Source organism: Polaromonas sp., from assembly GCF_036676035.1.
GTDB lineage: Bacteria > Pseudomonadota > Gammaproteobacteria > Burkholderiales > Burkholderiaceae_C > Polaromonas.
Genome location: NZ_JAKFDR010000046.1, coordinates 1 through 56176 on the forward strand (window position 1 = coordinate 1; position 56176 = coordinate 56176).

The window sequence follows — 56176 nt, forward strand, 5'->3', positions numbered from 1 at the left end:
TTTTTGGAGCCCAGGATGACGCTGACGCGCTCGTGCAGCTTGGTGGGCGGGATGTCCAGAATGCGTTGTTTGCCGTTGGTGGCCGCGCCACCGGCTTGCTCTATGAGCCAGCTCATGGGGTTGGCTTCGTACATCAGGCGCAGCTTGCCGGCCTTTTCGGGTTCGCGCTTGTCCCAGGGGTACATGAAGATGCCGCCGCGGGTCAGGATGCGGTGCACGTCGGCCACCATGGAGGCGATCCAGCGCATGTTGAAGTCCTTGCCGCGCGGGCCTTCCTTGCCCGCCAGGGCCTCGTCGATGTAGCGCTTGACCGGCGCATCCCAGTGGCGCATGTTGCTCATGTTGATGGCAAATTCCTGGGTGTCTTGCGGAATCTGCATGTTTTCCTGCACCAGCACGAAGGAGCCCTGCTCGCGATCCAGCGTGAACATGGCGACGCCGTCGCCCACCGTCAGTACCAGCGTGGTCTGTGGACCGTAGATGCAGTAGCCGGCCGCGACCTGCTTGTTGCCGGCCTGCAAAAAGTCCTTTTCTTCGACACCCGCATCGCCGTCGGGCTTTTTGAGCACGCTGAAAATGGTGCCAATGCTGACGTTCACGTCGATGTTGCTGGAGCCGTCGAGGGGGTCGAACAGCAGCAGGTACTCGCCCTGGGGGTAGCGGTTGGGCACCACATAGATGCTGTCCATCTCTTCAGACGCCATGGCCGCCAGGTGGCCGCCCCATTCGTTGGCTTCGATCAGCACCTCGTTGGCGATGATGTCGAGCTTTTTCTGGACTTCGCCCTGCACGTTTTCACTGCCGGCGGTGCCCAGCACGCCACCGAGCGCGCCTTTGTTGACGGCCTGGCTGATGCTTTTGCAGGCACGCGCCACCACTTCGAGCAGCAGGCGCAGCTGCGAAGGAATGTGGCCCTCCATGCGCTGCTGCTCCACCAGGTAGCGGGTCAGGGAGATTTTTTGGGACATTGGAAACTCCAGTCGTCGAAATTAGAAAATCAGATCAATTGCCGCCGGGCTGCCCCAAGGCGTGTACCAGCAGGGGCCGCGGAACCGGCTTTGCCGGGCCGCAAGGCGCAGCGACCCCCTCGGGGGGCAGCGTAGTACACGAAGTGACAAGCGTGGGGGCATATATTCAATCAGCCAGCGCACGCGAAACGACTTCCTGCGTGTCTTTGCTCAGATCGGTTTTGGCGGCCACGCGGGCGATGGCTTCGCGGGCGGCGCTGCGGTAGGGTTCGGCGAGCTTTTTCCAGCGGTCCAGCGCGCGGGCCAGGCGGGCGGCGACCTGCGGGTTGATGGCGTCCAGCTCCATCACACGGTCGCTCCAGAACACATAACCGGCAGCATCGGCACGGTGAAAGGCGGCCGGGTTGGCTTGGCAGAAGGTGGTGATGACGCTGCGGGCCCGGTTCGGGTTGCGCAGGCTGAAGTCGGCGTGCTTCATCAACTGGCGCACGGCGGGCAGGATGTTGCCGCCACGGTCCGGCGCGCCGGCCTGCAGGCCAAACCACTTGTCAATGACCAGCGCCTCGTCCTTGAACATGGCATGAAAGTGGGGCAGGGCCTGGGCTGCCAGCGCATGGCCGCTGGACACCAGCGCGGCCAGGGCGTTGAAGCGGTCGGTCATGTTGCCGGCATCCTTGAAGCGCTGCAGCGTTTTGCCGGGCCACACGGTATCGCCGGTCGTCATCGCGGCCAGGCACAGCTGCGACAGCGCCATGCCGGCCAGTGCGCGCCGGCCCGACGACAGGGGATCGGGCGTGTAGGCGCCGTTGTCCTGGTGAGCCTCGTAGACCTGCTGCCAGTCGTCGGCCAGCGCCACGGCGAGCTGCTGGCGCATCGCCTCGCGCACGGCGTGAATGCGCTGCGGGTCGACCACGTCGAGTTGCTCGGCGAGATAGATTTCAGAGGGCAAGGTGAGCACCAGCTCCTTGAATGCGGCATCCAGCGCGGGATGGCGCAGCACGCTGCGCATGGCTTCCACGAAAGCATCATCGAGCGGTGCAGCCCCTACTGGATAAGCGACGGCAGCTATTGATTTAATAGCGCGGTTGACGGCCAGGCGCTGGCCGGCTTCCCACCGGTTGAAGGGGTCGCTGTCGTGGGCCAGCAGATGCAGCAACTGGGCGTCGGTGTAGTCGAACTCCAGCACCACCGGGGCGGTGAAGCCGCGCAGGATGGACGGCACGGGCTCGGTGGCTACATTCACAAAAGTCAGCGTTTCGCTGGCCTGCGTCAGCACCACGGTGCGTGAGGTGCCCACTGCGGCCGCTTCGTGGGCCAGTTGCAGCGGCAGGTCTGCACCGTCGGCGCCCACCAGGCCCAGGCCCACGGGAATGACAAACGGCTCCTTGACCGGCTGGCCGGCGGTGGGCGCGCAGCTTTGCGCCAGCGTCAGGGTGTAGGTGCGCGCTGCAGTGTCATACACGCCCTGGGCGTGCACGCGCGGCGTGCCGGCCTGGCTGTACCAGCGCTTGAACTGCGGCAGCAGGCGCGCCAGGTCCGAACCGGGATTGGCGTCGGCAATCGCCTGCGCAAAGTTGTCGCAGGTCACGGCCTGGCCGTCGTGGCGCTCGAAGTACAGCGTCATGCCCTTGGCAAAGCCGTCCCTTCCGACCAAAGTCTGCATCATGCGCACGACTTCGGCGCCTTTTTCGTAAATCGTGACGGTGTAGAAGTTGCTGATCTCGATGTAGCTGTCGGGGCGCACCGGGTGCGCCATCGGGCCGGCATCTTCGGGGAACTGGGCGGTGCGCAGCACGCGCACGTCTTCAATGCGCTTGACGGCCCGGGCGGAAGGCTCGCCGCACAGGTCTTGCGAGAACTCCTGGTCGCGGAACACCGTCAGCCCTTCCTTGAGGCTGAGCTGGAACCAGTCGCGGCAGGTGACGCGGTTGCCGGTCCAGTTGTGGAAGTACTCGTGGCCGACCACCGATTCGATGTTGGCGTAGTCGGTGTCGGTGGCCGTGGCCTGGCTGGCCAGCACGTACTTGGTGTTGAAGATGTTCAGGCCCTTGTTTTCCATGGCGCCCATGTTGAAGTCGCTGGTCGCGACGATCATGAAGCGCTCCAGGTCCAGCGGCAGGCCGAAGCGGGCTTCGTCCCAGGCGACGGAGTACATCAGCGAGTTCATCGCGTGCTCGGTCTTGTCGAGGTCGCCCGGGCGCACAAAGACTTGCAGCAGGTGGTCCTTGCCGGCGCGCGAGGTGATGCGCTGTTCGCGCGCGACCAGTTGGCCGGCCACCAGTGCAAACAGGTAGCTCGGTTTTTTGTGCGGGTCCACCCATTTGGCGAAATGGCGCGGGCCGTTGGGGCCGTTTTCCAGCACGCCTTGCTCGACCAGGTTGCCGTTGGACAGCAGCACCGGGTATTTGGCCTTGTCGGCACGCAGCGTCACGCTGTAGCTGGCCATCACGTCGGGGCGGTCCAGGAAATAGGTGATGCGGCGAAAGCCCTCGGCCTCGCACTGGGTGAAGAAGGAGTCGTTGCTGACGTACAGGCCCATCAGCTTGGTGTTCTTGGCGGGCACGCAGGTGGTGAAGATCTCCAGCTCGAACGGCTCGCTGCCCTCGGGCAGGTTCTCCAGCACCAGCTGGCTGCCTTCCATCTTGAACGAGGTGCCCTGGCCGTTGACCAGCACGCGGGCCAGGTTCAACTCCTCACCGTCCAGCTTGAGCGGCTGGGCGGCCACCTCGGCATTGCGGCGCAGCGTCATCTTGTTGAGCACGCGCGTTTTGGCCGGATCAAGGTCAAAACACAGGTCGACGGTGTCTATCCAGTAGGCGGGCGCAGTGTAGTCGGCACGGTTGATGGCCGTGGCCGGCCCCTGTCCATCACGCAGTTGCAGCATGGAGCTTCCCCAAAAAGTTGGTGTTCATGAGTTCGTTGTAGTCGCGCACGCTGGCCATCACGTGTGGGCCGGCGAGTTCTTCGGGGCTGTGGCTGGTGCAGACCGCCACGGCCCGCATCCCCGCGCGGCGCGCGGCTTCTATGCCAAAGGGCGCATCTTCAAAAACGATGCAGGCTGCGGCCGGCGTGCCCATGCGCCGCGCCGCTTCCAGGAAGATGGCGGGTTCGGGTTTGCCGGGCAGTCCTTCGTCGCCGCCGACGACCGCATGGGGCGCCGGCTGCATGTCAAGCCGTGCAAAGGCAAATGCGATGTTGTGTTTGTCGCCCGCGGTTCCCACGCCCACTTTCAGCCCCTGCGCCGCCGCCAACCGGGCAAAGGCCTTGAAGCCCGCCACTTCGGCAAACACCGGCGTGAACAGCTCGCGGTAAATGTCTTCTTTTTCCGCAATCAGAACCCAGGCCTCTGACGCTTGGATGTCGCGCTGAAACAGCTCGTTCATGCACTCCGCGCCGGTGCGTCCGGTGGTGCGGCGCAGCATGTCGGCCACATCCATTTCGATGCCGTGCCGGCGTGCGAACTCGATCCATGCCTTGGCATGCCAGGGCATGGAGTCGATCATGGTGCCGTCCATGTCGAAGATCAGGGCTTCGGTCTTGGGGTGCCGGCTCATCAGACGCCCTGTTTCAGGGAGGCTTCGATAAAGGGGTCCAGGTCGCCATCGAGCACTTTTTGCGTGGCCGAGGTCTCGTAGTTGGTGCGCAGGTCCTTGATGCGGCTCTGGTCGAGCACGTAGCTGCGAATCTGGTGGCCCCAGCCCACATCGGTCTTGCTGTCTTCGAGCTTTTGCTGCTCCGCCTGGCGTTTGCGCATCTCGTGATCGTACAGGCGCGAGCGCAGGCGTTTCCAGGCCACGTCGCGGTTGCTGTGCTGTGAACGGCCGTCCTGGCACTGCACCACGATGCCGGTCGGAATGTGCGTCAGGCGCACTGCGGAGTCGGTCTTGTTGATGTGCTGGCCGCCAGCGCCGCTGGCGCGGAAGGTGTCGGTGCGCACGTCCGACGGGTTGATTTCGATCTCGATCGAGTCGTCAATTTCCGGGTACACAAACACCGAGGCGAAGGAGGTGTGGCGACCGCCGGATGAGTCGAACGGCGACTTGCGCACCAGCCGGTGCACGCCGGTTTCGGTGCGCAGCAGGCCGAAGGCATACTCGCCCTCGATCTTGATGGTGGCGCCCTTGATGCCGGCGGTGTCGCCCGGCGACTCATCTTCGACCTGGGTCTTGAAGCCCTTGCGCTCGGCATAGCGCAGGTACTGGCGCAGCAGCATGCTGGCCCAGTCGCAGGCCTCGGTGCCGCCGGCGCCGGCCTGGATGTCCAGGAAGGCGTTCATCGGGTCGGCTGGGTTGTTGAACATCCGGCGGAATTCCATCTGCTCGACTTCCGTGGCGATCTTGGCGGCTTCGGTTTCGATGGCCAGCAGGCCGGCCTCGTCGCCTTCCTCCTTGGACATGTCAAACAGCTCGGTGCTGTCCGAGAGCTCGGCGGCCAGGTGGTCCAGCGTCAGGACCACGCCTTCGAGTGATTTTTGCTCGCGGCCCAGCTCCTGGGCGCGCTTGGGGTTGTCCCAGACCTTGGGATCTTCCAGGGCCGCGTTGACTTCGTTTAACTTGCGCGCCTTGCCAGCGTAGTCAAAGATACCCCCGAAGTTCATTCACCCGGGCGATCAGGTCGGTGATTTGGTTGCCAATGGTGTTGATGTGTTCTGCTTCCATGATGTGTATCCAGGTTATCTGTCAGGTTTGATTCGGGCCCATGCAGCCCCCGGGATCAAGCCCGAATCGCTGCTGTAACCTGTGATTTTCTCATGCCAGGAAGTTTTCAATCAAATGTGCCAATTGGGCGGGCTGGTCGTGGTGCAGCATGTGGCCTGCATCGCCAATGACCGCGGTGCTCGCCTGGGGCACCCGCTTGAGCCTTTCGTGGTACTCGGCCAGGCTGTACAAGCCCCGCCACCACCGGCTCAGGGAGTCGTCGGACGCCTCAATGGCCAGCGTGGGGGCGCTGATGCACTGGTAGATCTCCATCATTTCATCCAGGCGGTAGAGCTGGGCGCTGGTGATTTTGTGCCCGGCGTCCCCCAGAATCTGCCATGTCCCGTCGGCGTCAGGCCGGGCCCAGTGGCGGGCCAGCCAGTCGGCCTTGTCCGCCGGCAGCCGCGGGTTGGTCTTCATCAGGCGCCGCGCCACGCCGCTGGCGTCGTCATAGCCTTTGAGGGCCATCTCGCCGCGGTGCAGGCTTTTGAGCTCATCCATCCATTTGGCATAGCGCCCGGGGGCCTGGCTGGGCCGGGTGGCCGGCAGGCCAAAGCCTTCCAGGTTGACCAGCTTGCGGATGCGCTGGGGCCGAACACCGCTGTAAATCATGGCCACATTGCCGCCCATGCTGTGGCCGACCAAATCCACGGCCTGGCCGGGGGCGTAGTGGTCCAGCAAAAAGTCGAGGTCGGCAAGGTAATCGGGAAACCAAAAGTTGTCGGCTTGGCCTGACCCTGTTTGGCCAAAGCCGCGCCAGTCAGGTGCAATGATGACGCGGCCCTGCACAAATGCATCCGAGAAGGCATCGACCATGAACTGGTAGGACGCGCCCACATCCATCCAGCCGTGCACCAGCACCAGCGACGGCAGGGCAGAGGGGGTTTGGGAGGCGTCACCCCAGCGGTGAACGTGGTAGCGCAGCCCGCGTATAGGGACAAACTCGCTGCGGAAAAGGCGTTTTTCTTTGTACATTGGCTAAACCTGAATCTGGCAGTTGAACGCGCCTGAGTGGGCTGTCATGGGGTGGGTTGGCAAGGCGTGACGATGCAGCAGGCTAATGCCTGCAAGGAGGAGCAACGCCGCCAGCGCGCCCCATGGCGGCTCAATCGGGTGCGTAGCGTGGTCATCTCAAAGCGGGCCCTCAAGGGAATCATAAATTTCAGTATTCATGCAATCTAGGCAGCCAGAACAAGCGGTCGGCTGCCAGATTCAGGTTTAATCATAAGGAGACTTGAGTTGAAGCGCAGTCAAAAAAGGGACAAGCCCACCAGTGGGCAACCAGATCAATACGCCCAACTGCACCGCGATTTCCGCTGGCAGGTCGACGAGCACTTCAATATCGCCCAGGTCTGCTGCAGCCGCTGGGCCCGGGCTGCGAGGGATGGCCAATCTGCTACGAAAAGAATAGCTATTCGCGCACATAACACAGGGGCTGAGACCACTTTTCATACATATTCTGAGTTGCAGGCCGCTGCCGATGCCCTGAGCCACGTGCTGGCGGGGCTGGGCGTGCAGCGCGGTGACCGCGTGGCCATCGTGATGCCGCAGCGCTTTGAAACCGCCGTGGCCTACATGGCGGTGTTTCAGATGGGCGCGGTGGCCATGCCGCTGTCCATGCTGTTTGGCCCGGAGGCGCTGCAATACCGGCTGCAGGACAGCGAGGCGGTGGTGGCGATCTGTGATGAAAGTGCCATCGCCAGCATGAAGGCCATCCGGGCGCAATGCCCGGCGCTGCGCACGGTGGTCGCTGTGGGGGCGGCGAAAGGCCAGGGTGATGTGGACTATGAGGCCGCGATGGCCGAACAGAAACGTGCGTTCACGGCCGTCAAGACCAAGGCCGACGAAGCGGCGATCCTGATCTACACCAGCGGCACGACCGGCCCGCCCAAAGGCGCCCTGCTTGCGCACCGTGCGCTGGTCGGCAATCTGCCGGGCTTTATCTGCAGTCAGAACTGGTTCGGGTTCAGCCCTCACCCCTGCCCTCTCCCAGCGGGAGAGGGGGCAGAACGGAGCCCTAACCCTCTACCGGGGCGGCCCGATCGGGACTCCCTCTCCCGCTGGGAGAGGGCAGGGGTGAGGGCGGCCTCCGAGAGCCAAGCCGTGTTCTGGTCCCCCGCCGATTGGGCGTGGACTGGAGGCCTCATGGACGCCTTGCTGCCGACCCTGTATTTCGGCCGGCCCATCGTCGCTTTTAACGGACGCTTCAGCCCCGAACTTGCCTTTGGCCTGATGGAGCAACAAGGCGTCACCCACACTTTTTTATTCCCTACGGCCCTCAAGGCCATGATGAAAGCCTACCCACGGCCGCGCCAGCAGTTCAAGCTCAAGCTGCAGGCCATGATGAGTGCCGGCGAGGCGGTCGGCGACGCGGTGTTTGCCTACTGCCGCGACCAGCTGGGCGTGACGGTCAACGAGATGTTCGGCCAGACCGAGATCAATTACGTCGTCGGCAATTGCTCTCTGTTCTGGCCGGCCAAGCCCGGCAGCATGGGCAAAGGCTATCCGGGCCACCGCGTGGCGGTGATTGATGAAGACGGCCATGAATGTGCTGTGGGCGTTGCGGGCGACGTGGCGGTGAACCGTTATGACGTGCATGGCGAGCCGGACCCGATCTTCTTCCTCGGCTACTGGAAAAAGGACGACGCAAGCCGCGCCAAGTTCACCGGCGACTGGTGCCGCACCGGTGATCTGGCCACGCGCGACGCCGACGGCTACCTCTGGTACGAAGGCCGGGCCGACGATGTGTTCAAGGCGGCGGGCTACCGCATCGGCCCCGGCGAGATTGAAAACTGCCTGGTCAAACACGCGGCCGTGGCCAATGCCGCCGTGGTGCCCAAGCCCGACAGGGAGCGCGGCGCCGTGGTCAAGGCCTATGTGGTGCTTGCTCCTGATTTTGTAGCTGCTCGCGCACAATCCACGCCGACTGTAGATCAATTTGATCTAAAAATTATCGGCGAGCTGCAGGCCCATGTGAAAACCATGCTGGCGCCCTATGAGTACCCCAAGGAGATCGAGTTCATAGCCGCGCTGCCCATGACGACGACGGGCAAGGTGCAGCGCCGGGTGCTGCGGCTGCAGGAGGAGGCGCGCTTCCAGGCGGCCAAGGGTTAACCCGACGCATGCTGCCGTTGATGGGAGGCATCAAAAACGGTGATTGGTCAGCCGGCGATGCCATGCGTAACCTTCGGGCACAACTTAACTTCCCGACGGAGACATTCATGCGCAGCATTGCATTCAAGCCGGTGTTCACGGCCCTGGCCTTCGCCCTGGGCCTGTCCATTTACGCGGCCGCCCAGGCCGGCACGGTCACGGTGATCACCTCCTTCCCGAAGGAGATCACGGACACCTACAGAAAGGCTTTCGAGGCCAAAAATCCCTCGATCAAGCTCGAGATCCTGAACAAAAGCGGGACCGCCTCCATTCCCTACATCCGCGAAACCGCTGCCGGCCAGCGCCCCGACGTGTTCTGGTCCTCGGACGTGGTGGCCTTTGAGGTGCTCGCGCGCGACAAGCTCCTGCAGAAGGCCCCTGAGGCCGGCAACCCGCTGGTTCCCCAAAAGATCGGCACCTACCCGGTCAACGACCCGGAGGGCTTTTACTATGGCCAGGCCTTGTCGGGCTACGGCATCATGACCAACAAGCGCTACATGCAGGCCAACAAGCTGCCGGCGCCCAAGGAGTGGGCCGATCTGACCAAGGGCGTCTATTTTGGCCACGTGGCCGTCTCGTCGCCTTCGCGCTCCGGCACCACCCACCTCACCGTTGAAACGATTCTGCAGGGCGAAGGCTGGGAAAAAGGCTGGACCCAGCTGCTGCAGATTGGCGGCAACTGCGCCGCCGTCACCGACCGCAGCTTCGGCGTGCCCGACGGCGTGAACAACGGCCAGTTCGGCATCGGCCTGGTGATTGATTTCTTTGGCCTGGCGGGCCGGTACTCGGGCTTTCCGGTGGACTTCGTTTATCCCAGCGTCACGTCGGTCGTACCCGCCAGCATTGCGATGATCGCCGGCGGCAAAAACGCCGCCGAGGCCAGCAAGTTCATCGCCTACTCGCTGTCGATGGAAGGTCAGGAGCTCCTGTTCGATCCCAAGATCAGCCGCATGCCGGTGCTCCCCTACTCGGTGGCGGGCCTGAAGGTGCCGGCCGACTACCCCAATATCTACGACATCGCGCGCAAGTCCAAGGTGAAGTTCGACTCGGAGCTGTCCGAGGCACGCTATGCGCTGGTGACCAGCCTGTTCGACCAGACGGTCACCTTCCGCCTGAAAGAGTTGCAGGCGGCGACCAAAGCCATCCATGAAGCCGAGCGCAAACTGGCCGCCAAGCCGAACTCGCGCGCCGCCGAGCTGCTCAAACAGGCGCGCAGTTTTGCCTACACCCCCCTGGTGGACGAGAAGAACGTCAACGACAAGCAGTTCCTGGAGATCTTTCGCAAGAACAAAAAAGACGTGGCCGTTGCCAAGCAGCTGACCGGCCTGGAAGAACTCTGGAACTCCAAAGCCAAGGCCAACTACGCCCGGGCAGAACAACTGGCTGGCGAGGCTGCTGCGCTCATCAAGTAAAGGCTTCTCAGTAAATGACTTCCTCATCAACCGTGAACTCGCCGGTGCTGCCGGCAGCACCTCGCACCTGGCGGCTACCGGGCGGGCTGGGCGCCTGGCTTGCCGGCCTCGTCATCTTTGCCTTTTTGGCGCTGTTTCTGCTCGCACCCGTCGGGTCGGTGATCTACACCGCCTTCGTGACGGAAGAGGGGCGGCTCACCTTTGGGCATTTCGCCAATTTCTTCGGGCAGTCCCTGTTCAGGGAGTCGTTCGTCAACAGCATGCTGGTGGCCGTGTTCTCCGTGGTGTTCGCTTCGCTCATTGCGATTCCCCTGGCCTACCTGACGGTGCGCTTTGAGTTTCGCGGGGCGTTGATCATCCAGACGCTGGGCATCTTGCCGCTCATCATGCCGCCGTTCGTGGGGGCTGTGGCTTTGCAGTTGATCTTCGGGCGCAGCGGCTCGGTCAACCTCCTGCTCGATCAATGGTTCGGGTTTACCGTCCCGGTCATGGAAGGCCTGGCCGGTGTCGTATTTGTCGAAAGCCTGCACTACTTCCCCTTCATCCTGCTGAACCTGGTCGCGTCTTTGCGCAACATCGATGGCGCCATGGAAGAGTCGGCGCAAAACCTGGGTTGCACGGGTTTTCGGCTGTTTCGCCGCGTGATTTTCCCGCTGGCCATGCCCGGTTTCCTCGCCGGGGCGTCCCTCGTCTTCGTGAAGGTGTTCGATGACCTGGGCACCCCGCTGGTGATGGGCACGACCAATATGCTCGCGCCCCAGGCTTACCTGCGCATTACTTCGGTGGGCGTGGATGACCCGCTGGGCTACGTCATCAGCGTCATCATGATTGTCTTTTCGATCCTGGCCATGTGGCTGGCGGCCCGGGTCATGAAAGGACGCGACTACTCGACCCTGCAAAAGGGCGGCAACAGCATCCAGCGGCGGCAGCTGACGGCCTGGCAAACCGCCATCGCCTACTTCTGGATCGGGCTGGTGCTGGTGGTGGTGCTGTCACCGCATCTGGGCATCCTCTTGATGAGCTTTGCCAAGGTCTGGAGCTTCTCCGTTCTGCCGGATGCCTACACGCTGCAGCATTACGCCACGGTGTTCAACGACTCCGGCCGCATGATCAGCAACACGCTCCTTTACTGCGGCCTGGCCGCCGGCTTGGACGTCGTCATCGGCACGGCCATTGCCTACCTGATCCTGCGCACCCAACTGCCGGCGCGCCAATGGCTGGACTGGGCCTCGTCCATCGCACTGGCGATTCCCGGTCTGGTCCTGGCGATTGGCTACCTGCGCATCTTCAAGGGCATGGAGGTTCCGTTTGGCGACACGCCCATCACCGCCACCTGGGTCCTGATCATGATTGCCTATGCCGTGCGGCGCCTGCCTTACGCGCTGCGTTCCTGCTACGCGGCGCTGCAGCAGGTGCACATTTCGCTGGAGGAGTCGGCGCAGAGCCTGGGCGCCAATCGGCTCAGCACGATACGCCGCATCGTGGTGCCGCTCATGGCGGGCGGTATCCTTGCCGGCTTTGTCACCAGCTTCATCACCGCTGCCGTGGAGCTGTCGGCCACCATCATGCTGACCACGACCGAGTCGAACGCGCCCATGAGCTACGGCATCTACCTGTACATGCAAAGTGTCTCGGGCCGCGGCCCCGGCGCGGCCCTTGGCGTCATCGCCGTGGTGGTTGTCGCGGTGGGCACCTACCTATCCCATTGGGTGGCAGAGCGCTCCAACGCGCGCACCGCCGCCCGTCACGAAGACTGAGAGTAAACATGCTGAAACCCTTGAAAAAAGTGGGCGTCGTTGCGAGACACCTTTCCCTGAGCTACGGAAAAACAGAAGTATTGAAAGACATCAACCTGACGGTGGAGCCCGGCGAGTTTTTCGCGCTGCTGGGCCCCAGCGGGTCGGGCAAGTCCACCCTGCTGCGCCTGATCGCCGGCTTCAACCAGCATCAGGGCGGCTCGCTGCTGATCGATGGCAAGGATGTCTCGGGGACGGCCCCGCACCTGCGCAATGTGGGCATGGTCTTTCAGAACTATGCGCTGTGGCCCCACATGACCGTGTGGGACAACGTCGCATTCGGCCTGGTGGAGCGCAAACTCGACAAGCAGATCATCCGGCAAAAGGTCGAGGACGCGCTGGACCTGGTCGGCTTGAAGCAATACGCCAAGCGGCGTCCCTCCATGCTGTCGGGCGGCCAGCAGCAGCGGGTCGCGCTGGCACGCACCATCGTGATCGAGCCGCAGGTGCTGCTGCTCGATGAGCCGCTGTCCAACCTGGACAAGCAACTGCGCGTCCAGATGCGGGAAGAGCTCAAGAGCCTGCAGCGCACCTTGGGCATCACGACTATTTTTGTCACGCACGACCAGGAAGAGGCCATGACCACGGCCGACCGCATGGCCGTGCTGGACAAGGGCATCCTGCAGCAGGTGGGCACCGCCGCCGGGCTGTTCGACTTTCCGGGCAACCGCTTCGTGGCGGGCTTTGTCGGCACGGCCAACCTGCTGGAGGGCAGCATCAGCGCCGTCAATGGCGAGACCCTGAATTTCAACGTGAACGGCCTGGGCCCGCTGACCTTCCCGCGTCCGGCCGAGATGACACCGCGGCCCGGCGCCGCTGCCATGGCGTTCCGTCCGCACCAGGTCAGCATCCGGGTGCGCGACGAGCAGGTCGACGCCTCGCGCGTCTGGGTCGAGGGGCGCGTGGAAAGCTCCGAGTTCCTCGGCGAGTTCTCGCGCTACCGCGTGCGCGTGGGCGAGGTCGCGATGGTGGCCGACCAGCCGCACTATTCGGGGCTGGCCATGTTTCCGCCGGGTGCCGAAGTGCGGCTCGGCATCGAGCCGACGCAGGTGCGTTTTCTCGACCGCTGAACGACGACCACCGCGTCGCCGCTCATGGAAATCTACCAACTGCGTGCCTTCGTCACGGTGGCCAAGCTGGGCCATCTGACGCGGGCCGCCGAAGTGCTGCACGTGACGCAGCCGGCCGTCACGGCCCAGATCAAGGCGCTGGAGGAGGAACTGGGCATCACGCTGTTCGACCGGCGGCCGGGTCGCATCATGCTGACCAGGGCCGGCGAGCTGATGCTGGCCGACGCGGAGCAGGTGCTCGCCGCCGCCGGATCGCTGCTCGGCAAGGCCAAGGACATGAAAGGCAAGGTTACGGGCGCGCTGGTGATAGGCACGGTGGGCGATCCGGATTCGCTGCGGCTGGGCTCGCTGCTCAATTCACTGGTGCAGACGCTGCCTTTGCTCGACATCAAGACGCGCCACGGCCATGCCGAGGAGCTGCGCGATCTGGTGGCGGCCGAAGCGCTGCAGGGCGCGTTCTACATCGGGCCCAACATTCCGCGCGAGGTGCTGGGCGTGCCGCTGCAGACCATCCAGTACCGCATCGCCGGGCCGTTCGGCTTTCGCCCGCGCCTGCTGCATGCGGGCTGGCGCGAGATTGCCGGGATGCCGTGGATAGGCGCGCCGGCCCAGCACCATGCGCAGACCCTGCTCAAGGACATGTTCGCCCGCCAGGGGCTGACGCCCAATACCGTGCTGGAGTCGGACGAGGCGGCCTCGCCGCACAGCCTGGTGCGCTCGGGCGTGGGGCTGGCGCTGCTGCGCGAGGACATCGCGGTGCCGGCCAGCGAGCGCGACGAGGTGGTGATCTGGCCGCACACGCGCGTGGCGGCGCTGCTGAGCTTTATCTACCCTAAAACCGCGGAGCACGACCCGGCGGTGATCGCCACCTTGTCGCAGCTGCGCACCATCTGGGGACTGACGCACTGAGCGGGTTCAGGAAAGGGGCTTAATAACGCTGTGCGGCCTGTACCGGCTCGGCCACATAAATCTCCACGCGGCGGTTGGCAGCGCGGCCCTGTGCCGTGTTGTTGTCGGCCACCGGTTCACGCGCGCCACGGCCATCCGTGACGATGCGGGTGCGCGCCACGCCACGGCTGACCAGGTAATCGCGGGCACTGTCTGCGCGGTCCACCGACAGGGGGTTGTTGATGGCGTCGGAGCCGGTGCTGTCGGTGTGGCCAATGATGGTGACCGTGGTGACCTGGTGCTGGTTCAGGCTGGCGGCAAACTGGTTGAGCACCGGCACGAAGTTGGGCTTGATGGCAGAGCGGCCCACGTCAAAGGACACGTCGCTGGGGATGTCCAGCTTGAGCCGGTTGTCGGCGGTCTGGCTGACGGCCACGCCAGTGCCGGCGGTGGCTTTTTCCATCGCGGCTTTTTGTTCCTGCATGTTTTTGGACCAGAGGTAGCCGCCGCCTGCACCCACCGCACCGCCGAGCACCGCGCCGGTCGCAGCGCCTTTGGAGCCCCCGGTGGCCGCACCGATCAGCGCGCCCGCCACGGCGCCGATGCCGGCGCCCTGGGCCGTTCCGCGCTGGGTTTCCGTCATGTCGGCGCAGCCCGACAGGACGCCGAGGGCCAGTGCGACGCAGGTCATGGAAGAGAGAATAGGTTTCATTTTTGAGTTCTCCGGGTGGTTGATACGAAGTTCCATTAAAGCGTTTGTGAATGTAGGTTGATCCATTTAAGGGTATCAATTTGTAAAACAAATGCCCGTCTTGTTGCCGGCTGCAACGCTGGCGCGAAGCCTTTAAACTCGGCCTCTTCCGATGCGATGCCGCAGGCGCGGCCCGTTTTTGCAGAAACTGTTTCAACCCAAAAAACATGAATCAAGTTCAACTCGGCTCCAGCGACCTTCACGTTACCCCCATCTGCCTGGGCACCATGACTTTTGGCGAACAGGTCAACGAAGCGACCGCGCATGCCATCTTGGGCCGCTCTTTGGAGCGCGGCGTTAATTTCCTCGACACGGCCGAAATGTATTCGGTGCCCGCGCGCGCCGAGACCTGCGGCGCCACTGAAACCATCCTCGGCAACTGGTTTGCAAAGAACCCCGGCGTGCGCAGCAAGCTGGTGCTCGCCACCAAGGTGGCCGGCCCCTCGCGCGGCATGCCCTGGGTGCGCGACGGCAGCGGCATGACGGCGAAGGATATCGTGGCCTCGTGCAACGCCAGCCTCCAGCGCCTGCAGACCGATGTGATCGACCTCTACCAGATTCACTGGCCCGAGCGCCATGTGCCGGCTTTCGGCGCTCTGTACTACAACCCCGCACTCGAACGCTCGGCCACCTCGATTCATGAGCAGCTCGAGGCCCTGGGCGGCTTGGTCCAGGCCGGCAAGGTGCGGGCCATTGGCCTGTCCAACGAAACGCCCTACGGCGTGCACGAATTTGTGCGGCTGGCCGAGCAGCATGGCCTGCCGCGCGTGGCCACGGTGCAAAACCCGTACTGCCTGATCAACCGCACCGTGGAAAACGGTCTGGACGAAACCATGCACCGCCTGGGGGTGTCGCTGCTGGCTTACTCGCCGCTGGGCTTTGGCCTGCTGACGGGCAAGTACGACCAGTCGGGCACGGAAGGCCCGGACGCTCCGAAAGACGCGCGCATCGCCAGGTTTGAGTCGGTGCGCAAGCAGCGCTGGGGCCGCCCGGAAGCGCTGGCCGCCGCGCGCCGCTACAACGCGCTGGCCCGCGAGCATGGCCTGACGCCGGCGCGCATGGCGCTGGCGTTTTGCTACACCAAGTGGCAGGTGGCCAGCACCATCATTGGCGTGACTTCGGTGGCGCAACTCGATGAGGATCTGGACGCTTGGGGCACCACCCTGTCGCCCGAGTTGCTTGCAGTCATTGATGCGATCCGCTGGGAACTGAGGGACCCGGCGTTGTAATGGATTTGTCATTCTGAGCCCTTCGACTTTGCTCGAGACAGGCTCTGCGAAGAATCTTCGTTGGGTTTGTCATCCTGAACGAAGTGAAGGATCTCTGGTTCGCACGGAAGATCCTTCACTTCGTTCAGGATGACAGGCTGCTTGGAATGGCAGGCAAGAACATGAGCAAAAAAGAGCACGTTTCCGAAACTCCGGCCACCCAGTTCCTCAAAGCGAACAAGGTGGCCTTTACCGAACACCCCTACGAGTACCTGGAGCACGGCGGTGCGCAGCACAGTGCCGAAATGTTGGGCTTCGATCCCTTCACCGTCGTCAAGACGCTGATCATGCAGGACCAGGACGCCAGGCCGCTGGTGGTGTTGATGCATGGCAACCGCAAGGTGTCGACCAAAAATCTCGCTCGCCAGATCGGCGCCAAGTCGGTGGAGCCCTGCAAGCCCGAAGTCGCCAACCGGCACAGCGGCTATCTGGTCGGTGGCACCTCGCCCTTCGGCACGCGCAAGGTCATGCCGGTGTACATCGAGGAAAGCATTCTGGCCTTGCCTAAAATCGCCATCAACGGCGGGCGGCGCGGCTACCTGGTCGGCATAGCCCCGCAGGTATGCGTTACGCTGCTGGGTGCAAAATCGGTGCAATGCGCCCTGGCGGAATAAAAAAGAGGAGAGTGATTTGAACTATTTGTCCCCGGCTTTGTACCCGGTCGTTGCGGTGCTGGCGGCCTACCTGGTGGGCTCGCTGTCATTTGCAGTCATTGTCAGCAAACTCATGGGGCTGAACGACCCGCGCAGCTACGGCAGCAAAAACCCCGGCGCGACCAACGTGCTGCGCTCGGGCAACAAGACCGCGGCAGTCGTCACCCTGCTGCTCGACGCGCTCAAAGGCTGGCTGCCCGTGGCGCTCGTCCAATGGTTCGGCAAAGACCACGGCCTGGGCGACGGCAGCCTGGCCGCGGTCGGCCTGGCGGCCTTTCTGGGCCATCTGTACCCGGTGTTTTTCAGATTCAAGGGGGGCAAGGGGGTGGCCACGGCGGCCGGTGTGCTGTTCGGAATCAGCTGGGTGCTGGGCCTGGCAACGCTGGCGACCTGGCTGATCGTCGCGTTCTTTTCCCGCTACTCCTCGCTGGCAGCCCTGGCATCGGCGGTGTTCGCGCCGTTTTATTACCTGCTGGGCGACCGCGCCGCGTGGTATGCCGACAAGCGCATAGCGCTGGCCATTTTGGTGATGAGCGCCTTGCTGGTGTACCGGCACCGCGAAAACATCAGCAAGCTGCTGCAAGGCAAGGAATCGAAGCTGGGTGCGAAAAAGAAGGACTGAACCGAGTCGCTATTGTTTTGATAGCTTATGGCGCTTTATAACTGCGGGTTGCAGTCGCTTTTTGTCTAGAAGCGCTTGACCAGAATCAGCTCGTCATTGGTGCGGCTCATCTGGAAACGCGTCAAAAAGCTGTTGCCCAGCAAAATAAAAGGCATGTCGCGCGCGGCCACCACGGCGGCCACGTTGAACACTTCCACATCGCCCACGCGCACCGAACCGAGCATGGTCTGCCAGCCGAGCACCACGCCATTGGCCGTGCTCAGCTGGACGCGGTGGCCTGATTTGTAGTCCACGCCCATGCGCTCGGCATCCGCCACCGTCATCGAGACGGAGGTGGCTCCGGTGTCCACCAGAAACTGCGCCGCCCTGCCGTTGATCTGGCCCTGCGTCATGAAGTGCCCGCCGCTGCCGGCCGTGAGCACAATCTTGTTGCCCTGTCCGGTCTGGGTGCCCGTGCCGCCGCCCGCGCCAACGCTCACGGGGGCATCGCCCACCCGCAGGGTCTGGCGTTTACCCGCCAGCTCCACCACGGCCTGGTCGCCAGCGGTCGAAACCACCTTGACGCCCTGGTGCGTTTCCCCCGGGGCCACCGTTTTGGGCGCGCCGCCGTTGACCACCAGCAAGGCCTTGCTGCCCAGCATGCCGGCCAGCGCCACGGACTGGGCATAAGCCGCGCCGTGCAGCAGCGCGAACGCTGCCAGCAGGAGCGCAACGCCGGAGGCACGCTTGGGAAACATATGTTTAATCCCTGAAATTATCAAAGCTCAGCGGAAGATCCTTGATGTCAGCCCGGATCAGGGCCATGGCCGCCTGCAGGTCGTCGCGCTTGGCGCCTGTAACGCGAACCTTGCCTTCCTGAATGGAGGCCTGGACTTTCATCTTGCTGCCCTTGATGAGCTGCTGGATTTTCTTGGCCTGCTCGGTTTCGATGCCGTCGCGCACCTTGGCGACCTGTTTGACCTTGTCGCCGCCTATTTTTTCGATTTTGCCGACGTCCAGGAAGCGCACGTCCACGCCGGCCTTGGTGAGTTTGTTGCGCAGGATGTCGTTGATCTGCTCGATCTGGAAGTCGCTGTCGCCAATCAGCGTGATGTCCTTGTCTTTCAGTTCAATCGCGGCGGCGGTGCCTTTGAAATCAAAGCGCGTCCCGATTTCTTTGCTGGTGTTTTCAACGGCATTTTTGACCTTGACCAGATCGGTTTCAAGCACAGTATCGAAGGAAGGCATGGTGCGGATTCTTTGTTGGGAATAAAGAGAGAGGGAAAGGGGGAGAAGGCGGAAGAAGGCGGAAGAAGGGGTGAGACAATCCCCGCATGTTAGTCGAGAAAAACGTTCCGCTCCAGTTTTCCAACACCTTTGGCATCGTGGCCAAGGCGCTCTCGCTGGTCCGGGTGGCCAGCGAGGCGGATGTGGCCGCCGTGCTGGCCGATCCCGTGTTGCAGGCGACCCCGAAGTTTGTGCTGGGCGGGGGCAGCAACATCGTGATCACCGGCGATGTCAAATCGCTGGTGCTCAAGGTCGAAATCATGGGCAAACGCCTGCTGGCTGAAACCGACAAGGCCTGGGTGGTCGAAGCGGGCGCCGGCGAGAACTGGCACGACCTGGTCACCTGGACCCTGCAAATGGGCTACCCGGGCCTGGAGAACCTGGCGCTGATTCCGGGCACGGTGGGCGCCTCGCCGGTGCAAAACATCGGTGCCTATGGGGTGGAGCTGCAAGACCGCTTCGAGTCGCTGGACGCGGTGGACCTGAGCACCGGGAAAAGCTTCACCCTGAACGCCGCGCAATGCGCGTTTGGCTACCGTGATTCGGTTTTCAAGCATGCCAGCGGGGGACCGGGTGGTTTTGGCCTGGCGGACAAGGCCCTGATCACGCGGGTGCGCTTTTCGCTGCCCAAGCCCTGGAAAGCCGTGCTGGGTTATGCCGATCTGGATAAAAAGATGGCCCAGTCCGCATCGGGCGTGCCTGACCCGCTACAGATTTATGAGTGGATCTGCGAGATCCGGCGCGCCAAGCTGCCCGACCCCAAGGTGATTGGCAACGCCGGGAGTTTTTTCAAAAACCCGACCGTCTCGCCCGAGCAGTGCGCCGACATCATCGCGCGCGAGCCCAAAATCGTTCACTACCAGCTGGCCAATGGCTCGGTCAAACTGGCGGCGGGCTGGCTGATTGATGCCTGCGGCTGGAAGGGCAAGTCCATCGGCAATGCCGGCGTGTATGAAAAGCAGGCGCTGGTGCTCGTCAACCGGGGTGGTGAGACGAACCCGGTCACCGGGGGCGAGGTCATGACGCTGGCCAAGGCCATCCAGACCAGTGTGTACGAACGTTTTGGCATCCGGCTGGAGCCGGAGCCGGTGGTGGTTTAGTGGGGCGGCTTGGCAAGGTCTACACCGGGCCGGAAGTCGCCATCTGGCGTCGGCTGGTGCTGCGCTATTCCCGCGCACTGGCGGGCGGATTGATTTTCATCTGGCTGTGCTTGCTGCTGGGCGGCGTGGCGGGCTGGCGCTCGCCGGCGGGTTTGACCAGTGTGACCTTTGCGCTGTTCGCCTTCATGGCTGTGGTGGCGGTCTGGGCCAGCCGCGAACGGGAGCGGCTCGTGCGCGAGGCACCGCTGCCACAGTTTCTCAAGCGCAAGCTGCGCGATGCCTACCCCCATCTGAGCGCAAAAGACACCGAACTGGTCGAGCGCGGCCTGCGGCAGTTTTTTCTGGCATGCGTGCGCAGCAAGGGAAAGTTTGTGGCGATGCCTTCGCGCGTGGTCGACAGCATGTGGCACGAGTTTATTTTGCACACCCGTGCTTACCGGGAGTGGTGCGATCTGGTGCTAGGCCGCTTCATGGACCATGTGCCGGCCGAAGTGCTCGGCAGGAAGGCCTCCACCAATGACGGTCTGCGCCGCGCCTGGTACTGGGCTTGCCGCGATGAAGCCATCCAGCCCCGAGCGCCCAGCCGCCTGCCGCTGCTTTTCGCGCTCGATGCGAAGCTGGCGATTGCCAATGGCTTTCACTACTTGCCCGACTGTCGCGACATTGCGCAGGGCGGCGCGCAGGGCAGCGCTGCTTACTGCGGCGAGAGCTTCTCGGACGGCAGCTATAGCGGCGATGCGGGCGGTTTTGGTGGCGCCGAAAGCAGCAGTTCCGGCGAAGGCGGCGGCGACAGCGGCGATGGCGGCAGCGGATGTGGTGGTGGCTGCGGAGGAGGCGGAGATTGAGCCGGCGGCCGGCTTCTTCTCTCTACCCGTCGCTCATGGGTGCAGCCTTTGCGCGGCTTTCACAGCCTGGCGGGGCGAATCGGGCTGCAGGGACAGGTGGAAACCGAAGCGCCGCAAACACGCCTGGCGCGTCTTGTCGCTTTTTGCCTGGGCACGCCACGCCAGCGCAGCGAAGGCCCGATCCGGTTTGAACTTGATGCCCACCCCGACGGCGAAACCTGGACGCGCCATTTCCCGCAGCGCGTGATGCGCTCATGCCTGCGCCTGCGCGACGGCATGCTGGTGGAGCAGCTCGGCGCCGCGCGGCTGGGCTTTGACCTTGCCGAGCAGGGCGGCACGCTGGTCATGCAACTGCGCACGCTGCATGTCTTTGGCGTGCCGTGCCCGCGCTGGCTGATGCCGCGCGTGCACGCTGTAGAAATCGGTCAAGGCCGGGAGCTTCACTTCCAGGTCAGGGCCGCATTGCCGTGGATTGGCGTCGTTGCCGGCTACCGCGGCCACCTTAACCTCGCCACGGCACAGCGCACACCATGATTGTTGTGTTTGATGCGCAATGCCTGCTGTGCAATGGTTGGGTGCAGTTTCTGCTGCGCCACGACAAGCGCCGCGTGTTGCGTTTTGCATCCATACAGGGCGCACAAGGCCAAGCCTTTCTGACGCGGGTCGGGCTGAAGGTCGAGGGCTTGCAGACGCTGCTGCTGGTCGATGGCGTTCGCACCTGGCAGCACACAGCCGCCATCTTGCGTGTGCTCCATGCGCTGGGCAGCCCATGGCGCCTGGCGTGGATGGCCTGGCTGATACCGGCCCCGCTGCGCGATGCGCTTTACCGCTTGGTTGCCCGTCATCGCTACCAATGGTTTGGCCGCAGCGAGACCTGCCTCATGCCGCCAGCGGATTACGCGCAGCGCTTTCTTAATTGACATGGGTGTTAATAAGCTGATGGCCCAAGCCACCCCATTTGGGCGGCTTTTGCTTATTTATTGAGCAGTTTTGGCGGATTTTGGTTGCTTCACGTTGGTATCGTTCACTCATGACATGCCACCGCGACAGCTCCTTTCCTCTCTCGTACCACGACTCCAGGGGAGTGTCCCTGACCATCTTCTACGCTCTGCAGCATAGGGTGGTACCCGAGCTGCCATGCCTGCATGCCTGGGGAAGTATTTCTCATCGCCCCTAGAATTCGCCGACTAGACCAGTCAAGGTGCCGACCAGACTGTGTAATGATTCAGGACGTGCACTGAGATGCTCAATTGGGGAGGAAAGTAGTGGCATTGCGATTTAGAAAGTCCATTAAATTGGCACCTGGTGTGCGCTGGAACTTTAGTGGTTCCGGCTCCAGCTGGACACTCGGGCCCCGGGGAGCGTCAATCGGCATTGGCAAGCGCGGCACTTATCTGAATACCGGAATACCAGGAACCGGGCTGTCGTCCAGAACGAGACTTTCAGGCGACTCCTCTCGCCCGGCGGCGTCTAACATTTCAAGGACGACTCAACCATCCACGTCAGTACAGATGACGTGCGGCATTTCCGAAGATGGGACGCTTACTTTCACCGACGCCAGTGGCAATCCAATGCCAGAGCAGGTCGTGGAACTAGCCAAGAAGCAAAACCGTGAGGCCATTCAGGGGCTGATTCAAACCAAGTGCGACGAGATAAACGGTCGCGTAGAGGTATTGGGGAAATTGCATTGCGACACTCCCGATTGCAAGGGAGCGCCACGGTTTCGGGCTCCAGAATTTGCGTCGCAGCCACCAGTGTCGCCAGTCCCCAAAGTCCCCGGTTTCATTGACAGGCTTTTTAAATCACGTGCTGCGCGCATTGAAGAGGTGAATAGGCTGGCGGCTGAGAAGTACGAGGCAGCCCGTGCAACTTGGGTACGGGACAAGGGAGAGTTTGACGCGCAAATGGCAGAAAGGCGCTATTTCGTCGAAAGGCTCATTTACACAGACGTTCCTGCCATGGAGCGATTCTTGGAAGAGAGCTTACAGGACATTACTTGGCCCAGAGAAACAGAAGTTGATTTTGATATCAATGACGGGGGCGCAACTGTTCATCTCGACGTTGATTTGCCTGAGCTCGAAGACATGCCAGCCAAGCTGGCAGCTGTGCCCACCCGAGGATTGAAACTCTCGGTGAAAGAAATGGCGGCCGGCAAAGTTCAAAAACTTTACAGCGACCATGTACATAGCATTGCTTTTCGCCTTATCGGGGAGGTCTTTGCGGCATTACCTCAGTCTCAACTTGTGACGTTTTCAGGGTACTCACAGCGGCGCAGTAAGACAACGGGACAGTTGTCCAATGAGTACCTCATATCGGTTCGGGTCCAACGCACTGACTGGCAGCGGGTGGACTTTCAGGGGCTGAGCGCCATAGAAGCGGCCCAAGCACTTTCGAGATTTGACCTGATACGCAACCAATTGAAGTCAGGGCACTTCAAGGAAATCACGCCCCATCAAACATGAGGAAACTATGACCAAAGCACTTACTGTGGTGCTGTGGGTGGACGCGTCTCAACACAGCGATAGCGGCTATCAAGGACATTGTTCCTGAGCAAACTTCGAAAAAGAACTGCTTCGGCAGTTGGAGGCAGATCCTTCACGAAGCCTGCATTTTTGAAGTCCAGAAAGAGAAGTACTCCGCTGGCAAGGGAGTTGCCCTTTTGTATCGGTATCGGAGCAAAGTCCAAGAGAAGGTCGGGGGTAGCGGCACGGCCCCGATTTCGAGCCAATTCGCCCCAAAAAAGGGGCGGCGCAAGGTGGTGTGTAGTTTTCTTTTCTCGTCATCCGAAATTCACGCAACTTGTTGATTTATAAGGATTTTCCCCATCAACTTATTAGCACTCATTGACATGAAAAAACCACCTGGCGGTGGCTTTTTTTGTGGTCGATATTGTTTTTATAGCTGGTTGCGCCCGTCAAACCTTGATCTGGCCGAAATAATGCCGCTCGATCTCTTGATTTGATGGGCGACTCATGGCTGGTGGTTAACGCATGAAAAGGAAGTCACCGTCTCAAGCTAACCGCGAGTCAAACGACTTGCCGCAATCGGCATCAAAGTGCCACGATGGAGAAGTCAAATTTTCAACCTGCAGTCCAGTCTTCGGTCTGCAAGTCGCTTACCCGCTGGAATGCCTGGTCGTTGGTCACCAGCACAGCACCGAGGCTCAATGCGTGTGCGCCAATCAGCATGTCGAGCGGCGCAAGCAATTTACCCTGACGCTCCATGTCGGCCCGCACAATCCCGTAGTGCTCCGCAACGGCAGTGTCCCACGGCAATACATCAACACGCCTCAATAACTCTCGCACCGCCAGATGGAGCTGTTTTGCAGCAGGCCGCTTCGCCAAGCCAAACAGCAACTCACCTTCAGTGATGGCTGAGATGCACAAAGACGCCATCGGCGTGGCAGTCACTCGCCGCACGATAGCTGGATGCATCTTGATGAGGTGACTCACCGCGTTGGTGTCGAGCATGTAGAGCATCAACCCATCCCATTGAATGGGTCACGGCTCTGCGCTCCCTGATCACGCTCCGTAGCGCTCAAAAAATCAGAGGGAACGTCAGCACCCTTCAGCGCGGCGAAGAAGCCATCCCAGGTTGCTGGCCTGCGTGACAAGATGACATCGCCGGTTTCCGCATCTTGGCGGATGTAAACCTCTTTGGTGTCGAACCGATAAGCCGCAGGCAGGCGCACCGCCTGGCTGCGGCCATTGGTGAACAGTTTGGCTACTTGGTCCATGGTTAACTCCTGATTAAGAGTGATATACCAAAGTATATGCCAAAATGCCTTTGTCAAATTGATGGCTGCCTGCGCTCGTCATGACTGTGCGCCGCAGCTACTTCTCACTTGCTTTTCGAGCTTCCCAACTGCGGTATGGCATCTCCCGAGCCGGCTGACAGCAGCCCCACCTTGGTGTAAATGCCCAGCTTGTCGCGCGTGTCGACGATGTCCAGGTTGCGCATGGTCAGTTGGCCGATGCGGTCCAGCGGGCTGAAGGGGGCGTCTTCAACTTTTTCCATGCTCAGCCGCTCGGGCTTGTAGGTGAGGTTGGGGGAGTCCGTGTTGAGCAGCGAGTAGTCGTTGCCGCGGCGCAGCTCTATCGTCACTTCGCCGGTGATGGCGCGCGCCACCCAGCGCTGTGCGGTTTCGCGCAGCATGATGGCCTGCGGGTCGAACCAGCGGCCCTGGTAGAGCAGGCGGCCCAGGCGTCGGCCGTTGTCGCGGTACTGCTCGATGGTGTCTTCGTTGTGGATGCCGGTGACCAGGCGCTCGTAGGCGATGAACAGCAGGGCCAGGCCCGGGGCCTCGTAGATGCCGCGGCTCTTGGCTTCGATGATGCGGTTCTCGATCTGGTCGCTCATGCCCAGGCCGTGGCGGCCGCCGATTCGGTTGGCTTCGAGAATCAGCTCCACGGGGTTCGCGAAGGTCTTGCCATTGAGCGCCACGGGCTGGCCTTCCTCGAAGCGCACGGTGACTTCCTCGCGCTTGACTGCGACCTCGTCCTTCCAGAAGGCCACGCCCATGATCGGGTTCACGATCTTCATGCCGCTGTTCAGGTGCTCCAGGTCTTTGGCCTCGTGCGTGGCGCCCAGCATGTTGGAGTCGGTCGAATAGGCCTTCTCGGCCGACATCTTGTAGCCAAAGCCGGCCTGGGTCATGAAGGCCGACATCTCGGCGCGGCCGCCCAGTTCGTCGATGAACAGCTGGTCCAGCCAGGGCTTGTAGATTCTGAGCTTGGGGTTGGTGAGCAGGCCGTAGCGGTAAAAGCGCTCGATATCGTTGCCCTTGAAGGTGCTGCCGTCGCCCCAGATGTTGACATCATCTTCTTTCATCGCGGACACCAGCATGGTGCCTGTGACGGCGCGGCCCAGCGGCGTGGTGTTGAAGTAAGTGACGCCTGCCGTCGTGATGTGGAAGGCGCCGCTTTGCAGCGCGGCAATGCCTTCGGCGGCGAGCTGGCTGCGGCAATCGACCAGGCGCGCCTTTTCGGCGCCGTACTGCATCGCCTTGCGCGGGATCTCGTCGTAGTCCGGCTCATCGGGCTGGCCCAGGTTGGCCGTGTAGGCGTAGGGGATGGCGCCCTTGAGCTTCATCCAGTGCAGCGCGGCGCTGGTGTCCAGGCCGCCGGAAAAAGCGATGCCGACTTTCTGGCCGGCGGGAAGGTTTTGAAGAATGGTGGGCATGGTGGGGACCGTCAAATTTGAGTTCAGCCGAAGTGGCAGATGTAGTGGTAGGCCTCGTAACCCTGGGCAACGCGGATCTCGAACGCCGCGTTGCCGGGCACGCTGAATTTCTCGCCGGCGGCGGATTGGACCCAGGCATCGCTGCCGGCCAGCTTGTACTCGCAGGCACCGGCCACGCATTCCATGATTTCGGGCGCGCCGGTGTTGAAAGTCAGCGTGGCGGGGAGGATCACGCCGACTGATTTCTTCGTGCCGTCCGGGAAGGTGATGCCGTGGCTGACGCACTTGCCGTCGAAGTACACATTGGCCTTGGTCGTGACGGCGACGCCGTCGATCTTGTCGGTGCTCATGGACTGGGCTGCTTTCTTTGCTTGGGCTTGGGGTGAGGGTGTCTGCGGTCACCTGCGATTACAGAAGTTGCGTGGCTGCCGGAATGCCGTGGCACCACTTGCCTCGCCGCAAACGGGGTGAATTTGCGCGTGTTTGTCGGGATAAAGCGTCAATTCTAGGGCATTGACGCAAGGGGTTTCCTGCCGGGTAAGTCAGCAGGCCCCAGGCCGGGCTGCCGGCCATCGTCACGGCGCGTTTGGCCGCTTAAAGCCTGTTTAACGCCAGTGGTGGTGGCCCCGGTAGTGGGTGTAGCCGAAGTTGAGCGAGATGCCCACGGGCGGGTAGTAGGGGCGGGCGTAATAGCCTGGGTAGTAGGCCGGGTACACCGGCGCCACCATGGCCGGCTGTACATACGCCGGTTGCACATAGGTGGGCTGGACATAAACGGGCTGAGCCGGTGCGGGCTGCACATAGCCGGACTGGAATGCCGGCTGGGGCGGTGCCGTGATCGCGCCGACCGGCGTGACCTGCAGCCTCACATACAGGCCCGGATCACTGGGCATTTGCGCGCTGTACTGCTTGCCGGCGTATTCATACACCACGTTGTAGTGGCTGGTCTGGGTTTCATAGCTGGTCTGGATACCGCATTGCTGCACGTTCTGCACCTGGGTGCGGGGGCCTTCAATGCTGTCGCCCACCATGGCGCCGCCTATCAGCCCGATCACGGTGGCCAAGGCCCGGCCGTCACCGTGCCCCACGGCATTGCCCATGGCGCCACCCGCCAGCGCGCCCATCAGCGCACCGGCGCCGGAGCGGGGCGCTTCAACCACCACGGGTTGGGTGTTGCAGACCTGGCGCTGCACCGCGACCTGCTGCTGGACCGGGGTGCTCGAAATGACGCGCGCCATGATGTCGGTCGCCGAGGCGCTGACGGCCCACAGGCCCGATGCCGCGGCGACGGCGGACAAAACAAGTGTTTTTTTCATGATGGAACCTCTTTTCAGCAAGGGCTGAGTCAACGGCTGGGGCGGGTCCGAAAAGCCTGTCTGGGCAGGCTGGGCCGGGCTGTGGCCGCACCTTCCAGTCTAATGAAATAGAGTGATTTTGGGGCGTGAAGTTCGGTAAAACGCATGTAAAGCTGGGCGATGACTTCCGGTTCATCCGGGCTTCTGTGAGTCTTTAAAGCCGCTCAGTCCAAGTGGCGGCGTCAAAACCGACCGTGGTGCGATCACCCCACTCGACCACCGGGCGCTTGATGACGCTGGGGTTGGCCAGCACCAGGGTTTTGGCGGAGGCGGCGTCCAGAACGGCGGCCTGCGTGGCGGCATCGAGCTTGCGCCAGGTGGTGCCCTGGCGGTTGACCAGTTTTTCCCAGCCCAGGGTTTTGAGCCAGCCGTCCAGCGGCTTGTCAGGCACACCCTGCTTCTTGAAATCGTGGAATTGGTAGTCCACACCGTGGTCGGTGAGCCACATGCGGGCTTTTTTGACGGTGTCGCAGTTGGGGATGCCGTAAAGGGTAATCATCTGGATATTTTGCATCAAATTGGCACGCTTCCCTTGTTGGTATTGCGCAAGCAGCTATCAAATCAATAGCGAAAATCACGCGAGGGCGAACACTGGAATAATTTCGGATCGGCGAGCTGATGCCATCCGCCGCCGCAGCACAGGTTCACAACGGTTTTGGCGCGTGCCTTCAGAGCGCTTCAACCTACATCTTCACCCTCACTTTCAGGAATGCCCCATGACGACTTCCGCCACGCTCTACCCGCCCCTTGCCCCCTTTCGAACGGGCATGCTGGATACCGGCGATGGCCACTCGGTGTATTGGGAGATGTGCGGCAATCCTGACGGCAAGCCGGCGGTTTTCCTGCATGGCGGGCCGGGTTCGGGTTGTTCCCCCGATCACCGCCGCCTGTTTGATCCCGAGCGCTACTGCGTGCTGCTGTTCGATCAGCGCGGTTGCGGCCGTTCGCGCCCCAGCGCTTCGCTGGACAACAACACGACCTGGCATCTGGTGGCCGACATTGAGCGGCTGCGCGCCCTGCTGGGTGTGGAGCGCTGGCTGGTGTTTGGCGGCTCCTGGGGCAGCACGCTGGCGCTGGCCTATGCCCAGAAGCACCCTGAGCGGGTGTCGGAGCTGGTCGTCAGGGGCATCTTCACCTTGCGGCGCGCCGAGCTGCTCTGGTACTACCAGGAAGGGGCCTCCTGGATGTTCCCGGACCTGTGGGAGCCGTTTTTGGCGCCCATTCCCCAAGCCGAGCGCGGCGACCTGATCGCGGCTTACCGCAAGCGTCTGACGAGCGCCGATCCGGTGGTGCAACTGGCGGCGGCCCGGGCCTGGAGCCTCTGGGAAGGCCAGACGATCACGCTGCGGCCAGACCCGGCTTCCACCGCCAAGCATGGCGATGACGACTTTGCGCTGTCTTTTTCCCGCATCGAAAACCACTACTTCGTGCATGCCGGCTGGCTGGCCGAGGGCCAATTGATCCGCGACGCCGGCAAGCTGGCCGGGATTCCCGGCGTGATTGTGCAGGGGCGCTATGACGTCTGCACGCCCGCCAGGACAGCCTGGGACCTGCACCGCGCCTGGCCCGGCGCAGACTTTCACCTGATCGACGATGCCGGCCATGCCTACAACGAGCCGGGGATTCTCGAGCAGTTGATCGCCGCCACCGACCGGTTCGCGCGTTGAGGCGAGGCCGACCCGCTTGAAGCCGGGTGGTGCCGGCGGCTCCCATGCACGCGGGTTGTCCGGGTGATTCCTTAAGCCCGCGCCAGTATGACCACGCCCAGCAGCATGAATGCCGTTCCGGCCATGCGCGAGACGAGGCCTTTTTCCTGCAGCAAGCTCGCTCCGAACAGCGTTCCCAGCAGCATCGACAGCTCGCGCACCGGCGCGACAAAACTCAAGGGGGCGCGTGTCATGGCGAACAGCACCAAGGTGTAGGCCAGTGGTGAAAGCACGCCAACGGCGAGGATGTAGCGGCGATGCCTGCGCCACTGATCGCGCAGCACGTGTGGCGCCCTCAGCGCCACCGGCGCCAGCAGGACGGTGCGGACCGCCAGTCCCAGCGCGTAGTACACGAGAGGCGAGACACCCATTGTCTTGACGGCCCAGCCATCGATCACGGTGTAGGCGGCAATCGACACGCCGGTCAACACGCCCCACATGACGCCCTTGCGCAGGCGGTGTTCGGTAGTCCGTAGCAGCCGGTGCACACCGGCAATCAGCAGGATGCCGACCATGATGGCGCCGATGCCGGACCAGCCGGGCAAGCCTGGCGTTTCGCCCAGCACCAGGACGGCGCCTAGCACCGCCACCAGCGGGCCGGTTCCGCGCGCCACCGGGTACACCACGGAAAAATCGCCCTGCTGGTAACCCTTTTGCAGCACGACGCAGTACACCACGTGCACCGCCGCACTGGCCGCGATCGCAACCCAAGCCGAAACGCCGAGCGTCTGAGGCGTCTGAAACCAGGCGAGCACGCCGAACGGGACTGCGCACGCCAGGCTGACCAGGCCGTACAGCCAGATGAACGGTATGCCGCCGGATGCCTTCTTGGCGAAAAAATTCCAGAGCGCGTGCAGAAATGCGCCGGCCAAGACGAGCAGCAGGGCGTCCGCGTTCATGTCTCAATCCTTGGCGGCATCCCGATGATCAGGGCAGAACCAGATGGGCGCGCACACGGGAAGCCAGCTCACGTGCTGTTTGCTCGTCGATCCGGTGCTTCGGGAATTGGGCCGCATGCAGCCAGGGTTGCTTGCCATGGTCCGGATCGCTGGTGTAGCGGGGGAAGAGGTGCCAGTGAAGATGCGGGTCCAGGTTGCCGTAGCAGGCATGGTTCATTTTCGACGGCTGGAAGGTGTTGACCAGCGCGTCGGTCGCGATCATCACTTCCCGGAAATGCGCCACCTGTACCGCTGGCGCCAGCTCATGCAGCTCGATCACATGCTGCTTCAGAATGATCTGGGCATAGCCCCGGTGGTACTGATGGTCGCCAATCACAAAAATGGAGTGCTCGAACTCGTGAATGAAGTGGGGGTTGCGTCCAGCCTGCCAAAGCGCCAGGCGGTCGCAAACGGTGCAGTTGTGAACGGTGCAGCTGTGTTCTGTGTGTGCAGATTCCATGTGGGTATCCGAAAGTGATAGTGTTAATATTTCTTTTGCCATCCAGACTCAAAGCTTTCGGCTTCTTGAACCAGATTTAGAGGGATATTAGAAAAAAATGATGTTTTGCGCTAACGCGTATTTCTTGAATTGATGCAAGAAAAACTAATGACAAAGCACGGCAGACTGCCGCCACTGAAGGCTTTGCGCGTGTTTGAGGCTGCCGCGCGGACCGGCAGCCTGACGCTGGCCGCGCAGGAGCTGCATATCACGCACAGCGCGGTCAGCCAGCAGATCAAGCTGCTCGAACAGTACTTCGGGCAGCCGCTGTTCGTGCGGTCCGCGCGCGGCGTCGAGGCAAGCGCGCAGGCAAAAATATTTCATGAAGAAGTCAGGTCCAGCCTGGACCGGATCGGGCTGGCAGCGGAGCAGTTGTCGCAATCCGGCGTGATTCGCACTTTGCGCGTCAACACCACGCCGTCCATCGCGATGCGCTGGCTGATTCCGCGCCTGTCGCTGTTCCAGATCGACAATCCGCGCGTGCAGGTATTGATTAGCACCTCGACATCGGATGCGATCGATCACCTCAAGGAGCCGTTTGACGTCATCATCCGGCGTGAGGCCATGACGCGCAGCGGATTTGAATGCGAACGCTTTCTCGACGACGTATCCGGGCCGTTGGCGTCTGCAGGCTATTTGAATCGCGTTTCCATCCGGTCACCGCAGGATTGCGTGCACGCCAGCCTGCAGCACCTTGCGAGCCGCATGGACGCGTGGCCACGCTGGCTGAATCTCGCCGGGGTGAAGACCCGGCAGCGGCTGAGCGGCCCGGTTTTCGAGCATTTTTTTCTCAGCCTTCAGGCGGCCAGCAACGATCTGGGCATTGCGATCGGTTCGCTGGCGCTCGTCGAAGACGATGTGGCGACGGGCCGGCTGCTGCGCTTGTTCCCGGAGTTTGTCATACAGGACGCCGGCTTTCATATGCTCTACCCGGCACAACAGCGGGACCCGGCGCTGGGCGTATTCATCGCCTGGATGAAAGCGCAGGGCGCTGCCTTTCGCCTTCCGCAGCATGCCTGAGGCCGAACGCGTGACTTGACCGCACCTTGACGCACCGCAGCAATGGTTTTTGGCCTTGCGCGACAATGCAGGCCAGTATGCAAAATCTGAACACACTGGACGACTGGCTGGCCCATTGCGAGCGCCTGCACCCGAAAAACATCGACATGGGGCTGGAGCGCGTGCGTGCCGTGGCCCAGCGCATGGGGCTGGCTTTTGACTGCCCGGTGATCACCGTGGCCGGCACCAATGGCAAAGGCTCGACCTGCGCCATGCTCGAAGCCATTTTGGGGCAGGCCGGTTACCGCACCGCGGTCTACACCTCGCCGCATCTGGTGCATTTCGAGGAGCGTTGCCGGATTCGCGGCGAGATGGTCAATGCTGCAGATTTGATAGCATGCTTTGCCCGTGTGGAAGCGGCCAGGACTCAAAATGGCCAGGACATTTCGCTGACCTACTTTGAATTCACGACGTTGGCAATTTTGAGCCTGATGGCACAGTCCGGCCTCGATGTCGCGATCCTCGAAGTCGGCCTGGGTGGGCGGCTCGACGCCGTCAACATCATCGACGCCGACTGCGCCGTGATCACCAGCATCGACCTGGACCACATGGAGTTTCTGGGGCCCGACCGCGAGAGCATTGGCCGCGAAAAGGCCGGCATCCTGCGCACCGGCAAGCCCGCCATCGTGAGCGACCCGGTGCCGCCGCAAAGCGTGCTGGACCGGGCGGCGGACATCGGGGCCGACCTCTGGCGCTTCGGCCACGACTTCAACTTCTCGGGCGACAAGCTGCAATGGGGCTGGGCCGGCCGGGGGCGGCGCTACGCCGGGCTGGCCTACCCGGCGCTGCGCGGCGCCAACCAGCTGATCAACGCCTCGGGCGTGCTGGCGGCCCTGACGGCGCTGCGTGATCGCCTGCCGGTGACAGCCCAGGCCGTGCGCAACGGGCTGGGCATGGTGGAGCTGCCCGGGCGCTTCCAGATCATTCCCGGCCAGCCCACGCTGGTGCTGGACGTGGCGCACAACCCGCATTCGGTGGCGGCGCTGGCGGCCAACCTGGACGCCATGGGTTTTTACCCCTGCACGCACGCCGTGTTCGGCGCCATGGCCGACAAGGACCTGGCCCCCATGCTCACGCGCATGGGCCCACTGGTGGACAAGTGGTATTTCACCGATTTGCCCACGCCACGGGCCGCGACCGGCGCCGATTTGAAGGGGCGCTGGCAGGTCGCGCAGACCCGTGCCGAGGTGACGGCCGGCACCTTCGCGGACCCCCGGCAGGCCCTGCAGGCAGCCATCGAGGCCGCAGACCCCGCTGATAGAATCGTGGTGTTCGGATCGTTCTACACGGTGGGCGGCATTTTGAAGGACGGCGTGCCGCGTCTTTCTGCCCAGCACCTGGCATCCTGAGGCCGGACAAACCCGTTCAACCAACGTTATCGCCGACGTTACCGCCAACGTTCACAAGCCAACGGATAAAGCCAGCACCATGCCGTTTTTCAACTTCCGCCGGGGCGGCTCCAGCACCCCGCCCAATGCCGGGTCAAGCACTCAACCCGAGAGCGTGGAAGTCATGCGCAAGCGCGCTAGGCACCGCCTGATTGGCGCGGCCGTGCTGGTGCTGGCGGGGGTGGTCGGCTTCCCCCTGGTGTTCGATACCCAGCCGCGGCCCATCCCGGTCGACATTCCGATCGAGATTCCGGGCAAAAACACGGTGAAACCGCTCACCATGCCGGCCAAAGAGGCGACGACTGCCATGCCGGCGCCCCAGCCTGCTTCGGCCCCGGCGGCCGATGGCAAGGTTGCCGCCACCGCCAGCCTGGCGCCCAAAGAAGAGATTGTTACCTCAAAACCGGTGGCAGAGCCTGTTAAATCTGCGCCGGCAGCTATCAAAAACGAAGCAAAACCTGAGCCCAGAGTTGAACCCAAGCCTGAGCCAAAGGCCGAAGCCAAACCAGTAGCGAAGGCGCCAGCGACCACGGCAGCGGCTGCCGATGCCGCACGCGCCAAAGCCCTGCTGGATGGCAAAACGGCCGCCAAGGCCGAGCCTGCAGAGCCCGAAGGGCGGATGGTGGTGCAGGTGGGTGCCTTTGCCGATGTGGCCAAGGCGCGCGAAGCCCGCCACAAGCTCGAAAAAGCCGGCCTGAAAACCTACACCCAGGTGGCCGACACCAAGGACGGCAAGCGCATCCGGGTCCGGGTCGGGCCGTTTGCGAGCCGGGCCGAAGCCGAAAAAGCCGCCAGCAAGATCAAGACCCTTGATTTGCCGGCAGCCATCCTGACTTTGTAAAGATAGTGCGGTTTCGTGGCGGCGGTTGACTGGATCTTTCTGGCGGTGATGCTGGTGTCGATGGCGCTCGGCGCCTGGCGGGGGCTGGTGTACGAGGTGCTGTCGGTGCTGGCCTGGGCGGTGTCGTTCTTCGTGGCGCAATGGTGGGCGCCGGATGTGGCGGCCCTGTTGCCGATCAAGTCCGCCTCCGAGCCGGTGCGCTATGCCGCCGCGTTTGTGCTGACGTTTATTGCCGCCCTGTTCCTGACGGGCCTGCTGGCCCTGCTGCTCAAAAAGCTGGTCGAAGCCATCGGGCTGCGGCCGGTGGACCGGACACTGGGCGTGCTGTTTGGCCTGCTGCGCGGCCTGATTTTGCTGCTGGCCGCCACGGTGGTGGTGAACATGACGCCGCTTAAGTCCAGCAGCTGGTGGCAGGAGTCCAAAGGCGCCGAGGTCCTGACGACCGCGCTCAAGGGTTTGAAGCCGGTCCTGCCGGAGCGGTTTGGAAAGTATTTGGGTTAATTTTCTGGGTCAATTTTTCGACGAAACAACCATGGGTGGACACATATGTGCGGGATAGTAGGCGTTGTCAGCAACGCGCCGGTCAACCAGCTGATTTACGACGGTCTGCTGCTGCTGCAGCACCGTGGCCAGGACGCGGCGGGCATCGTCACGCAGCAGGGCCGCAAGTTTTACATGCACAAGGCCAAGGGCATGGTGCGTGACGTGTTCCGCACCCGCAACATGCGCGCCTTGCCCGGCAATGTGGGCCTGGGCCAGGTGCGCTACCCGACGGCGGGCAATGCCTACAGCGAAGACGAGGCCCAGCCGTTTTACGTCAACGCGCCGTTCGGCCTGGTGCTCTCGCACAACGGCAACCTGACCAACGCGACCGCGCTCAAGGCCGAGCTGTTCAATACCGACCACCGCCACATCAACACCGACAGCGACTCCGAAGTGCTGCTCAATGTGCTGGCCCACGAGCTGGAGAAAACCACGCGCGGCCTGCCGCTCAAGCCCGCCGACGTGTTTGCCGCCGTGCGCGGCGTGCATAAGCGCGTCAAGGGCTCCTACGCCGTGGTGGCGCTCATCGCCGGGCACGGCCTGCTGGCCTTCCGCGACCCGTTTGGCATTCGCCCGCTGTGCCTGGGCCGTGGCCAGAACGAAGGTGGCGACACCGTGATGGTGGCCAGCGAGTCGGTGGCGCTGGAAGGCACCGCCTACCAGTTCGAGCGCGACATCGCGCCCGGTGAGGCGGTGTTTGTCGATCTTCAGGGCCAGGTGCATGCCGAGCAGTGCGCGGCCAATCCGAAGCTCAATCCCTGCATTTTCGAGTTTGTCTACCTGGCCCGCCCCGACTCGGTGCTCGACGGCATTTCGGTTTACCAGGCCCGGCTGAACCTCGGCGAAACGCTGGCCAAGCGCGTGGTCTCCACGGTGCCGCCCAGCGAGATCGACGTGATCATCCCCATCCCCGAGTCCAGCCGCCCCAGCGCCACGCAGCTGGCGCACCTGCTGGGCATTCCCTACCGCGAAGGCTTTGTGAAAAACCGCTACGTGGGCCGCACCTTCATCATGCCGGGGCAGGGCGTGCGCAAAAAATCGGTGCGCCAAAAGCTCAACGTGATCGCCAGCGAATTCAAGGGCCGCAACGTGCTGCTGGTCGACGACTCCATCGTGCGCGGCACCACCAGCCGCGAGATCGTGCAGATGGCGCGCGACGCCGGCGCGAAGAAGGTCTACCTTGCCAGCGCCGCGCCCCCGGTGCGCTATCCCAACGTCTACGGCATCGACATGCCGACCGCTGACGAGCTGGTGGCACATGACCGCACGATCGAAGAAATCCGCCAGGTCATCGGTTGCGATGCGCTGATCTATCAGGACGTGGAAGGCATGAAGCGGGCCGTCGGCTCGCTCAACGCCAAGCTCGATGGTTTCGATGCGTCGTGCTTTGACGGCGTCTACGTCACCGGCGACATCACGGCCGAGACCATTGCCAGGATGAACGAGCAGCGTGTCGATACCAGCGAAGAGGGCGAAGTCGATGTGTCGCGCCTCGCATTGCCCAATCAGCGGGAGGCCTGAGCTTTGAGCACGAGAAAACTACCCGACAACCTGCACCTCGACACGCTGGCCGTGCGCGTGGCGGTGGACAAAAGCCAGTATGGCGAAAACGCCGAAGCACTGTTTCTGACCAGCAGCTTTGTCCAGCCCGATGCCGCCACCGCAATGCGGCGCTTTGCCAACGAGGAAGAGGGCTACATCTATTCCCGCTTCACCAATCCCACGGTGACCAGCATGGAGCAGCGCCTGGCGGCGCTGGAAGGCACCGAGGCCTGCATCGGCACCTCCAGCGGCATGGCAGCCATTTTGCTGATGTGCATGGGCCTGCTCAAAAGCGGCGACCATGTGATTTGCTCGCAATCGGTGTTTGGCTCGACCATCAAGCTGATTGGCGGCGAGTTTGCTAAGTTCGGCGTCGAGAGCAGCTTTGTTTCGCAAACCGATGCAGCCCAGTGGAAAGCGGCCGTCAAGCCCAACACCAAACTGCTGTTTGCGGAAACGCCCACCAACCCGCTGACCGATGTGTGCGACATCCGCGCACTGGCCGATATCGCGCATGCCGGCGGGGCCCTGCTGGCGGTCGACAACTGTTTTTGCTCGCCGGCCCTGCAGCAGCCGGCCAAACTGGGCGCGGACCTGATCATTCATTCCGGCACCAAATACCTCGACGGCCAGGGCCGCGTCATCGCCGGCGCCATTTGCGGGCCGAAAAAACTGATCGACGAAAAACTCGTTCCCATCATGCGCAGCGCGGGCATGACGCTGTCGGCCTTCAATGCCTGGGTGGTGCTCAAGGGCATGGAGACCCTGTCCATCCGCATGCAGGCGCAAAGCGCCAGCGCGCTGGCACTGGCCACCTGGCTGGAGGCGCAGCCCGGCGTGTCCCGTGTTTACTACCCCGGCCTCAAGTCGCATCCCCAGCACGCGCTGGCGATGGCGCAGCAGTCAGGCTTGGGCGGCGCCGTGGTGTCGTTTGACGTGAAAGCGGCCGATGCCGCGGCCGCCCGGCAAAATGCGTTTCACGTGATCGACAGCACGCAGGTGTGCAGCATCACCGCCAACCTGGGCGACACCAAGACCACCATCACGCATCCGTCCACCACCTCGCACGGGCGGTTGACCGAAGAGCAGCGGCAGGCCGCGGGCATTGGCCAGGGCCTGATCCGCGTGGCGGTGGGACTGGAACATATTGACGATTTGAAAGCCGACCTCGCACGTGGTCTGCGCGGTCTGGACAACCTGGCATGACACAGAAAACAAGAACACGGTTTGCCCCTTCGCCCACGGGTTTCATCCACCTCGGCAACATCCGCTCGGCCCTCTACCCCTGGGCGTTCGCGCGTGCGACCGGTGGCGATTTCATCCTGCGCATTGAAGACACGGACCTGGAGCGCTCCAGCCAGGCGGCGGTGGATGTCATCATTGAAGGCATGCGCTGGCTGGGCCTGGACCATGACGAAGGTCCGTTCTTCCAGATGCAGCGCATGGACCGCTACAAGGCTGTCCTGGCCGAGCTGCAGGCGGCGGGCCAGGTCTACCCCTGCTACATGAGCGTGGCTGAACTCGATGCGCTGCGCGAAAGGCAGATGGCGGCCAAAGAAAAGCCGCGCTATGACGGCACCTGGCGGCCCGAACCGGGCAAGACGCTGCCGCCCGTGCCCGAAGGCGTGCAGCCCGTGCTGCGCTTCAAAAATCCGCAGGGCGGCTCGGTGGTCTGGGACGACAAGGTCAAGGGCCGCATCGAGATCAGCAATGACGAGCTGGACGACCTGGTGATTGCGCGCCCCGATGGCACGCCGACCTACAACTTCTGTGTGGTGGTCGACGACATCGACATGGGGATCACGCACGTGATTCGCGGTGACGACCATGTGAACAATACGCCGCGCCAGATCAACATCTTTCGCGCGCTGGGCAAAGACGTACCGGTCTACGCGCACCTGCCGACCGTGCTCAATGAGCAGGGCGAAAAAATGAGCAAGCGCAACGGCGCCAAGCCGGTGACGCAATACGCCGCCGAAGGCTATTTGCCCGATGCCATGGTGAACTACCTGGCGCGCCTGGGCTGGAGCCACGGCGATGACGAGATCTTCAGCCGCGAGCAGTTCCTGCAGTGGTTCAACCTCGATCACCTGGGCAAGAGCGCCGCGCAGTTCGATGAAGCCAAATTGCGCTGGGTCAATGCGCAGCATCTGAAGGCACTGGCCGACGACAAGCTGGCCGGACTGGTGGCGCCCTTCGTCAAAGCCAAAGGCATGGACCCTGCGGGCATGCCACGCCTGGCCGAAAGCTGCGGCCTGTTCAAGGACCGCTGCAGCACGCTGGTGGAGCTGGCCGGCTGGCTGCAGGTGCTGGTGACCGGCGGGCAGGCGAGTGCGCAAGACCGGGCCACGCATGTGACCGATGCGGTCCGTCCTGCGCTGGGCAAACTGGCGGAGGCGCTCGCCACTTGCGAATGGAACAAGGCGGCGATAGCCGCAGCCATCAAGCAGGTGCTGCTTGATACCGGACTCAAGATGCCGCAGCTGGCCATGCCCGTGCGCGTGCTGGTGATGGGCACGCCGCAGACCCCTTCGCTGGATGCAGTTCTTGCGCTGATGACACGCGAAGATGCAATCTCCAGATTGAGGGCTTGAAAAGCATCTGATTTTCGGGCTATAATTTGAAGCTCGAGAATTGCAGGGGAAACCCGCAGACATGAGAAATCATGTGAGGGGGTATAGCTCAGCTGGGAGAGCGCTTGCATGGCATGCAAGAGGTCATCGGTTCGATCCCGTTTACCTCCACCAACAATTTTCGAGACGGAAGTTATAAAAATTTAGTTGTAACGGTTCCAAGGTTTTGACCCCATCGTCTAGAGGCCTAGGACATTACCCTTTCACGGTAAGTACCGGGGTTCGAATCCCCGTGGGGTCGCCAAAATTCACCACGCAGCAGTGTGGTGCACAAGGCGCAAGTCGGTAGCACTTGGCTCGACAGTGAGAACTGAAGAGCGAACGCTATCTACCAGGAGTGGTAGTTCAGTTGGTTAGAATACCGGCCTGTCACGCCGGGGGTCGCGGGTTCGAGTCCCGTCCACTCCGCCAGTCTCCAAAAGGGTTTGTTGCTATTAAAAACGCAGCAAACCCTTTTTTGTTTTCAAGGCTTGGGCGTACCCGTCGGGCACGCCGGTTGCAGTTCTTGCTCACCATTCGCGTGCAGCGTCGCGTCCGTCATATGGTTGTCGCCCTGGCTCTGGGCCTGTTTGCCTCTCCTCACGCCTTGGGGCGGCAATCCTGAGGGTTGAGCGGTTGAAACAAAATACTCCCGGCAGCTTTTTCGCTGCCGTTTTCGTTTTCATCAGTTCAGCCCAGGTTTTCCCGGCGGCGCCACGACTGGCGAGCCGGCGCGGTCCGCAGTAAACTGAAAAACCGGCCGGCACATCCCCTGCCGCGCCGCTGTCCGGACCCTGGTCCGTCGCTTTACCCAAGGAGGCAGCCATGTCAATTCCCTCGCATCTATCCAGCTACCTGGACCAGCGCGGCGCCAGCTACGAGATTTGCGCGCACGAGCACAGCCGCACCAGCGCAGAGACCGCCCGCAGCGCGCATGTCCCGCAGAAGCAGCTCGCCAAGTCAGTCATCCTTGAAGACGAAACGGGCTGCGTGATGGCCGTCATTCCGGCCGACAAGACCGTCATGGTGGGCGAACTCGCCCGCATGCTGGGCCGCAAGGAGCTCAGGCTTGCCGATGAAAGCCGCATCGCGATGCTGTTCGCGGACTGCGATCTCGGCGCGGTACCCCCGGTCGGCATGGCCTGGGGCATCGAGACGATCGTCGACGACGAACTCGAAGCCAACGACGTCGTGTACATGGAAGGCGGTGATCACGAACGCCTGCTGCGGATGTCGCGCGAACAGTTCCATGCGCTGATGAGTTCGCAGCAGCACGGGCGCTTTTGCAGGGCCCCGATGCACTGAGCCGGGCGCCGGCCCGTCGGCGCTCGACTCGCCGCCGTCCTCGCTGCGCTCGGCGAGGCCGGTGCTACTTGTTGGCTGGCAGCTCCCTTGCTACCGGCCGTGTGCACCCTGTAGCCCTTGATGTGCAGGTGGTGGTCATGGCGAGCTTTCGCTTCTACGAGGAACTGAATGAATTTCTCGCGCCAAAGCGTCGCGGGCGCGAGTTCACTTGCTCCTGTGCGCGGGCGGCGACCACCAAGCACATGATCGAAGCGCTGGGCGTGCCGCACACCGAGGTCGAACTGGTGCTGGTCAACGGCGAGTCGGTCGGCTTCGAACGCCTGCTGCGCGATGGCGATCGCGTGGCCGTCTATCCGAAGTTCGAAGCGCTCGACGTCACACCGCTGCTGCGCGTGCGCGATCAAGCCCTGCGCGTGACGCGCTTCGTCGCCGACGCGCATCTGGGCGGGCTGGCACACCTGCTGCGCATGACCGGCTTCGACACTTTGTACGACAACCACTTTCGCGACGAAGAGATCGAACGCATCGCCAGCGTACAGGGACGCATTGTCCTGACACGGGACCGCGAACTGCTCAAGCGCCGCGGCATCACCCATGGCTGCTACGTGCACGCACTGCGAACGGAGCGGCAACTGCGCGAAATTTTCGATCGACTCGACCTGGCGCGCGGTGCGCGGCCGTTCACGCTGTGCCTGTATTGCAATGCGCCCTTGCATGCGATCGAGAAGACGCGGGTCGCGCCCATGCTGCCCCGGGGCGTGCGCGAGCACTACGAGCGCTTCAGCGTCTGCGACGTGTGCCATCGCGTGTTCTGGGAGGGCTCGCACTGGCGGCGTATGCGTTCGATGCTGGATGGCTTGTTGGCACCGGCCGGCGCCCTGCAGTAGGCGGCGCCGGATTGTCTGCTCAGACTTCGCGCAACTGTCTTTTCAGCGCCACCTTGTCGGCGCGACGGGTAGCCGCCTGCGATTTGCGGTGGCTGCCGGCCTTGCGTTGAAGGGCCGGCGCAACCAGCGGGTTGCGTGGCCTGGGCGCTTTCAGCTTGAGTTTGATCTTGCGGGCCGAACTCATGGCACCGGCACCGCGGGCTTGATGCGCCCCAGCTTGAGCAGGCCGGTCGACAGGGCCGTGCCGCACACAATCACCAGCGCGCACACCACCATCCACGATGTGACCGCTTCACCCAGAAGCACCACACCGTACAACACGGCAAACACCGGCACTACAAAGGTCACGGTCAGGGCGCGTTGCGGCCCGGCGTTTTCAATCAGGCGAAAGAACAGGATGTAGGCCAGTCCGGTGCACAGCACACCCACGGCCAGCAAAGCCAGCCAGGCGGTGGGGCTGGGCATGCGGGCGGGCCACAGCCACAGGGCGGGCAGGGCCAGGCCCAGTGTGGCGCCCATCTGGCTGCCGGCGGCAGTCACCAGCGGCGGCATGCCGGTCAGGTAGCGCTTGGTGTAACTGGCCGAGATGCCGTAGCAGAGGCAGGCCAGCAGGCAAGCCAGCACGGCCCAGCCCGGTGCCACGCCCGAGGCGTCGGGCTTGAAGGTGGCTTTGTCCCAGGCCAGCATGGCCACGCCTGCAAAGCCCACAATGAGTCCCAGCACGCGCGAGGCATTGGGCCGGTCTTTCAGCCAGAGCCAGGCGATCAGGGCGCCGAACATGGGCACGGTCGCATTGAGAATGGCCGACAGGCCCGTGGTGATGGACAGCAGCGCGAATGAAAAGCACGCAAACGGAATGCCGGAGTTGAGCACGCCGATGAGGAAGATCTTTTTCCAGTGCTTTTTCAGCTCAGGCAACAGTCCCCGCAGCAGCACGATGGGAAACAGGAACAGGGCGGCAATGGCGACGCGCACGGCGGCCGTGGGCAGGGCGCCGAACTCCACTGCACCGAGCCGCATGAACAGAAAGGACGAGCCCCAGATGGCAGCGAGCAGCAGAAAATCGGAGAGCCAGCTTTTGCCGGCCTGTGATGAAACGGTCGGGGTCATCGTTGAGCTCACAGTACACCTTCCAGTTTGAGCAATGCGGTTTTGCGATCGAGCCCGCCAGCATAGCCGGTAAGCGAGCCGTTGGTGCCCAGCACGCGGTGGCAGGGCACGATGATGCTGACTGGGTTGCGCCCGACTGCCGCACCCACGGCCCGCACGGCGGCCGGTTTGCCAATGCTGCCGCTTACTTCGCTGTAGCTCAGGGTTCCGCCCTGCGGAATGGCGAGCAGCGCCTGCCACACCGACTGCTGGAAGGCCGTGCCGTAGGCCAGGTCCAACGGCACATCAAAGCTGGTGCGCCGACCGGCGAAATACTCGGTGAGTTGCTGGATGGTTTGTTTGAGCGCCGGGTGGTCGGGCTGGGTTGGCCAGTGGGTCTGGCCCCCACGCTTTTCACTTCGTGTAATACGCTGCCCCCCGAGGGGGCTGTGCTTGCTCGGGGCGGCCCTTCGCGGCGCACGGTGGTCTAGCTCCGCCAACTCAAGAGGCATGTGCCGCTGGCCTTCAAACCAGAGCCCGGCCAGGCCCTTGTCCGTTGCGGCAATGATCATTTTGCCCAGAGGGCTTTGGAAAGTGGTCTGAACGATGGAGCGGTCGAATTTCATCTTGTTCACCTTTGAATGGTTTCGAGGTTTTACCTGTCATGCAGGCCGTTTTATGCCTTTAGCCCTTTAAGCACGTACGCAAGTAGCTATCAATTCAATAGCGACGAGAATCCGTGTCGTTTTCTGCGGGCGTATTCAGGAAAAAAGGCTGGCTCGATCATTCGCCGGTGATGGTCGCCCGAAAGCGTTTTCCCGTCCAATGAAATCGAGATGGCGTATTCATTCCCTAAACGCATGAATCCACGCAGGCCCGTCAACCGGGCCGCTCAAGCGTGCCGCTCCACGCGCGGATCACGGCATAGCTGCGCCAGGGCTTCCAGGCATTCGATGCCAGCTCGGCTTCCCGGGCCGGATTTTTCAGTCCCTGCACGCCCAGCGCCTTGTGCAGGGCCACATCACCGGACGGAAACGCGTCGGGCCAGCGCAGGGCGCGCATGGCAATGTATTGCGCGGTCCAGTCGCCAATGCCGGGCAGGGCCTTGAGCGCCGTGATGGTGGCCTGTACATCGGCGCCGCCATGCAGCGGCAGCTGTTTTTCTGCGACGGCCCGTGCGATCGCCACAATGGCCGTCTGCCGCTGCTTGACGATGCCCAACTGCCCGAGCGCGTCGCCGCTGGCGGTGGCGAGCACCGCTGGTGCCGGAAACAGGCGGGTCAATGCCGGCCACGGGGTTTCAATCGGTTCACCCAGTTTGTCCACCATGCGCTGCGCCAGCGTGCGGGCCGCCGCCACGGTGATCTGCTGGCCGAGCACCGCGCGCACCGCCAGTTCGTAACCATCGAAGGCGCCGGGCACGCGCAAGCCGTCGCCGCCCGGAAAGCTGGCATGCAGCACGCTGTTGATCGCGCCCGGATCGGCGTCCAGATCAAAGGTGGCGCGCGTGCGCCGGATCACCAGCGGCAGCACCTCGCGCAGGGAGTCGCTGACCCGCAGCACCAGCTGGCTGCGCGTGGTGTCAAACTCGGCCTGCAGCCAGCCGGCATGCACCTTGCCGCCCGACTCAATGCGCAATGTTCTTCCAAGGCTTGGCTGATTGGCGTCAGCAGCTACAAATTCGATAGCGTTGATCACGCGTTTGCTGAAAAACCCGAGCATCGCCGGCACGTCATACGGGGGCCGGTAACCCAGCTTGACGGTGATGCCCTGGCTGGAGTCGCTGCCACCCTGGCGGCGCAGCTGCGACGGGTTCAGGCCGTAATGCTCCACAAACGCAGCATTGAAGCGGCGCACGCTGGCGTAGCCGCTGATCAGCGCCACCTGGGTGATGGGCAGGTTGGTGTCGGCCAGCAACTGCTTGGCCGTCAGCAGGCGGCGCGTTTGCAGGTACTGCACGGGCGACACGCCAAACTGCGCTTCAAAGATGCGCCGCACATGGCGGTCGCTTACCCCCAGTCGCGCCGCCAGACCTGCGACGGTGGGCTCCGCCGTGCGCCGCGAAGGGCCGCCCCGAGCAAGCACAGCCCCCTCGGGGGGCAGCGCAGTACGCGAAGCGACAAGCGTGGGGGCTATGTCGCCCCACACTTCTGGTTCATCCAGCAGCCGGGCCGCCTGGTGCGCCAGAATGTAAGAGGCATCCTGAATCGACCAGACCACCGAGTTCGGCGCCAGCTCGGGCCGGCACCGCAGGCAGGGGCGAAAGCCGGCGTTTTCAGCCTGCGCGGCATGGCCAAAAAACCGGCAGTTTTCGCGCTTGGGGGTTTTCACGCTGCACACCGGCCGGCAGTAAATGCCGGTGGACGTGACGCCGGTAAAAAAACTGCCGTCAAAACGTGCATCCCGCGCTTTCAGGGCGAGGTAGCAGGCGTCGTCGGCAATGGTGGCGGTGGCGACATCGGTGTTCATGGGTTTCATGATACGTCGGACAGTACTTTGAACTAGCCGTTTTCGGACATGTGCCCGGCAGCGCTGCCGCCTACAATCGCGGCAGTTCAAAACAGTCTCAGGGAACCCGACCGATGCAGCTAGCAGCCTCCATCTTCAAAGCCTACGACATCCGCGGCATCACCCCGTCGACCTTGAATGAGGGCGTGGCCGAGGCCTTGGGCAAGGCGTTTGGCACCATCGCACTGGCCGAAGGGGAAACAGCCGTGGCGGTGGGGCGCGACGGTCGCCTGAGCGGCCCCAGCCTGAGCGCCGCACTGGTGCGCGGCCTGGTGGCGGCGGGGGTGGAGGTGATCGATGTGGGCATGGTCACCACGCCCATGCTGTACTTCGCGGCCAACACCTTGTGCACCAGTGGCATCCAGGTGACCGGCAGCCACAACCCCAGGGACTACAACGGCTTCAAGATGGTGATGGGTGGGCGCGCCATCTATGGCGACGACATCCAGGCCTTGCGCCAGATGATGGAAGCCGAAAACTGGGTGTTGCAAAGCGGCGGCAAGCTGCGCCAGGTGGCGGTGTTAGATGCCTACCGCGAGCGCATTGTGTCGGACGTGAAGCTGGCCCGCCCCCTGAAAATCGTCGTCGATTCAGGCAACGGCATTGCCGGCGCCTCAGCCCCGGCCATTTTGCGGGCGCTGGGCTGCGAGGTGATCGAGCTGTTCAGCGAGGTTGACGGCAACTTTCCCAATCACCACCCGGACCCGAGCAAGCCGGAGAACCTGCGCGACCTGATCGCCACGCTGAAAACCAGCGGCGCCGAACTGGGCCTGGCCTTTGACGGCGACGGCGACCGCCTGGGCATTGTCACGCGTGACGGCAACAACATCTACCCCGACCGACAGATGATGCTGTTCGCGCAGGACGTGCTGTCACGCGTGCCGGGTGGCACCATTTTGTTTGATGTGAAATGTTCGCAGCGCCTGGCGCCGGTGATTGAAGCGGCGGGCGGCAAGGCGCTGATGTACAAGACCGGCCACTCGCTGATCAAGGCCAAGATGAAGGAAATCGGCTCGCCGCTGGGAGGTGAGATGAGCGGCCACATTTTCTTCAAGGAGCGCTGGTTCGGCTTTGACGACGGCACTTATGCGGGCAGCCGCCTGCTGGAGATTCTGAGCAAACACCCCGATGCCAGCGCCGTGCTCAACCAGCTGCCCAGCAGTTTCTCCACGCCGGAGCTCAATGTGGCGTGCAGCGAAGGCGAGCCGCACACCGTGGTGCAAGCTCTGATCAAGGCGGCGTCCTTCCCCGCGCCCGCCAAGCTTTCCACCATCGACGGCGTGCGTGTCGATTGGCCCGATGGTTTTGGTTTGATTCGCGCTTCCAACACCACGCCGGTGCTGGTGCTGCGCTTTGAAGGCCACACGCCGCAAGCGCTGCATCGCATCGAGGCCGACATGCTGGCGCTGCTGCGCAGCGTGAAGCCGGACGCCGCCTTCGCCGAGGCGGCGCATTGAAAGTGCAAGTGCGCCGCGCCGGGCCGCCCCAAGCAAGCACGGCCCCCTCGGGGGGCAGCGTATTACACGAAGTGAAAAGCGTGGGGGCCAAAATCCTCATCGTCAAGCTGTCGTCGCTGGGCGATGTGGTCCACGCCATGCCTGCGGTGCAGGACATCCGCGCCGCGCTTCCTGATGCGCAGATCGACTGGGTGGTGGAACGCGGTTTCGCGCCGCTCGTTCAGCGCTGCGATGGCGTCGGCCGCGTCATCCCGTGCGAAATACGCCGCTGGCGCAAGTCACCTTTCGCGGCCGTCACGCGGGCCGAGTGGGGCGCTTTCAAGGCGCAGTTGCGGCAAGAGGCTTACGACGCCGTCATCGATTTGCAGGGCCTGACCAAATCGGCGCTGGTGGCCCGGCTGGCGCGCCTGGGTCCAGGCGGCAAACGCTATGCGCTGGCCAACCAGACCGAGGGCTCGGGCTACGAAGCGCCCACGCGCTGGGTGGCCGACGTGGCGATTCGCATCGCGCCGCACACCCCTGCCGTGCAGCGCTCGCGCGAGCTGGCGGCGCGGGCGCTGGGCTATGCGCTGCCGCCAGTGTTGAGTTTCGGATTAAAAGTGCCCTCAGCCCAGGCAGAACCTGCGCAGGCAGCTATTAAAACAATAGCTAAAACCATCGCCTTCGTGCATGGCACCTCGCGTGTTGACAAAGAGTGGCCGTTGGCGCATTGGATAGAACTGGGCCGGCGACTGATGGCGGCGGGCTACCAGATTGCCTTGCCACATGGCAACGCGAAGGAGTTGGCGACGAGTCAGGCGATTGCTCAAGTGCTGAATGAGGGCGGAATCACGGTTTGGCCCTTGCTGTCGCTCGATGAGTTGACCGACGAACTCGCGCACTGCGCCGGCGTGATCGGCGTGGACAGCGGCGTCAGCCACATCGCCGTGGCGCTGGACCTGCCGCATGTGCAGATCTACAACTTTGACACCGCCTGGCGCACCGGGCCGCCTCAAGGGGCACAAGGAAAGCAGCTCAGCGTCTTTGCTCAACCCACGCCCGGCGTCGATGCCGTCTGGCAAGCCTGGCTGGCTTGCAGTGCAGGGCTTGCTGACCCGGTGGCCAGCGCATGAATGCCTTGCTCCTGCGGCTGTACTCGCTGTTGATGTGGCTGGCGCAGCCGCTGCTGCGCCGCAAGCTGGCGCGGCGCGCCCGGCAGGAGCCGGGCTACAGCGAAGCGGTAGAGGAGCGCTTTGGCCGCTACAGCCAGGCGGCCGAGGTCTCGCCAGACCTGGTGTGGCTGCATGCCGTCTCGCTGGGCGAAACGCGCACGACGGCGCTGCTGCTCAAGGCCTTGCGCGCCCAACAGCCGGGCCTGCGCATCTTGCTCACGCATGGCACGGCCACCGGGCGCGCGGAAGGCGTGGGGTTGCTGCAGCCCGGCGATGTGCAGGTCTGGCAGCCCTGGGACAGCCGGGCCGCCGTGGCCCGGTTTTTCGATCACTTCAAGCCACGCTTGGGCCTGCTGATGGAAACTGAAGTCTGGCCCAACCTGGTGGCAACGGCCCGGGCGCGCGCCGTGCCGCTGCTGCTCGTCAATGGCCGGCTGTCGGATAAATCCTTGCAGCAGGCGCTGCGCATGGCGCCGCTGTCGAGGCCGGCCTACGGCGCGCTGTCGGCGGTGTACGCCCAGACCGAGGCCGACGCCCAGCGCTTTCGCCAGCTGGGCGCACCGGTCGCCGGCGTGTTTGGCAACCTCAAGTTTGACGCCACGCCCCATGCCGATCAGCTCGCGCAAGGCCAGGCCTGGCGGCAGGCGCTGGCGCAGCCCGTGCTCATGTTCGCCAGCTCGCGCGAAGGTGAAGAGGACGAGTTTTTTAAGCAAATAAGGGCTGCAGCCCAGGAAAAACCTGCGCTACACGCTATGAATTCAGTAGCAAACAGGCCCGCCACATCCTTCAAGGCGCTGGTCGTCCCGCGCCACCCCCAGCGCTTTGATGAAGTGGCGGCGCTGGCGGCGCAGCACGGCCTGCGCGTGTCGCGCCGCTCGCAATGGGCGGGCAACCCCTTTGATAACGAAGAGGCGCGGCATGCCGATGTCTGGCTCGGCGATTCGCTGGGCGAGATGGCGCTGTACTACGGCCTGAGCGATGTTGCCTTGCTGGGCGGCAGCTTTGCGCCGCTGGGCGGGCAAAACCTCATCGAGGCCGCCGCCTGCGGCTGCCCGGTGGTGATGGGGCCGCACACTTTCAACTTCACCGAAGCGGCCGAGCTGGCCGAAGCCGAGGGCGCGGCGCAGCGCGTGGCCGATATGCCAGGTGCCGTGCAGGCTGCGCTGAGGTTGGTGAGCGACTCGCCCGCGTTGGCGCAAGCGGTGGCTTGTGGACTGGCGTTCGCGGCGCGCAACCGGGGTGCGACGGCCAGAACGCTGGATGCGCTGCAGGGCTATTTGTAATCAGTCTGATTGGCAGGCTGCTACGCATCGGCGAGGGGGAGGGCTGATGTTTAGAGCTACCACGACAATCAGTTTGTCATTTTGGGTGACTGCGATGCAGCGGAAGCGGTCTTTCGGCAGCCTCCCTCACATGGGGGATGGTCAAACCACAACGTTTAGTCGAGAATCGCTCCAAATGCGGAGCGAGCCATTTCTTACAAGTTGCCGGGTTTGTCGCTATTTTTAATGGAGCAAACTATCCATGTGGGGCAAGCCTAAATGCCAGTTTTTGTAGTTGATGTCGCCACGTTATACCGCAGCACCTTGCGGTATAAATTGTTGGGCATATCGTCACTGCGCTCAGCTGAATAGAAGCACCTTCCATAAATCACAATCCACAAGGAGATCGACGATGATTACCAAGAAACTGGTTTTGTCTGTAGTCCTGACGGCAACGACATTCCTAACAGGATGTGGTGGCCTGAAATTTAAGGATGAGATGGTCAACCTTGGTCTTTCGGACGACTGGAAATACAGAACCCCCATAAAGAACACAGCCGATTTGAGGTTCTTCATGAAGGAAAACGTTGGTTTGGTGGTTACGCCCGGAGAAGTCCCCGGCACATATCGGGTACTTGCTCAGCCGATAGTTCCTGATGGCTTTCAAGCGCGTGAGGAGATCATAAAAGATGGCGCGGTCTATTCATCCAAAATCACGCAAGGAGCATCAGCCCAAGGCGCCTATCTGACATTCTCAGGTAGTCTGAGTGCGAGTCAAGCTGTTGATTACCGGATCGTGGATATTTCTCGTGTGGATGTTTCATGGAATCAACTGCCTGACGCAAAGATACGAGCAACGGCTGTCACCCCAAACCCCAATAACATCAAGCGGCTCTGGATTCAGAGCCTGATTCTTTCGAGAGTGCTTTCGCAAAGCTATTCTGAATTGAAGTGTGATGCTAGTGGCTCCGGTCCAGCCTTTCAAACAGGCGGAAAATGCTTCAATTTCACTGGCGTCGAGTCCAACGACTACGCAATTGGTGCTGTGTTCGTTGATATCGACGACTATGTCAAGAACAATCCTGGTGTTGCGCCAACCCCCTCGCTTACGCATCTCCTAAGCGGGTTGCATGCTACGTTCGGTCTAACAGCATCGCCGACCAAAGAGAAGCCATCCGTAAAGATGCCAGCATTTATTAGTGTTCAGCCAGAAATATCCGAGATCAAAGGCATCATTCGGAAATGAGGCGTTGCGAGTAGGGATCGCTTTATGCCCAACCCGGCAGTCAACCGGACCTGCGCGAAAAGCCGCGCAGGCCGGTTACTTCTACGTTAAATTGCAGGAAGGACGAGCAGCGCGATGGCAACAGTTTGGATCACTTACGCATGGGCCGACAACGAGCACCACGACGTCGATTTCATAGCGCAGGAACTTGTGCGTGCCGGAGTCACCGTGAAGCTGGATCGCTGGAATATCTCCGCGGGGAAGCGGCTGTGGGAGCAGATTGACTCCTTCATCTGCAAACCCGAAGAAAGCGACGCCTGGGTGCTAGTTGCAACGAACAACAGCCTGGCCAGTGAGCCTTGCAAGGAGGAGTTCGCATATGCTCTCGACCGGGCGCTAAAGTCTCGCGGCGATGCATTCCCTGTAATAGCGCTGTTCCTAACGCACGCTGATCCTACGTTAATACCCGCAGGTATTCGGACGAGGCTCTACTTGAGCATCACCGACCCGGATTGGAAGGAGCGGATTGTGGCAGCGGCGGAGCGCCGCCAGCACGCGGCTTCAAGGCCCGACGTACAGCCCTTTCACCTTCGTGTCCATAGCCTGCAAGGGCGGCCAAAGGCAATCGCCATCGAGGTCCGCCCGAGGGCTGGCGTCTGGGCCCCCTTCATCGCTGGCATTCCGATTGCGGAGCGGGAGAAAGTCGAACCATTCATCATGATTGGCCCGCGAGACGTGCCGACAGATTCCGGGATGCTTATGAATTGTGGAGACGGCCCCTCACCTGACAACTCCATGTGGTTCATGCAGGCCGGCAACCAGAGCACCCCTACCGAGAGTTACTACATCTGGTGCAAGCAACTCCCGTCCAAGCTGGTGTTCGGCGTGAATGGGCGCCCGCCTCAGTTCACTGTGACATTCTGAGCGATGCAATTTAACATGGCAGTCGACGCGGATGTCCTCGCGGCACGCTGTCGCGTGCCTAAGGTCCGCCGGTCACTTCTACGTTAAACGACTGCTATCGAGAAGGTCGAATGACCGGAGTCAGTCTTTATGAGACCGTGAACAACGAAATTTGGGTTATCTGGTGCTGATTTTCTACAGGCACAGAGATCCCTCTCGATATCTTGGGCGAGCTTTGCCAGCTTGCCGACGACCTGAATGGCCAGGAATCCCTAGCCCTTGCCCAGCACCTGATGGCAGGTGCAATTGCCCCAGGCGTACAACCGCAAATGGTGCGCCCAGTCGCGCAAGGTAGCCCAGGCGCCGCCGGTGGCAACTTCCCAGGGCGTGAGGCCGAACATGCCCAGGCTGATGGACGGTTCCACTGAAACGACCGAGTGCCAGGTGCGCTTTGGCACGAAGAGCGCGTCGCCGGCTTCCACGCGGGCGTAAATGCCCCGGGCTTTTTCAAACAATGCGAGCTCTTTGGCCTGTTCGGGCAGCCGCGAGACATTGATGTCGCTGAGCGTGGCGCCCCAGTCGTATTTTTGGGCCGGGCACATGTGCTGGCGCTGGTCCGGCGGAAACAGGATGAATTCCTTGGTGCCGGTGAGCTGGCAAAACCAGTTGTGCGGAAAGTCGTTGTGCAGGCCGGTCACGGTGTTGGCCGGGCCCATGAACACATATTCCCAGGTCATGCGCTGGCCTGGCCACAGGCTCTTGATGAGCAGGTCCTGGCGCAGCTCGGGGTATTTTTCAAGAATGTCCCACTGCGCCAGGTACAGCGTGGTGGGGCGAAAGGACTGCATGTGCGCCCAGTTCAGGTGAAAGCGTTCGCCGCTCTGGCCTTGCCGAATCTGCTCCAGCCGTGCTTTGGGCAGCAGGCCGGCGGCGGGGTCGGGGTTTTTCAGCGCCGCCTTGCCGAGCTCGCGCAAATAGGGCGCGACCGGCAAAAACGGCCGGCCCTTGGTCACGCCTTGCTCCACCAGGCCGTCGGTGAATTTGACGGGGGCTTGCGAGCCTTCGCCTTCGCAAATGCCTGCGAGGTGTTCAAACGACCATTTCTTCCAGGCCGGCCAGTGCTTCACACCTCCCTTGACGAGCACCGGGCGCTCGAAGGGCAGCTTGCGGCCGGCGCTCGCCAGCGCCTCCCAGGTGGTTTCCTCAATCAGCTCGAAGCTGGGGCCGACCGGTGCACTGGTGGGAGCATGGGCAGGTGGAGGAGGAACGAGTTCGGCCTCGATGACCATCTGCGGCGTGTCCTGGCTGGGCATCAGCATGAGCTTGTCTGCGCCCTTTATTTATTTGGCCAGCAGGGCGTTGATGCGCTGCAGGTCATCGGGGCTCAGGCTGCCGTTGGCCTGGCGCAGGCGCAGGCCGCCCACCAGCACGTCATAGCGTGCCTTGGCCAGATCGCGCTTGGTCTGGAACAACTGGCTTTGGGCGTTCAGCACATCGATGTTGATGCGCACTCCGACCTGGTAGCCCAGTTTGTTGGCGTCGAGCGCGCTCTGGCTGGACAGCTCGGCGGCCTCCAGGGCCTTGACCTGGCCCTGGCCCGACAGCACGCCGAAGTAGGCCGTGCGCGTGCTTTGCGCCACGGTGCGCCGTGCGCCTTCCAGATCGCTGCGCGCCTTGTCCTGCAGCGACAGGGTTTCCCTGATGCGGTTCTGGCTGGCAAAGCCGGCGAACAGCGGGAGGTTGAAGACCACGCCCACCGTGGTGTTGTGGGTGCGAAATGCCGCTGTCGAGGCCGACGTCGCGGTGCCCGAAGGGTTGCGCGTGACGTTGTAGCTGGCCGTCAGGTCCAGCGTGGGCTTGTGGCCGGCTTCGGCCTTGTCGACTTCCAGCTGGGCGATGTCCAGCCCGCTTTTCGCCTGCCGGATGTTGGGGTGGATGTCTTCGGACTGCTGCACCCAGGCGTTCACGTCGGGCGGGACCACCGGCGGCAAAGCCGTCGGCAGCAGCAGGCCCTTGGGCTGGGACTCGACCTTGCCGACCAGTTGGTCCAGCGCGATCTTTTTGACGCGCAGGTCGTTTTCAGCCGCAATCTCCTGGGCCAGCACCAGGTCGTACCTGGCCTGTGCCTCGCGGGTGTCGGTGATGGTGGCGGTGCCTACTTCAAAGTTGCGTTTGGCCGAGGCCAGCTGCTCGGCCACGGCGGCTTTTTGCGCCTTGACAAAGGTCAGGCTGTCCTGCGCGGCCAGCACATCGAAGTAGGCCTGGCTGGTGCGCACGATCAGGTCCTGCTCGGCGGCATCGAGCTGGGCCTTGGCCAGGTCCACCTGTTTCTGGCCCTGCTCGTAAGTGGCCCAGTTGCCCGGCCGGTACAGCGGCTGCGAGGCGCTGAGGGTGGCGTTCTGCGTGTTGAAGCTGCGATCAAGCACCGGGTTGTTGTTTTCAAAATGGGTGCGCGATGCGCCTGCCGACAGTCCGGCGCTGGGCAGGATGCCGGCCTTGGCCTGCGCCGCCTTGGCCAGGTTGGCCTCGTATTGCAGCCGGGCCGACTGGTAGGTGGCGTCAAAGGCGCGGGCCGATTCGTACAGTTCCACCAGGCTTTGCGCCTGCGCCAGGGGCGTGAAAGCGGCCAGCACGGAGCCCATGGCAAGGGTTAAAGGCAAAAGCCCCGACATTTTCTTTCGCATGGTCATGGGTGTCCTGAAGGAATGGATGAATCGGAAAATCGGTGAATCTGGAAATCAGTACAGGGGCACCGACGGGTCCAGCTCCTGCGACCAAGCATCGATGCCGCCCTGCAGGTTGACCACCTGCGTGAAGCCGCTTTGCACCAGGTAGTTGGCGACCTGCAGGCTGCGCATGCCGTGGTGGCACAGGCAGGCGATCGGTTGGTCCGTTCCCTGAGCGGTCTGCAGCTCGGCCAGCCGCGCCGGGATTTCGCGCATGGGAATGCGCACCAGGGTAAAACCATCTTCCCTGACCGATGCGGTCTGCAATTCCCAGGGCTCGCGCACATCCAGCACCACGGGCTGCGCCGTGGCCTTGACGCTGTCACGCCAGGCGGCGAAATCGGAGGGGCGGATTTGGGTCATCATGGGTGGTTGCTTTGGGGCGTTGGACGTTGGGCTTAGAAGTTGAATTTGGACGGTTCGGGGAAGTTCACCAGCCGCGCCGCGACGGTGTCCCAGGCTTGCGTGGTGCGCCAGGCGTCATCGCCCACGCGGGTGACCAGGGTCGCGCGCATCACGGGCTCAAAACCCACGATGGCGCTCAGGCGCCCGCCGACCTTGAGCAGGGAGAGCAGGGCCGCCGGCACCTCGGCGACCGAGCCGCTGAGCACGATCACATCGAAGGGGCCGCTCAGAGAGGCGCTGCCCGGCAGCGTCGCGCCATCACCTATGCGCACTTCGGCGTTGTAGATGCCGGCTTTTTGCAGGTTGCCCTGCGCCATCCGGGCCAGGGCCGGGTCGATTTCAAGCGAGATGACCTGCTGGGCGCGGTGGGCCAGCAGCGCCGCCATGTAGCCGGAGCCGGCGCCGATCTCCAGCACTTTTTCGTGCTTCTGCACCGCGAGCTCCTGCAGGATGCGGGCTTCCACCTTGGGCGCCAGCATGCACTGGCCGGGGTGTTGTTCGGTGCCCAGCGGAATTTCCATGTCCACAAAGGCCAGGGCCTTGTGCGCAGCCGGCACAAAGTCTTCGCGCTTGACCACGGCGAGCAGTGAAAGGACCTGGTTGTCCAGCACTTCCCAGGGGCGGATTTGCTGTTCAATCATGTTGAATCGGGCTTGTTCGTAGTTCATGAGGGGCCTATTGGTTGGCGGGGTGAGAGAAGATGCGGTGTGCACGAGATAAGCCTTTGATTTTAGCGGGGGCTCGTGACGGGATCGGGGCTGGCGGCGGCCGTTTCAGCGGGGGCTGCAGCATGTGCTTTTCCCCTGAATTTGCGCTTGAACCACTGGCCCAGGTCGTCCAGGTAGCAATAGGTCACGGGCACGACGACCAGGGTGAGCAGGGAGGAGGTGATCACGCCGCCAATCACGGCCTGGCCCATGGGCGCGCGCTGCTCCGAGCCCTCGGTCAGGGCAAAGGCCAGCGGCACCATGCCGAAAATCATGGCCAGCGTGGTCATCAGGATGGGGCGTAGCCTGACCTTGGCGGCGTGCAGCAGCGCTTCCGCGCGGTCCATGCCCTGCGCACGCATGCGGATGGCAAAGTCCACCAGCAAGATGGCGTTCTTGGTCACCAGGCCCATCAGCATCACTACCCCGATGATGGAGAACATCGACAGCGTGGAGTGAAACAGCAGCAAGGCCAGCACCACGCCGATCAGGGTCAGCGGCAGCGAGGTCATTAGCGCCATGGGCTGCAGAAAGCTCTTGAACTGACTGGCCAGAATCATGTAGATGAACACAATCGCCATCACCAATGCCGAGACGGCGTAGCCAAACGATTCCGCCATGTTCTTGGTGGAGCCGCTGAACTGGTAGCGGTAGCCCGGCGGGAAGTTGATGCCGTCCAGCGCGGCCTTGATGTCGTTGGACACTTCACCGGCCGAGCGGTTGTAGACATTGCCGTTGATCGCCACTTCGCGGGCCAGGTCGCGCCGGTTGATCTGGTTGGGGCCGGTGGATTCCTTCACGCTGGCCACCTGGCTGAGCCGCACGATGCGCGCGGAGCCGTCGGCGTTGCTGCCCATGGTGCTGCTGGTGAAGGGCAGGCGCTCCAGGTCTTGCGGTGCATTGCGCGCATCGGGCGCCAGGCGCACGTTCACGTCATAGGTCTGGTCGTCGGGCGCGCGCCAGTTGCCCACAGTCTGCCCCGCGACCAGCGTGCGCAGCGAGGCGGCGATCTGCGAGACCGACAAACCCAGGTCCGATGCCGCATCGCGCCGCACATCCACTGCAATCACCGGCTTGTCGGCCTTGACGCTGGAATCCAGGTCCACCAGCCCGGGAATGCCACGGATTTTGTCGGTGATGAGGCTGCTCAGGCGCTCCAGCTCCTTCAAGTCCGAGCCTTGCAGGGAGAACTCGATCTGCTTGTTGCCGCCCACAGCGTCGAGCAGACCGACATGGGTCACGGTAATGCCCGGCACCTGTTTGAGCCGATCGCGCAGCACGCCCGACATCTGGTCCACACTGCGCGTGCGTGCCTTGCGGTCGACCAGGCGCACATACACGCTGGCGTACATCTTGCCCTGCGCGCTGCCGGTGTTCAGCGTGGCGAGCGTGTACTTGACCTCGGGGAATTCGCGGACGATGGCTTCGACCTGCCGGGCCTTGGCCTCGGTGGCTTCCAGCGACGAGCCGACCGGTGTGTAGAAGTTGAGCGAGGTTTCCGAGAAGTCGGCCTTGGGCACAAACTCGGTGCCCAGCAGCGGCACCATCACAATACTGACGACGAAAATCACCACGGCCAACGCCAGCGTGGCCAGCTTGTGAGCCAGCGACCAGCGCAAAATACCCTGGTAGCTGTTGCTCAGCGAATCGGTGGCGCGATCAAACCAGCCGGTCACGCGGCCAATGGTCTTGTCGTAAAAAGTGACCGGCGCATGATGCTGGCCAGGCGCTTCAATGGACGGGTCGTGCCAGACGCTGGAGAGCATGGGGTCCAGCGTGAAGCTCACAAACATCGAGATCAGCACGGCTGCCACGATGGTGACGCCGAACTCGTGAAAAAACTTGCCGATGATGCCGCCCATGAAACCAATCGGCAGGAACACCGCGACGATGGAGAAGGTTGTGGCCAGCACGGCCAGGCCAATCTCCTGCGTGCCGTCCATTGAGGCCTGGTAGGGCGCTTTGCCCATTTGCACATGCCGCACAATGTTCTCGCGTACCACAATCGCATCATCAATCAGCAGGCCCACACACAGCGACAGGGCCATCAGCGTGATCATGTTGATGGTGAAGCCGAACAGGTTCATGAATAGAAAGGTGCCGATGATGGAAATCGGCAGCGTCAGCCCGGTAATGACCGTCGAGCGCCATGAGTTGAGAAACAGGAACACGGTCAGCACCGTCAGCAGCGCACCCTCAATCAGTGTGCGGCGGACGTTTTCAACCGCCACGCGAATCGGGCGCGAGCCATCGGTAATCAGTTCCAGTCGCGCGCCTGGTGGCAGCAGCGGCTGTATCTCCGCGACGGCCTTGTTCAGCCCGTCCACCACGCTGATGGTGTTTTCGTCCTGGGCTTTTTGTACGGTCAGCAGCAGGGTGCGCTGGCCGTTGTAAAGCG

54 protein-coding genes, 3 tRNA genes and 1 pseudogene (1 of these 58 cut by a window edge) are annotated in these 56176 nt (G+C 62.7%); 32 read left to right on the top strand and 26 right to left on the bottom strand.

Features of this window, described 5'->3' with window-relative positions:
- From V6M61_RS07290 to V6M61_RS07310, 5 genes are all read right to left on the bottom strand, one after another.
- Positions 1 to 968 (bottom strand): class 1 fructose-bisphosphatase (locus V6M61_RS07290; protein WP_332775904.1); only part of this gene is annotated, 968 nt, incomplete at its 3' end.
- Positions 969 to 1134: 166 nt separating this feature from the next.
- On the bottom strand, positions 1135 to 3852 hold the full coding sequence (pepN, locus tag V6M61_RS07295; RefSeq protein ID WP_332775905.1) for an aminopeptidase N: 2718 nt from the start codon (positions 3850 to 3852) through the stop codon (positions 1135 to 1137).
- Positions 3836 to 4522, bottom strand: coding sequence for an HAD family hydrolase (locus tag V6M61_RS07300; RefSeq protein ID WP_332775906.1), 687 nt, complete (start codon positions 4520 to 4522; stop codon positions 3836 to 3838). Before V6M61_RS07300 ends, pepN begins: the two co-directional genes overlap by 17 nt.
- A protein-coding gene (prfB, locus tag V6M61_RS07305; protein WP_332775907.1) for a peptide chain release factor 2 occupies positions 4522 to 5626 on the bottom strand; the annotation gives its coding sequence in 2 pieces (ribosomal slippage) (positions 4522 to 5544 and positions 5546 to 5626; 1104 coding nt in all). Before prfB ends, V6M61_RS07300 begins: the two co-directional genes overlap by 1 nt.
- A gap of 90 nt (positions 5627 to 5716) precedes the next feature.
- Positions 5717 to 6640 (bottom strand): alpha/beta fold hydrolase, encoded by a 924-nt coding sequence (locus V6M61_RS07310; protein WP_332775908.1) that lies wholly within the window; start codon positions 6638 to 6640, stop codon positions 5717 to 5719.
- 264 nt (positions 6641 to 6904) lie between these two features.
- Between V6M61_RS07310 and V6M61_RS07315 the strand changes: the two genes are divergently transcribed.
- From V6M61_RS07315 to V6M61_RS07335, 5 genes are all read left to right on the top strand, one after another.
- Entirely contained in the window at positions 6905 to 8779 is a 1875-nt protein-coding gene (locus V6M61_RS07315; RefSeq protein ID WP_442957744.1) for an acyl-CoA synthetase, read from the top strand.
- Positions 8780 to 8886: 107 nt separating this feature from the next.
- Positions 8887 to 10230 carry an ABC transporter substrate-binding protein gene (locus V6M61_RS07320; RefSeq protein WP_332775909.1) on the top strand — a complete coding sequence of 448 codons (1344 nt, stop codon included), beginning with the start codon at positions 8887 to 8889 and terminating at the stop codon, positions 10228 to 10230.
- Between the two features lie 14 nt (positions 10231 to 10244).
- Positions 10245 to 11987: an ABC transporter permease gene (locus tag V6M61_RS07325; RefSeq protein WP_332775910.1), complete on the top strand. Its 1743-nt coding sequence runs from the start codon at positions 10245 to 10247 to the stop codon at positions 11985 to 11987.
- A 20-nt stretch (positions 11988 to 12007) separates the two neighbouring features.
- Positions 12008 to 13096 (top strand): ABC transporter ATP-binding protein, encoded by a 1089-nt coding sequence (locus tag V6M61_RS07330; RefSeq protein WP_332775974.1) that lies wholly within the window; start codon positions 12008 to 12010, stop codon positions 13094 to 13096.
- A 24-nt stretch (positions 13097 to 13120) separates the two neighbouring features.
- On the top strand, positions 13121 to 14005 hold the full coding sequence (locus V6M61_RS07335) for a LysR family transcriptional regulator (RefSeq protein ID WP_332775911.1): 885 nt from the start codon (positions 13121 to 13123) through the stop codon (positions 14003 to 14005).
- Between the two features lie 19 nt (positions 14006 to 14024).
- On the opposite strand, the gene V6M61_RS07340 is transcribed toward V6M61_RS07335, so the two are convergent.
- Both V6M61_RS07340 and V6M61_RS07345 read right to left on the bottom strand, forming a co-directional pair.
- Positions 14025 to 14696 carry an OmpA family protein gene (locus V6M61_RS07340; protein WP_332775912.1) on the bottom strand — a complete coding sequence of 224 codons (672 nt, stop codon included), beginning with the start codon at positions 14694 to 14696 and terminating at the stop codon, positions 14025 to 14027.
- Between the two features lie 35 nt (positions 14697 to 14731).
- Positions 14732 to 14917, bottom strand: coding sequence for a hypothetical protein (locus V6M61_RS07345; RefSeq protein WP_332775913.1), 186 nt, complete (start codon positions 14915 to 14917; stop codon positions 14732 to 14734).
- Here V6M61_RS07345 and V6M61_RS07350 point away from each other — a divergent pair.
- From V6M61_RS07350 to plsY, 3 genes are all read left to right on the top strand, one after another.
- Positions 14903 to 15964 (top strand): aldo/keto reductase, encoded by a 1062-nt coding sequence (locus tag V6M61_RS07350; protein ID WP_332775914.1) that lies wholly within the window; start codon positions 14903 to 14905, stop codon positions 15962 to 15964. The two genes, V6M61_RS07345 and V6M61_RS07350, sit on opposite strands and share 15 nt — an antisense overlap.
- 161 nt (positions 15965 to 16125) lie before the next feature.
- The gene (locus V6M61_RS07355) at positions 16126 to 16617 is read left to right on the top strand and encodes an aminoacyl-tRNA deacylase (RefSeq protein WP_332775915.1); all 492 of its coding nucleotides are present in this window, start codon (positions 16126 to 16128) and stop codon (positions 16615 to 16617) included.
- A 25-nt stretch (positions 16618 to 16642) separates the two neighbouring features.
- Positions 16643 to 17278, top strand: a complete 636-nt coding sequence (gene plsY / locus V6M61_RS07360; protein WP_332775975.1) for a glycerol-3-phosphate 1-O-acyltransferase PlsY — start codon at positions 16643 to 16645, stop codon at positions 17276 to 17278.
- A gap of 65 nt (positions 17279 to 17343) precedes the next feature.
- Here the strand turns inward: plsY and V6M61_RS07365 are convergent, their stop codons facing one another.
- Together V6M61_RS07365 and V6M61_RS07370 are read right to left on the bottom strand one after the other, a co-directional pair.
- Complete coding sequence (locus tag V6M61_RS07365) at positions 17344 to 18015, bottom strand: retropepsin-like aspartic protease family protein (RefSeq protein WP_332775916.1); 672 nt, start codon at positions 18013 to 18015, stop codon at positions 17344 to 17346.
- A 4-nt stretch (positions 18016 to 18019) separates the two neighbouring features.
- The gene (locus V6M61_RS07370; RefSeq protein ID WP_332775917.1) at positions 18020 to 18505 is read right to left on the bottom strand and encodes a YajQ family cyclic di-GMP-binding protein; all 486 of its coding nucleotides are present in this window, start codon (positions 18503 to 18505) and stop codon (positions 18020 to 18022) included.
- An 86-nt stretch (positions 18506 to 18591) separates the two neighbouring features.
- Here V6M61_RS07370 and murB point away from each other — a divergent pair, with 86 nt between their 5' ends.
- The 6 genes and pseudogenes from murB (at position 18592) to V6M61_RS07400 (ending at position 22951) form a co-directional block, all read left to right on the top strand.
- On the top strand, positions 18592 to 19644 hold the full coding sequence (gene murB / locus V6M61_RS07375) for a UDP-N-acetylmuramate dehydrogenase (RefSeq protein WP_332775918.1): 1053 nt from the start codon (positions 18592 to 18594) through the stop codon (positions 19642 to 19644).
- On the top strand, positions 19644 to 20489 hold the full coding sequence (locus tag V6M61_RS07380; protein WP_332775919.1) for a glycine-rich domain-containing protein: 846 nt from the start codon (positions 19644 to 19646) through the stop codon (positions 20487 to 20489). The genes murB and V6M61_RS07380 overlap by 1 nt, the downstream gene beginning before the upstream one ends.
- 39 nt (positions 20490 to 20528) lie before the next feature.
- Positions 20529 to 21023: a DUF4166 domain-containing protein gene (locus V6M61_RS07385; RefSeq protein ID WP_332775920.1), complete on the top strand. Its 495-nt coding sequence runs from the start codon at positions 20529 to 20531 to the stop codon at positions 21021 to 21023.
- Positions 21020 to 21409 (top strand): thiol-disulfide oxidoreductase DCC family protein, encoded by a 390-nt coding sequence (locus tag V6M61_RS07390; protein WP_332775921.1) that lies wholly within the window; start codon positions 21020 to 21022, stop codon positions 21407 to 21409. The genes V6M61_RS07385 and V6M61_RS07390 overlap by 4 nt, the downstream gene beginning before the upstream one ends.
- A gap of 345 nt (positions 21410 to 21754) precedes the next feature.
- Positions 21755 to 21910: pseudogene (locus V6M61_RS07395) on the top strand (DUF4236 domain-containing protein); the annotation flags it as partial.
- A 165-nt stretch (positions 21911 to 22075) separates the two neighbouring features.
- The gene (locus V6M61_RS07400; protein ID WP_332775979.1) at positions 22076 to 22951 is read left to right on the top strand and encodes a DUF4236 domain-containing protein; all 876 of its coding nucleotides are present in this window, start codon (positions 22076 to 22078) and stop codon (positions 22949 to 22951) included.
- Between the two features lie 618 nt (positions 22952 to 23569).
- On the opposite strand, the gene V6M61_RS07405 is transcribed toward V6M61_RS07400, so the two are convergent.
- The 6 genes from V6M61_RS07405 to V6M61_RS07430 form a co-directional block, all read right to left on the bottom strand.
- Positions 23570 to 23968, bottom strand: coding sequence for a type II toxin-antitoxin system VapC family toxin (locus tag V6M61_RS07405; RefSeq protein WP_332775922.1), 399 nt, complete (start codon positions 23966 to 23968; stop codon positions 23570 to 23572).
- Positions 23968 to 24225, bottom strand: coding sequence for an antitoxin (locus V6M61_RS07410; protein ID WP_332775923.1), 258 nt, complete (start codon positions 24223 to 24225; stop codon positions 23968 to 23970). Before V6M61_RS07410 ends, V6M61_RS07405 begins: the two co-directional genes overlap by 1 nt.
- A gap of 104 nt (positions 24226 to 24329) precedes the next feature.
- Positions 24330 to 25670 (bottom strand): argininosuccinate synthase, encoded by a 1341-nt coding sequence (gene argG, locus V6M61_RS07415; protein ID WP_332775924.1) that lies wholly within the window; start codon positions 25668 to 25670, stop codon positions 24330 to 24332.
- Positions 25671 to 25693: 23 nt separating this feature from the next.
- On the bottom strand, positions 25694 to 26020 hold the full coding sequence (gene ppnP / locus V6M61_RS07420) for a pyrimidine/purine nucleoside phosphorylase (RefSeq protein WP_332775925.1): 327 nt from the start codon (positions 26018 to 26020) through the stop codon (positions 25694 to 25696).
- Positions 26021 to 26275: 255 nt separating this feature from the next.
- Positions 26276 to 26986, bottom strand: coding sequence for a glycine zipper 2TM domain-containing protein (locus V6M61_RS07425; protein WP_332775926.1), 711 nt, complete (start codon positions 26984 to 26986; stop codon positions 26276 to 26278).
- Positions 26987 to 27179: 193 nt separating this feature from the next.
- Positions 27180 to 27524 carry an ArsC family reductase gene (locus V6M61_RS07430; protein WP_332775927.1) on the bottom strand — a complete coding sequence of 115 codons (345 nt, stop codon included), beginning with the start codon at positions 27522 to 27524 and terminating at the stop codon, positions 27180 to 27182.
- A 217-nt stretch (positions 27525 to 27741) separates the two neighbouring features.
- Here V6M61_RS07430 and pip point away from each other — a divergent pair, with 217 nt between their 5' ends.
- Positions 27742 to 28692 (top strand): prolyl aminopeptidase, encoded by a 951-nt coding sequence (gene pip / locus V6M61_RS07435; RefSeq protein ID WP_332775928.1) that lies wholly within the window; start codon positions 27742 to 27744, stop codon positions 28690 to 28692.
- Between the two features lie 71 nt (positions 28693 to 28763).
- Here pip and V6M61_RS07440 read toward each other — a convergent pair whose 3' ends face one another.
- The gene (locus tag V6M61_RS07440; RefSeq protein WP_332775929.1) at positions 28764 to 29630 is read right to left on the bottom strand and encodes a DMT family transporter; all 867 of its coding nucleotides are present in this window, start codon (positions 29628 to 29630) and stop codon (positions 28764 to 28766) included.
- Between the two features lie 28 nt (positions 29631 to 29658).
- Entirely contained in the window at positions 29659 to 30129 is a 471-nt protein-coding gene (locus tag V6M61_RS07445) for an HIT family protein (protein ID WP_332775930.1), read from the bottom strand.
- Positions 30130 to 30276: 147 nt separating this feature from the next.
- Here V6M61_RS07445 and V6M61_RS07450 point away from each other — a divergent pair, with 147 nt between their 5' ends.
- The 12 genes from V6M61_RS07450 (at position 30277) to V6M61_RS07505 (ending at position 40345) form a co-directional block, all read left to right on the top strand.
- Entirely contained in the window at positions 30277 to 31188 is a 912-nt protein-coding gene (locus V6M61_RS07450) for a LysR substrate-binding domain-containing protein (protein WP_332775931.1), read from the top strand.
- Between the two features lie 77 nt (positions 31189 to 31265).
- Positions 31266 to 32576, top strand: a complete 1311-nt coding sequence (folC, locus tag V6M61_RS07455; RefSeq protein WP_332775932.1) for a bifunctional tetrahydrofolate synthase/dihydrofolate synthase — start codon at positions 31266 to 31268, stop codon at positions 32574 to 32576.
- A 79-nt stretch (positions 32577 to 32655) separates the two neighbouring features.
- A complete protein-coding gene (locus V6M61_RS07460; protein WP_332775933.1) occupies positions 32656 to 33456 on the top strand; it encodes an SPOR domain-containing protein in 801 nt (266 codons plus the stop codon).
- A gap of 15 nt (positions 33457 to 33471) precedes the next feature.
- Complete coding sequence (locus V6M61_RS07465) at positions 33472 to 33957, top strand: CvpA family protein (protein ID WP_332775934.1); 486 nt, start codon at positions 33472 to 33474, stop codon at positions 33955 to 33957.
- Between the two features lie 45 nt (positions 33958 to 34002).
- Positions 34003 to 35520 (top strand): amidophosphoribosyltransferase, encoded by a 1518-nt coding sequence (gene purF, locus V6M61_RS07470; RefSeq protein ID WP_332775935.1) that lies wholly within the window; start codon positions 34003 to 34005, stop codon positions 35518 to 35520.
- 3 nt (positions 35521 to 35523) lie between these two features.
- Positions 35524 to 36747: an O-succinylhomoserine sulfhydrylase gene (locus V6M61_RS07475; protein WP_332775936.1), complete on the top strand. Its 1224-nt coding sequence runs from the start codon at positions 35524 to 35526 to the stop codon at positions 36745 to 36747.
- Positions 36744 to 38135, top strand: coding sequence for a glutamate--tRNA ligase (gltX, locus tag V6M61_RS07480; RefSeq protein WP_332775937.1), 1392 nt, complete (start codon positions 36744 to 36746; stop codon positions 38133 to 38135). Before V6M61_RS07475 ends, gltX begins: the two co-directional genes overlap by 4 nt.
- 77 nt (positions 38136 to 38212) lie before the next feature.
- Positions 38213 to 38288: transfer RNA gene (locus V6M61_RS07485), tRNA-Ala, on the top strand.
- A 54-nt stretch (positions 38289 to 38342) separates the two neighbouring features.
- Positions 38343 to 38418 (top strand) — tRNA-Glu (locus V6M61_RS07490).
- 90 nt (positions 38419 to 38508) lie between these two features.
- Positions 38509 to 38585: transfer RNA gene (locus V6M61_RS07495), tRNA-Asp, on the top strand.
- Between the two features lie 393 nt (positions 38586 to 38978).
- A complete protein-coding gene (locus tag V6M61_RS07500) occupies positions 38979 to 39458 on the top strand; it encodes an aminoacyl-tRNA deacylase (RefSeq protein ID WP_332775938.1) in 480 nt (159 codons plus the stop codon).
- Positions 39459 to 39589: 131 nt separating this feature from the next.
- Complete coding sequence (locus V6M61_RS07505; RefSeq protein ID WP_332775976.1) at positions 39590 to 40345, top strand: Mut7-C RNAse domain-containing protein; 756 nt, start codon at positions 39590 to 39592, stop codon at positions 40343 to 40345.
- Positions 40346 to 40364: 19 nt separating this feature from the next.
- Here V6M61_RS07505 and V6M61_RS07510 read toward each other — a convergent pair whose 3' ends face one another.
- The 4 genes from V6M61_RS07510 to V6M61_RS07525 all read right to left on the bottom strand — a co-directional run bounded on the left by V6M61_RS07510 (position 40365) and on the right by V6M61_RS07525 (position 43912).
- Entirely contained in the window at positions 40365 to 40529 is a 165-nt protein-coding gene (locus V6M61_RS07510) for a hypothetical protein (RefSeq protein ID WP_332775939.1), read from the bottom strand.
- Positions 40526 to 41455, bottom strand: a complete 930-nt coding sequence (locus V6M61_RS07515) for a DMT family transporter (RefSeq protein WP_332775940.1) — start codon at positions 41453 to 41455, stop codon at positions 40526 to 40528. The genes V6M61_RS07510 and V6M61_RS07515 overlap by 4 nt, the downstream gene beginning before the upstream one ends.
- An 8-nt stretch (positions 41456 to 41463) precedes the next feature.
- The gene (locus V6M61_RS07520) at positions 41464 to 42060 is read right to left on the bottom strand and encodes a methylated-DNA--[protein]-cysteine S-methyltransferase (protein ID WP_332775941.1); all 597 of its coding nucleotides are present in this window, start codon (positions 42058 to 42060) and stop codon (positions 41464 to 41466) included.
- A gap of 253 nt (positions 42061 to 42313) precedes the next feature.
- The gene (locus tag V6M61_RS07525) at positions 42314 to 43912 is read right to left on the bottom strand and encodes a DNA-3-methyladenine glycosylase 2 family protein (RefSeq protein WP_332775942.1); all 1599 of its coding nucleotides are present in this window, start codon (positions 43910 to 43912) and stop codon (positions 42314 to 42316) included.
- A 104-nt stretch (positions 43913 to 44016) separates the two neighbouring features.
- Between V6M61_RS07525 and V6M61_RS07530 the strand changes: the two genes are divergently transcribed.
- From V6M61_RS07530 to V6M61_RS07550, 5 genes are all read left to right on the top strand, one after another.
- Positions 44017 to 45399 (top strand): phosphomannomutase/phosphoglucomutase, encoded by a 1383-nt coding sequence (locus tag V6M61_RS07530; protein ID WP_332775943.1) that lies wholly within the window; start codon positions 44017 to 44019, stop codon positions 45397 to 45399.
- Positions 45400 to 45536: 137 nt separating this feature from the next.
- Positions 45537 to 46511, top strand: a complete 975-nt coding sequence (gene waaC / locus V6M61_RS07535; protein ID WP_442957746.1) for a lipopolysaccharide heptosyltransferase I — start codon at positions 45537 to 45539, stop codon at positions 46509 to 46511.
- Positions 46508 to 47833 carry a 3-deoxy-D-manno-octulosonic acid transferase gene (locus V6M61_RS07540; protein ID WP_332775945.1) on the top strand — a complete coding sequence of 442 codons (1326 nt, stop codon included), beginning with the start codon at positions 46508 to 46510 and terminating at the stop codon, positions 47831 to 47833. The genes waaC and V6M61_RS07540 overlap by 4 nt, the downstream gene beginning before the upstream one ends.
- Positions 47834 to 48224: 391 nt before the next feature.
- Positions 48225 to 49058, top strand: coding sequence for a hypothetical protein (locus V6M61_RS07545; RefSeq protein WP_332775946.1), 834 nt, complete (start codon positions 48225 to 48227; stop codon positions 49056 to 49058).
- A 114-nt stretch (positions 49059 to 49172) separates the two neighbouring features.
- Positions 49173 to 49961, top strand: coding sequence for a toll/interleukin-1 receptor domain-containing protein (locus V6M61_RS07550; RefSeq protein ID WP_332775947.1), 789 nt, complete (start codon positions 49173 to 49175; stop codon positions 49959 to 49961).
- A gap of 251 nt (positions 49962 to 50212) precedes the next feature.
- On the opposite strand, the gene V6M61_RS07555 is transcribed toward V6M61_RS07550, so the two are convergent.
- From V6M61_RS07555 to V6M61_RS07575, 5 genes are all read right to left on the bottom strand, one after another.
- Positions 50213 to 51259, bottom strand: a complete 1047-nt coding sequence (locus V6M61_RS07555) for a cupin-like domain-containing protein (RefSeq protein WP_332775948.1) — start codon at positions 51257 to 51259, stop codon at positions 50213 to 50215.
- 21 nt (positions 51260 to 51280) lie between these two features.
- Complete coding sequence (locus tag V6M61_RS07560; protein WP_332775949.1) at positions 51281 to 52630, bottom strand: TolC family outer membrane protein; 1350 nt, start codon at positions 52628 to 52630, stop codon at positions 51281 to 51283.
- A gap of 48 nt (positions 52631 to 52678) precedes the next feature.
- Complete coding sequence (locus tag V6M61_RS07565; RefSeq protein WP_332775950.1) at positions 52679 to 53032, bottom strand: rhodanese-like domain-containing protein; 354 nt, start codon at positions 53030 to 53032, stop codon at positions 52679 to 52681.
- 32 nt (positions 53033 to 53064) lie between these two features.
- Positions 53065 to 53739 (bottom strand): protein-L-isoaspartate O-methyltransferase family protein, encoded by a 675-nt coding sequence (locus tag V6M61_RS07570; protein ID WP_332775951.1) that lies wholly within the window; start codon positions 53737 to 53739, stop codon positions 53065 to 53067.
- A gap of 62 nt (positions 53740 to 53801) precedes the next feature.
- Positions 53802 to 56176 carry the 3' portion of an efflux RND transporter permease subunit gene (locus V6M61_RS07575; RefSeq protein WP_332775952.1) on the bottom strand. Its footprint extends 853 nt past the window's final position, so the window shows 2375 of its 3228 coding nt (coding positions 854–3228); its start codon lies beyond the right edge, outside the window; its stop codon occupies positions 53802 to 53804.

Bases quoted from the DNA above. Each gene is read 5' to 3' on its own strand.
- V6M61_RS07515 (WP_332775940.1), bottom strand. From the start codon at position 41,455: ATGACCCCGACCGTTTCATCACAGGCCGGCAAAAGCTGGCTCTCCGAT.
- V6M61_RS07510 (WP_332775939.1), bottom strand. From the start codon at position 40,529: ATGAGTTCGGCCCGCAAGATCAAACTCAAGCTGAAAGCGCCCAGGCCA.
- murB (WP_332775918.1), top strand. From the start codon at position 18,592: ATGTTAGTCGAGAAAAACGTTCCGCTCCAGTTTTCCAACACCTTTGGC.
- V6M61_RS07550 (WP_332775947.1), top strand. From the start codon at position 49,173: ATGGCAACAGTTTGGATCACTTACGCATGGGCCGACAACGAGCACCAC.
- V6M61_RS07500 (WP_332775938.1), top strand. From the start codon at position 38,979: ATGTCAATTCCCTCGCATCTATCCAGCTACCTGGACCAGCGCGGCGCC.
- ppnP (WP_332775925.1), bottom strand. From the start codon at position 26,020: ATGAGCACCGACAAGATCGACGGCGTCGCCGTCACGACCAAGGCCAAT.
- V6M61_RS07440 (WP_332775929.1), bottom strand. From the start codon at position 29,630: ATGAACGCGGACGCCCTGCTGCTCGTCTTGGCCGGCGCATTTCTGCAC.
- V6M61_RS07460 (WP_332775933.1), top strand. From the start codon at position 32,656: ATGCCGTTTTTCAACTTCCGCCGGGGCGGCTCCAGCACCCCGCCCAAT.
- V6M61_RS07390 (WP_332775921.1), top strand. From the start codon at position 21,020: ATGATTGTTGTGTTTGATGCGCAATGCCTGCTGTGCAATGGTTGGGTG.
- V6M61_RS07560 (WP_332775949.1), bottom strand. From the start codon at position 52,630: ATGACCATGCGAAAGAAAATGTCGGGGCTTTTGCCTTTAACCCTTGCC.
- V6M61_RS07570 (WP_332775951.1), bottom strand. From the start codon at position 53,739: ATGAACTACGAACAAGCCCGATTCAACATGATTGAACAGCAAATCCGC.
- argG (WP_332775924.1), bottom strand. From the start codon at position 25,670: ATGCCCACCATTCTTCAAAACCTTCCCGCCGGCCAGAAAGTCGGCATC.
- gltX (WP_332775937.1), top strand. From the start codon at position 36,744: ATGACACAGAAAACAAGAACACGGTTTGCCCCTTCGCCCACGGGTTTC.
- V6M61_RS07450 (WP_332775931.1), top strand. From the start codon at position 30,277: ATGACAAAGCACGGCAGACTGCCGCCACTGAAGGCTTTGCGCGTGTTT.
- waaC (WP_442957746.1), top strand. From the start codon at position 45,537: ATGCCTGCGGTGCAGGACATCCGCGCCGCGCTTCCTGATGCGCAGATC.
- purF (WP_332775935.1), top strand. From the start codon at position 34,003: ATGTGCGGGATAGTAGGCGTTGTCAGCAACGCGCCGGTCAACCAGCTG.
- V6M61_RS07530 (WP_332775943.1), top strand. From the start codon at position 44,017: ATGCAGCTAGCAGCCTCCATCTTCAAAGCCTACGACATCCGCGGCATC.
- pepN (WP_332775905.1), bottom strand. From the start codon at position 3,852: ATGCTGCAACTGCGTGATGGACAGGGGCCGGCCACGGCCATCAACCGT.
- V6M61_RS07410 (WP_332775923.1), bottom strand. From the start codon at position 24,225: ATGGACCAAGTAGCCAAACTGTTCACCAATGGCCGCAGCCAGGCGGTG.
- V6M61_RS07525 (WP_332775942.1), bottom strand. From the start codon at position 43,912: ATGAAACCCATGAACACCGATGTCGCCACCGCCACCATTGCCGACGAC.
- folC (WP_332775932.1), top strand. From the start codon at position 31,266: ATGCAAAATCTGAACACACTGGACGACTGGCTGGCCCATTGCGAGCGC.
- V6M61_RS07405 (WP_332775922.1), bottom strand. From the start codon at position 23,968: ATGCTCTACATGCTCGACACCAACGCGGTGAGTCACCTCATCAAGATG.
- V6M61_RS07355 (WP_332775915.1), top strand. From the start codon at position 16,126: ATGAGCAAAAAAGAGCACGTTTCCGAAACTCCGGCCACCCAGTTCCTC.
- V6M61_RS07555 (WP_332775948.1), bottom strand. From the start codon at position 51,259: ATGCTGATGCCCAGCCAGGACACGCCGCAGATGGTCATCGAGGCCGAA.
- V6M61_RS07540 (WP_332775945.1), top strand. From the start codon at position 46,508: ATGAATGCCTTGCTCCTGCGGCTGTACTCGCTGTTGATGTGGCTGGCG.
- V6M61_RS07520 (WP_332775941.1), bottom strand. From the start codon at position 42,060: ATGAAATTCGACCGCTCCATCGTTCAGACCACTTTCCAAAGCCCTCTG.
- V6M61_RS07335 (WP_332775911.1), top strand. From the start codon at position 13,121: ATGGAAATCTACCAACTGCGTGCCTTCGTCACGGTGGCCAAGCTGGGC.
- V6M61_RS07425 (WP_332775926.1), bottom strand. From the start codon at position 26,986: ATGAAAAAAACACTTGTTTTGTCCGCCGTCGCCGCGGCATCGGGCCTG.
- V6M61_RS07350 (WP_332775914.1), top strand. From the start codon at position 14,903: ATGAATCAAGTTCAACTCGGCTCCAGCGACCTTCACGTTACCCCCATC.
- V6M61_RS07325 (WP_332775910.1), top strand. From the start codon at position 10,245: ATGACTTCCTCATCAACCGTGAACTCGCCGGTGCTGCCGGCAGCACCT.
- V6M61_RS07310 (WP_332775908.1), bottom strand. From the start codon at position 6,640: ATGTACAAAGAAAAACGCCTTTTCCGCAGCGAGTTTGTCCCTATACGC.
- V6M61_RS07370 (WP_332775917.1), bottom strand. From the start codon at position 18,505: ATGCCTTCCTTCGATACTGTGCTTGAAACCGATCTGGTCAAGGTCAAA.
- V6M61_RS07340 (WP_332775912.1), bottom strand. From the start codon at position 14,696: ATGAAACCTATTCTCTCTTCCATGACCTGCGTCGCACTGGCCCTCGGC.
- V6M61_RS07300 (WP_332775906.1), bottom strand. From the start codon at position 4,522: ATGAGCCGGCACCCCAAGACCGAAGCCCTGATCTTCGACATGGACGGC.
- V6M61_RS07445 (WP_332775930.1), bottom strand. From the start codon at position 30,129: ATGGAATCTGCACACACAGAACACAGCTGCACCGTTCACAACTGCACC.
- V6M61_RS07430 (WP_332775927.1), bottom strand. From the start codon at position 27,524: ATGATTACCCTTTACGGCATCCCCAACTGCGACACCGTCAAAAAAGCC.
- V6M61_RS07320 (WP_332775909.1), top strand. From the start codon at position 8,887: ATGCGCAGCATTGCATTCAAGCCGGTGTTCACGGCCCTGGCCTTCGCC.
- V6M61_RS07545 (WP_332775946.1), top strand. From the start codon at position 48,225: ATGATTACCAAGAAACTGGTTTTGTCTGTAGTCCTGACGGCAACGACA.
- V6M61_RS07565 (WP_332775950.1), bottom strand. From the start codon at position 53,032: ATGATGACCCAAATCCGCCCCTCCGATTTCGCCGCCTGGCGTGACAGC.
- V6M61_RS07365 (WP_332775916.1), bottom strand. From the start codon at position 18,015: ATGTTTCCCAAGCGTGCCTCCGGCGTTGCGCTCCTGCTGGCAGCGTTC.
- pip (WP_332775928.1), top strand. From the start codon at position 27,742: ATGACGACTTCCGCCACGCTCTACCCGCCCCTTGCCCCCTTTCGAACG.